Genomic DNA, 57671 nt, shown 5'->3' with positions numbered 1-57671 from the left:
CGACTTCGCGCCAGCTGGACCCGAACGTGATCGGCCAGGAGCACTACGACACCGCTCGCGGCGTTCAGTACGTGCTGCAGCGTTACAAAGAACTGAAGGACATCATTGCGATCCTGGGTATGGACGAGCTGTCGGAAGCCGACAAGCAGTTGGTAAACCGTGCTCGTAAGATCCAGCGCTTCTTGTCGCAGCCGTTCTTCGTGGCTGAAGTCTTCACCGGTGCTTCGGGTAAATACGTTTCCCTGAAAGACACCATTGCTGGCTTCAAAGGCATCCTCAACGGTGACTACGACCACCTGCCAGAACAAGCGTTCTACATGGTCGGCGGCATCGAAGAAGCGATCGAGAAAGCCAAGAAACTGTAATCCAAGCGCCCGGAAACGGGCGCTCATCAGGTTGAGGCAATCAGATGGCTATGACAGTCCATTGCGATATCGTCAGCGCGGAAGGGGAAATCTTCTCCGGTCTGGTAGAGATGGTGATTGCACACGGCGAACTCGGTGACCTTGGTATTGCCATGGGTCACGCGCCGTTGATCACCAGCTTGAAGCCAGGTCCGATCACTCTGACCAAGCAAGGCGGGGAAAAGGAGGTGTTCTACATCTCCGGTGGTTTCCTCGAGGTTCAGCCGAACATGGTCAAGGTACTTGCCGACACCGTGCAACGTGCTGGCGACCTGGATGAAGCCTCCGCTCAGGAAGCCGTCAAGGCTGCTGAGAAGGCCCTGAATGAAAAGGGTGCGGACTTCGACTACAGCGCTGCTGCTGTACGTCTGGCCGAGGCTGCAGCCCAGCTGCGCACGCTCCAGCAGATCCGCAAGAAGTAAGCGGCCCAGCCGTCATGCTTCATGTGTGATTTGATTAAAAAGGGTAGCCTCGGCTACCCTTTTTCTTTTTTTGCAAAACACTTCTTTGGTCTGACGCCGGACCGCCCAGGATTGGTAGCCATTCATGTCTCTTGAAATCGTCATTCTCGCCGCTGGCCAGGGCACTCGCATGCGTTCGGCACTGCCCAAGGTGCTGCACCCGGTTGCCGGCAACTCCATGCTTGGCCATGTTATCCACAGCGCCCGGCAACTCGATCCGCAGCGTATTCACGTGGTCATCGGCCACGGTGCCGATGTGGTACGTGAACGCCTGGCTGCGGACGACCTGAATTTCGTATTGCAAGACAAGCAACTCGGCACCGGCCACGCCACCGCGCAAGCCGTGCCGTTCATCACGGCCGACACCGTGCTGATCCTTTACGGCGACGTGCCGCTGATCGAAGTGGAAACCCTGCAACGCCTGCTCAAGCACGTGGCACCCGGCCAGATGGGCCTGCTCACAGTCGAACTGGCTGATCCGACCGGCTACGGCCGTATCGTGCGCAACGCTGACGGCAAGGTCGCGGCCATCGTCGAGCATAAAGACGCCAGCGAAGCCCAGCGCGCCATCACCGAAGGCAACACCGGAATCATGGCGGTGCCTGGCAATAAGCTCGCCGATTGGATGAGCCGCCTGTCCAACAACAACGCCCAGGGCGAGTACTACCTCACCGACGTCATCGAGATGGCCGTGAGTGATGGTCTGCTGGTCGCCACCGAGCAACCCCACGACCCGATGGAAGTGCAGGGCGCCAACGACCGCAAGCAACTCGCCGAACTGGAGCGTCACTACCAACTGCGCGAAGGCCGCCGCCTGATGGCCCAGGGCGTGACCCTGCGCGACCCGGCGCGCTTCGATGTGCGTGGTGAAGTCACCGTGGGCCGCGATGTGCTGATCGACATCAACGTGATCCTCGAAGGCCGCGTAATCATCGAAGACGACGTGATCATCGGCCCCAACTGCGTCATCAAGGACAGCACCCTGCGCAAAGGCGTGGTGATCAAGGCCAACAGCCACCTGGAAGGTGCCGTGATGGGCGAGGGCAGCGATGCCGGCCCGTTCGCACGCTTGCGTCCGGGCAGCGTGTTGGAGGCCAAGGCCCATGTGGGTAACTTCGTCGAACTGAAAAACGCCCACCTGGGCGAGGGCGCCAAGGCCGGTCACCTGACTTACCTGGGCGATGCCGTGATCGGCGCGCGCACCAACATCGGCGCGGGCACCATCACCTGCAACTACGATGGCGCCAACAAGCACCAGACTGTGTTGGGCGAAGACGTGTTCATTGGTTCCAACAACTCGTTGGTTGCCCCGGTGAAAGTCGGCGATGGCGCCACCACCGCGGCCGGCTCCACCATCAACCAGGATGTGGATAACTTGCAGCTCGGCGTCGCCCGCGCTCGCCAGCGCAACATCGATGGCTGGAAACGCCCGGTCAAAATCAAAAAGAGCTGAGTTATCCACAGCTCGCCTGGCCAGCGTTATCCCCTGTGGGAGCTGGCTTGCCTGCGATAGCGATCTATCAGCCACTGATGTGCAAGCTGATACACCGCTATCGCAGGCAAGCCAGCTCCCACATCTGGTTGGGGATTTTTCCAGAAATTTACCACGCCCCGCTTGACGATCTTTCGCCAATAGGTTTTGATTGCCTTCGTTATCTTTCGAAACGAAACTTATCATCACCATGTCGAAACGAAATACACCCCAACGCCGCCACAATATCCTGGCTTTGCTCAATGAACAGGGCGAAGTCAGCGTGGACGCATTGGCCAAGCATTTCGAAACGTCGGAAGTGACCATCCGCAAGGACCTGGCCGCTCTCGAAAGCAACGGCCTGTTGCTGCGTCGCTACGGTGGCGCCATCACCATGCCCCAGGAACTGGTAGGCGATGCCGCTCAGCCCATTTCGGTGTACAAGCGCGCCATCGCCCGTGCCGCCGTGATGCGCCTGCGTGAGCACGCACGCATCATCATCGACAGCGGCAGCACCACCGCCGCGATGATCCCTGAACTGGGCCACCAGCCCGGCCTGGTGGTGATGACCAACTCCCTGCACGTGGCCAGCGCCTTGAGCGAACTGGAACACGAGCCCGTGCTGCTGATGACCGGCGGCACCTGGGACCCGCATTCGGACTCGTTCCAAGGCCAGGTCGCCGAACAGGTGCTGCGGTCCTATGACTTTGATCAGCTGTTCATCGGCGCCGACGGCATCGATTTGCAGCGCGGCACCACCACCTTCAACGAACTGCTGGGCCTGAGCCGTGTGATGGCCGAGGTCGCCCGTGAAGTGGTGGTGATGGTCGAATCCGACAAGATCGGCCGCAAGATTCCCAACCTGGAACTGCCCTGGAGCAGCGTCCATACCCTGATCACCGATGATCGCCTGCCGCTTGAGGCCCGCGACCAGATCCAAGCCCGCGGCATTACGCTGATATGCGCGGCAATCATCTAGGAGAAACACCATGTGTGGCATCGTAGGCGCAGTCGCTGAACGCAACATCACCCCGATCCTGATCGAAGGCCTCAAGCGCCTGGAATACCGTGGCTATGACAGCGCCGGTGTAGCCGTCTTCACCAACGCCGGCAAGCTGGAGCGCACGCGCCGTCCGGGCAAGGTCAGCGAGTTGGAACAAGCCTTGAACGGCGAGCCGCTGGTTGGCCGCCTGGGCATCGCCCATACCCGCTGGGCCACTCACGGCGCTCCGTGCGAACGCAACGCCCACCCGCATTTCTCCGGCGACCTGGCCGTGGTGCACAACGGCATCATCGAAAACCACGAAGTGCTGCGCGACCAACTCAAGGGCCTGGGCTACGTGTTCACCTCGGACACCGACACCGAAGTCATCGCCCACCTGCTCAACCACAAACTCAAGGACCACAGCGACCTGACCGCCGCCCTCAAGGCCACGGTCAAGGAACTGCATGGTGCCTACGGCCTGGCCGTGGTCTGCGCCAGCCAACCGGACCGCGTCGTTGCCGCCCGCAGCGGCAGCCCGTTGGTGATCGGCCTGGGCCTGGGGGAAAACTTCCTCGCTTCCGACCAACTGGCCCTGCGTCAGGTCACCGACCGCTTCATGTACCTGGAAGAAGGCGATATTGCCGACATCCGTCGTGAAAGCGTGCAGATCTGGGACGTAAACGGCAACTCCGTCGAGCGTGAAGCCGTGCAGTACCGCGACGGTGCCGAGGCTGCCGACAAGGGCGAATTCCGCCACTTCATGCTCAAGGAAATCCACGAGCAACCAGCCGTGGTGCAACGCACCCTGGAAGGGCGCCTGAGCCAGCACCAGGTGCTGGTCAACGCTTTCGGCCCGCAAGCGGCCGAGCTGTTCGCCAAAGTGCGCAATGTGCAGATCGTTGCCTGCGGCACCAGCTACCACGCCGGCATGGTCGCCCGTTACTGGCTGGAAGAACTGGCCGGCATCCCGTGCCAGGTCGAAGTCGCCAGCGAGTTCCGCTACCGCAAGGTCGTGGTGCAGCCCGATACCCTGTTCGTGACCATCTCCCAGTCCGGCGAAACCGCCGACACCCTGGCCGCCCTACGCAACGCCAAGGAACTGGGCTTCCTCGCCAGCCTGGCGATCTGCAACGTCAGCATCAGCTCCCTGGTGCGCGAATCCGACCTGACCCTGCTGACCCAGGCCGGTCGTGAAATCGGCGTGGCCTCGACCAAAGCCTTCACCACCCAGTTGGTCGGCCTGCTGCTGCTGACCCTGTCCCTCGGCCAAGTCCGCGGCACCCTTGCTGCCGGCGTCGAAGCCACCCTGGTCGAAGAGCTGCGTCGCCTGCCTACCCGTCTGGGCGAAGCCCTGGCCATGGACAGCACCGTGGAAAAAGTCGCCGAACTGTTCGCCGACAAAAACCACACCCTGTTCCTCGGCCGTGGCGCGCAATACCCGGTCGCCATGGAAGGCGCCCTCAAGCTCAAGGAAATCTCCTATATCCACGCTGAAGCCTACCCAGCCGGTGAGCTGAAACACGGCCCATTGGCCCTGGTGGATGACGACATGCCGGTGGTGACCGTCGCGCCGAACAACGAACTGCTGGAGAAGCTCAAGTCCAACCTGCAGGAAGTGCGCGCCCGTGGCGGCCAACTGGTGGTGTTCGCCGACGAAAAAGCCGGCATGACCAACGGCGAAGGCACCCACGTCATCAACATCCCACACATCCACGACATCCTGTCGCCGATCCTCTACACCATCCCGCTGCAACTGCTGTCGTACTACGTCGCCGTGCTCAAAGGCACCGACGTCGACCAGCCGCGCAACCTGGCAAAGTCGGTGACGGTGGAGTAACCCCGCGTAGCCTGGAGGCCCCTCGGGTCTCCAGGATCAGCACGACGAAAGGATTCGACCTCGATGCCAACCCCTCTTTCCCAAATCGGCGAGCGTTTGCACAATCGCCGGTTTGCGGTCGCAAACAACACCCAGGGCCTCTCCGGTGCCGGTACGGTGTTCCATTATCAAGTCGAAGGCGAAGCCATCTGGGGCACTTACCAAGGCGGGCGGATTCGTATCGGCCAGCAGGTCGGGCGTGTAACCGGCGAGGATACGATCGAGTTGCTGTTTCAGTGCGTGACCACACAGGGCGAGTTATTGGCCGGCTGGTCTCGCGGCACGGTCGGCGTTGATGCTGCCGGGCGCACTACGCTGGCGTTTGTATGGGGTTGGTTGTCGGGGGCGACGGGAGGTGGGGAGTCCAGCTACACCGAGCTTGTCACGTAGCCGCTGATCACGGCACGAACTCCACCCGCAACCCCCGGCTCGCACTGCGCCCCTGATCATCGCTGACCCGCAGCCGATACTCCCCTGATTTGCCCGGTCGCCAGTTCAGCGTGGTCTGCGGCGGGCCCTGGCCGATCAAGGTTTGATCGGCGAACCAGTACAGCGTCGCCGCATCGCTGGCCGCGTTGGCATTCAGCGGGATGCTTTCCTGGGGTTGCGACAGGCGCAGTTGATAGCTCACTTGGGTCAGCGGTGAGCGGATCTGCGGCGCTTCGCTCTGGTCGCTGATGCGGTTGGGTTGGCAGTTTTTCATCACGCTGGGCGGCGTGCGCCGGGGCAGGCCGGCGGCGCGGTACAGGCGCTGTATGTCGCTGGGCCAGAATTCGAAGACTTCTTCACGGGTGTACTGCGCCTCGAAGGGCGGGCACGCGGCCTTGCCGGTGCGCGTGTCGATCAGCACCGGGCGATGCAGGTTGGATACTCGAATCGGCGACACGCCGGGCAGATACCAGGTCTTGCGGGTTTGCGGGCACCAGCGGTTGGGCAAATCGCCGGAGGCGGCGCAGACGTCGATGCGTACCAGCCCGACGGGTGGTTTATCGGGCTTGATCACCACATTGGGCAACGCCAGCGGCAGGGCGTCGGCGATGCGGAAGAACAGCGGCGCGGCGGTCTTGGCGCCGATAAACGCCGGGTTCGGCCGGCCGTCGAAGTTGCCCACCCACACCACCAGCACGTAGGGGCCGACCAGGCCGGCGCTCCAGGCGTCGTGAAAACCCCAGGAGGTGCCGGTTTTCCACGCGGTGCGCCAATGGCGGCCGGGCAAGCCATCCGGGCGCGGGTTGCGACGCAGCATGTCGCGCACCATGAACGCGGCCTGGGGCGTGAGCAGTTGCGCCCCGGTGGATTGCGGCTGCTCCTGTAAATAACGCAGCGGCCGCAAATGCCCGTCACCGGCCAGCATCACGTACAGCCGCGCCAGCTCCTCCGGGGTCATCTCGCCGCCGCCGAGGGCCAGAGCCAGGCCGTAATGACTTTCGTCACGCAGGCCCTTGATACCGGCGCGTTGCAGCAATCCATACAAGGACGGCGATTTCACCTGGCTGGCCAGCCACACTGCCGGGATATTGCGACTACGGATCAATGCATCGCGCGCCGTCAGCGGGCCGACAAAACTGCCGTCGAAATTTTCCGGCTGGAAGTAGCCGAAGTTACTGGGCAAGTCCTTGAGGATGCTCATGGGGTGGATCACCCCCTGGTCCAACGCCAAGCCATACAGGAACGGCTTGAGCGTCGACCCCGGCGAGCGCCGCGACAGCACGCCGTTGACCTGACCGTGGATGCCTGTGGATAAGTAATCCGCCGAACCCACCAGCGCCTTGACGCTCTGGTCGCGGCTGTCGATCAGGATCGCCGTGGCATTTTCCACGCCGGTGCTGCGCCGCTCGGCGATAAAGCCGCTGATCAGACGTTCGAGTAGTTGCTGCAACGGCAGGTTGAGGGTGCTGTTCAGCTCGTTGCCGGGCTGGGACGCCAGCAGTTGCTCACTCAAATGCGGCGCCAAAAACGGGATCTGCTGGCGGTTACGCGCCTCCAGCGGCAAGTCCAGCAAACTGTCGTTACGCGGGTCTTGTGGATAAGTCTCGCGCCAGTCGGCCATCAAGCGCAGCCGCGCATTTTGCAGCGACGCCCCGAAACGCGCGCGCCGCCCCGGCTGTTGCGGAATCACCGCCAGCGCCAGCGCTTCGGACAACGACAATTGCGCGGCGGCCTTGCCAAAGTAGATGCGGCTCGCCGCCTCGGCGCCTTCGATATTGCCACCCATCGGCGCCAGGTTCAGGTAGGCCTCGAGGATGTCGTGTTTGCTGTAGCGCGCTTCCAACCACAGCGCCAAGGCCATCTGCTGCAACTTGCCGGGCACCTGGCGGGTGTTCAGGTCCCATAGGCGCCGCGCCAGTTGCATGCTCAAGGTCGAACCGCCCTGACGCTGGCCGCCGCTGTAGGTGGCCATGGCCGCACGCAGCAAAGCCGGGGGATTGATCCCCGGGTGCCAGTAGAAATTGCGGTCTTCCTTGAGCAGCAAGGCTTCGACCAGTGAAGGAGACATCCGCTCCAGCGGTAGCCATAAGCGGTATTGGCCGTCATCCGCCAAGGTCATGCGCAGCAGCGAGCCGTCGTCGGCCAGCACCAGCCGTGACGAGGTCACGGCCTGTTCCAGCGGGGCATGGGGCCACAGGCGCAGCCCCGCCAGCACCACCGCCGCTAGCAGCAGCGGCGGCGCCAGGCGTTTAAGGCTTGGTAATTTCAAGCTGGCCTACTTTGCCGCGCCCTTGCAGGGTGGTTTCGTACATGCCTTCGGCGTAGGCCGGTGGCGTATTGAACGTACCGGCATTGGTGGCGCGCACGCGGTACACGAAGGTACCTACATCGCGCAGTGCAGTGCCGTACAACACCACTCGATCATCGCGTACATCCACGTAGTCCGGCTGCCAGTTGCTCAGCTCGGTCTCGCCGATGGGCGCTTGCCAGGCTTCGGCTTCCTGGCTGTCTTCTTCCACATACTCGGACTCTTCGCCTTCACTCTCTTCGCTGCTGGCCGCTTCCGGCTCCGGCGGCAAGTTATACACAGGCTCGACGCCACCCGGCAGCAGGTCGACCACCGCCACTTGCTGCACCTGGTCGCGATCGGTGGCGCGCAGACGCAAGCGCACCAGGAACTCATCGCCCACTGCGACCTTGCTCACCGGGTCGCCCTTGAGGTCGAGGTACTCGTGGATGATCTCCAGGCCGTTGTTGATCGGCTTGAGCTTGGCGCCCTTGTCGAAACCGGCTTCGCTGAGCATGTAGAACGCGGCCGGGCCGTCGGATTTTTCCATGACCAGTTTTTGCGTGGCCCCGGGAACGGCGGCGCGCGGCGGCTGGCCAGCCATTTCCAGCAACTGTTGTTGCCTGTCGCCCAACCAGGCCGTGGCCTTGAGCGTCATGTCGCTTTGCGCACGCTGGCCATAGTTATCCAAAGCCCGCAGCAACAGTGCCGCCGACAGCGAGTTGTAGCGCTGTTCGTTCAAGCGTTTACCGAGTTTATCCAGCAGCGCCGTTGGCACGTCGTCCATCAGCTCCGGGAAATGCCGCGCCAGCAGGTGCAAGTGTTCGGCGTCGTGCACCAGCGGGTCGTAGTACATACCGTCGCTGGTCCACTTATCCACAAGGGCGCGCCAAGGGATCTTGCGGAACAAGGTATCGGCCTGGCGATCCTGCTTGAGCAACTTGTAGCTGGCGGCCAGGTAAGCGGCGCCGAGGTCGTTCTGCCAGCTGTCCTTGAAGTAGCTCTCGTAGCGCTCGCGGATGTCACTCAAGGCACCGCTCACCAGAATCCCCTGACGGCTCAGCAGGTAACTGGCGTAGGCACGGTTGCGCAATTCCGACAGGCCTTCGCTAGGACCGTTGGCCAAATCTGTCAGATACGCGTTCGAGCGCACCAGCAGGTCTTCCGGCACCGGCAACCCACGCTCCTTGGCTTCGATCAGGAAGTCGGTGGCATACAGGCTGGCGTACGGCGCCACATCCGGGTTGGCCGCCCACAAACCAAAGCCGCCGGCCTGGTTCTGGCGTTGGCGCAACATGCGCACCGCGCTGCTGAAGGCCTGCTCGGCTTCAGGGGCGTTGCCACCCCAGATCAGCGCGGGCATGGCCTTGGACACCAATTGCTCGGTGCAGGCGTAGCCGTAGTCATCCAGGTAATGCTTGAGACCGTTGGCCCACACCAGCGGCGAGGCGGCGACGCCCAGTTGTACGTCGCGCAGTTGGCTGAACAGCTCGCGGGTTGGCTTGAGCTCTTTGCTGGCGCTGTCGAAGCGGCCCAGGCTCAAGGCCACACGGTGCTCACTCAGAGGGCGGATCGAAGTGGTTTCCGCCACCTGGATACGCTTGCCATCCGGCAGTACCGCGACAAAGCGCAGGTCGGCCGAACCGAGGGTTTCACCGACCTTGATCTTGAACTCGGCGGTGCCTTCCTTGCGCGGTTGCAGGGCCAAGGTGCTGCCCTTGTCGCCCTGCACCTTGAGGCCGTCGCTGGTTTGCACCTCAAACTTCACGTTGGCCGCGGCGTCGAGGTTGCTGAACACCCCGGCGCTGACATTGAACACATCCCCAGGCGCCACGAAGGCCGGCACGTTCGGTGTGATCACGATCGGCCCACGCACCTCGGTATTGGCCTCACTGACACCCACGCTGTCGCTGTCCACCGCCACCGCGAAGAGGTGCAGCTTGCCGTTGAAACTGTCCGGCACCTGGTAATGCAGCACAGTCTCACCGGCCGGCAGGTCCACCAACCCGGACCACCACGCCACGGGCGGCTGATGTTTACGCTTGAACGGGTTGAGGTGATTGGCCAGGGCGCCTTCCGTATCGCCACCGGGCGCTGCCCCACTGAGCAGGCGGCTGAATTCCGGCAGGATCAGGTCAAGGATCTGACTGGTGCCGACTTCCAGCGCGCGCTTCTGGAAGAAGAAACCCAACGGGTCCGGCGTCTGGTAGCGCGCCACTTGCAGGATGCCTTCGTCTACCGCATACACCACGGCGCGGCCCGGGCGGTCGGCGTTGACCTTGATGTCGAGCATTTGCCCCGGCTCGACCTTCGCCGGGCCCTCGACTTTCAGCGCCATGCGTCGCGCATCCAGGTTGATACTGAAGGGCACCACGCCGTAGGACAGCGGGCTCATATACACCTCGGCCGAGCCCATGTCGCGCACAAACTGCACGTTGACGTAGGCATTGCCTTCAAGCCCCGCAGGCACGCGGATATGTTGCACGCTGTTGGTGCTGTCAGCCTTGAACCACTGCTGGGTATAGACCTTGTCCCGTTCGATGGTGATCAAGCCGGCCCCGGTGTACGGCGCGCGGATACTGATGGCGATCTCGTCGCCGGTGGCGTAGCTGCGTTTATCCAGGCGCAGTTGCAATTCGGCGTTGCGCTCCAGGGAGCGCGAGGTGTTGCCACGCCCGGCCACACTGTAGTCGATCTGGTTAAGCAGGTTGCCGTTGGCGTCTTTCAGTTGCAGGGTGTAATCACCCGGCGTGCCGGTGTTGAGGCTCTGCCTGGCGCCGTCCTGGGTCATCACCAGCTTGGATGCCGGCTGGCTGATGTTCTTGATGCGCGACTCGTACTTGTAGGTGCCGTTGGACTGTTTCACCAGCACCGACACATAGCGGTGCTCGACCACTTCGCTGGTCAGGCCCTCCACTGCCAGCGGCGAAAGGTCCGGCGCCACGGCCAGCCATTGCACCTCGCGTGGCGCATCCTTGGCGACGTACGACAGCGAGTCCTGACTTTTCACACCCACAAGGTAAGGCGCAGACGACACCAACAAGGCACTTTGCGCCGCCACGTTGCGCCCGCCTTCGGCTTCGAACACCTGGGTCATGACCTGCAGGCGATAGGTGCTGTTGGCGAAGCGTTGCAGGTTGAGGTCGAGCAGAGCCTGGCCGTTGTCATCCACGGTGGTTTCGGCGAGGTCTTCGGTGCTGGCCTCTTCCAGGGAGTCGTTGAGGCGGAAGCGGTAATCGGGATAGCGCTCGAATGCCGCGAGCGTTGGGCTCAGGGACATTTTCGCGGTCACCCGACGCCCGGCCGCCGGGGCGCCGAACAGGTGCATCGCGGTGACTTTGGCGACCACTTGGTCCGGTGGAATCCAGCCCTGCACGGGAGTGTCATGCAGGCTCAGGCTGACTTTCATGCGGTCCGGTTCAAAGTCGCGGACCTTGAAGCTGACGCTGCCCAGGTCGGTGCGGGTCTGTTTCTGGCCAATCAACTGCAAGGTCGCGGTGTAGTCCCCGGCGGGGGCGACTTCGCTGCTGGGGAAATCAAAGGTTTCAAAACCACTGGCGGACAGCTTCAGCGGCTGGCGAATCACTTCCAGGCCGCGTGGGTCGGTGATTTGCAGCTCTACCGGCAGGCCTTGCAGGGCACCTTTCCAGTTGCCGCTGCGCACGATCATGCCCAGGTGCGCGGTCTCGCCAGGGCGGTACAGGCCGCGGTCGGTAAACAGGTAGGCGCTGAGGCGATCAACCGCACCGTCTTCTTCCAAACCGCCTACATCGAAGCGCGACAAATCCAGTTGCTGGGACTGACGGGCAATCGGCAGGAAGGATTGGTCATTGCCGCGAGTGACGACATACATCAGCGGCGTTTTCTCACGGCGCAATTCATCCAGCTTGGCGAAATGCGCGTGGCCTTCGCCATCGGTGCGCCCGCTGCTCACGGGCAAGCCGTTGCGGCCGATGATGTCGACCTGTGCGTCGGCCACCGGCGAACCGTTGCCGATGGACTGTACGTACACATCGTGGCTGCCATCGCTGGAGCGCTTGGCGATGATGCCCAGGTCGGTCACTACGATAAAGCGCAGGTCGCTGGTGCTGCTGCGGTCGTACTCGAAGGTGCGCTCGACCGGCTCGTCCTGGGGGCTGAGCTTGAGCACAAAAATGCCGCGACGGCCGCCGTTGGCGGTGAGGTAGTGGCTGAGGTCGACGTTGTCGTAGACGGTTTTCGCCGGATCATTGGACGACAGTGGAATGTCCAGCGTCTGACGTTCCACCATGCGGTCGAAGTACTCGTTGCCGAAATTCGGCCGGGCAAAGCTACCGCTGCTCTGGTCCACCAGATGCTGCAATTGGTTGGGCAGCAGGCGGGCGATTTCCACATGGGCGCCGGGCACGCCACGGGCCATGAAGCCCAGGCGTTTTTCGCCGTTGAGGCTGAGCAGGGCGCCGTCAGACAGGAACTGCAACGTGCGCGGGTACGCCGGCATGCTGATCAGCGACGCCGTAGGATTCTTCGCCAGATAACCGCCGATGGCTTCCAGGTTGGCGGGCACGCGTACATAGATAGCCCGGCCGGCCGGGGCCTTGAACTTGAAGGCATGCAGGGTGTTCAACGGTTCGACGCTGGGCACGTGGGTCAGGTTGACCTTGGTGCTGCGGGCGAGCAGGGCATCGTCGATGTCGTTGCTGTTGTAGGGGCGCGTATCGTCCTCGGCTTTTTCCGGCAGCAGCCAGGCCTGCACCTTACCGGCGATGGTGTCATCGGCTACGGCGCTGGAGCTGCTGAACATCAGCACCGGCTCGGGTTCGCCGCGCTGGTTGTCGACAAAGCTGACTTCGGCGCCAGTGAATGTCAGGCGATAACGCCCGGGCACAGTGACTTGCGCCACAAGCGGCGCGTTGCTGGCGTTGCCGCCGTCGCGGGCCTTGAGGCCTTCGTCGAGCTTGGCGCTGACCGGGGTACTTTCCAGCGGTGTAGCCAGGGCGGCGGAGCGCACGTAGGCGTTGAGTTTTTTCTCGTCGAACGTCACTTCCGGCCGATTGGGCAACTGGGCGTCGCGGTAGGCCAGGCCTTTGCCAAGGGTCACTGTCACGCGTTTGCGTAGGCTGTCTTCATCCACTGGGTGGGAAAAGTGGAAGGTCGCCACCAGCTGTTTCAGCGTTGGATTGGACGGGTCCTGGTACAGCTCGTTTTGCGCCAGGGTGGCGCGGAACGGTTGGGTGGAGAACTGGGCACTGTATTGGTCGAGCAGTACGCCGTCGGCCAGCAGGTTTTTCTTCGCCAGGTCCAGGGTGTAACCGGCGTCGATCGGCCAGTCTTTCTCCGGCACGAACAGCAAGGTGCGGTCATCGGACCAGCGCCACGTACCCGCCACGCTCGGCTTGAGGGTGATGCCTTCGCTCACCGGCTTGCCAATCGCCGCCAGTGGGGCCACGGACTCGGCGAAACGCACCTGCAAGTTATCCACAACCGGCGTTGGCTGGGTGTAATCGGTGAGGTTGGGCTTGTGCAGCGAATAACTCACGGTGTGGGGCTTGGGCAGGTGGGAGTACCACTGCCAGCCGTAGAACCCGGCAGCGCCCAGCAGCACCAGGCCCAGCACGCCGGCCCCGGCCTGGCGCGGATAAGCGCGGGCCTTCTGACCGAGCGCCAGCACGCCATCACCGATGGCGCGCAGCCAGAACGGCGGGCTCCATTGGCCGAACAGGGCACCCACCACAGTCGTTAATGCACCGTACAAACGGCGGCAGATCGTTTTGAACGAGTCGAACATGGTGAGCATCCCTGGCTAAGTGCGGCGTATCTTACAGTGTCTTTGATACAAAAGATGACACCGATACGCCGCACTATTTGTGGCGAGGGAATGTTACGAAGGGGTCATACATTCCAGCGAGCGATCCACCATGACTTTGGCCATTTTCGCCAGATAGCTGGCGGCTTTGGGTGAGTCACCTAATGCTTCAGCGCACTGGAGCAGGTCTGAGGCGTAAGCCAGGGCGTCTTCGAAGCTGAGTTCGGGATGGGTGATGAAAAAGGGATGGGGTGGGTCGGGCCTTACTTTGCTCATTGCGTTAACTCCAATGTAGAAAATTGGAGCTGACAGCCATCGCTGCTAAACAATGGGTGGCAGCTGTACGCAGGTTAGCAGGCCGGAACATTGGGAATCCGACGCACCCGAAGGTGCCCTGCGCACAGCCACCATAAAGCGTTGGCAGAAAAAAACGCCATGCTTGAGATGGCGCTTGTGCGCCCAATGTTGAACATTCGAGCTGCTAAACCCGGTCACTGAATGGGCAGTGACGAACGCAGACTAGCTACCGAAAAGGCAGGGCACAAGCGGCTGGGATTCTCTCGGAAATGTCCTGCGAAAGAAAGGGACGCGAGTGGTAGGAGTGCTTGTTTCAGACTTTGCCGCAGAACAAATGCACGCAGGTTTGCTGACGGAGTTTGGCACGATTTGTAAGCCTATAGGCTTACAAATTACCGACCCTTGTAAGCCTGTAGGCATACAAGTTTTTAGGTGTCACCGCAAAGCCTATGTGGGAGCGGGCTTGCTCGCGAAGGCGGTGTGTCAGCCAACCTATCAAGTGGCTGAAACACCGCCTTCGCGAGCAAGCCCGCTCCCACATTTTTGATTTTTGGATGGCTGGAGAATGGTGGACTCAGGTCCACCAGAACCGCACCAGGTGAAAGAAAATCGGCGCGGCAAAACACACCGAGTCCAAGCGATCCAGCATGCCGCCATGCCCCTCGATCATGTGCCCCCAATCCTTCACGCCCCGGTCGCGCTTGATCGCCGACATCACGATGCCGCCAGCAAACCCCAGCAGGTTGATCAACAGCGCGATCAGGAACGACTGCCATGGGTTGAACGGCGTGGTCCACCACAGGGCTGCGCCGATCAGGGATGACAGCAAGATCCCGCCGACAAAGCCTTCCACGGTTTTGGAGGGCGACAGGTTGGGCGCGATCTTGTGTTTGCCGAACAACTTCCCACACACGTACTGGAGCACGTCCGACAGTTGCACCACGATCACCAGGTAGGCGATCAGCAGCAGGTTGCGGCCCTCGTAGCCGGGAATGTCGAGGGTCAGCAGGGCCGGCACGAACGACACGCAGAACACGGCGATCATCAGGCCCCATTGCACCTTCGACGCCCGTTCCAAAAAGTGTGTGCTGTCGCCGCCGAGGGAGGCGAGGATCGGCAGCAGCAGGAACACGTACACCGGGATGAAGATCGAGAACAGCCCGTACCAGTCCGAGTAGATCAGCAGGTATTGCAGCGGCAGCGCCAGGTAGAACGCGGCCACCAGCGCCGGGTAGTCGCTGCGGCGGGTGGGGGTGAGGGTGAGGAATTCGCGCAGGGCGTAGAACGACACCGCGTAGAACAGCAGGATCACCGCCCCGGTGCCGAGCCAGAAGGCGATGCCGATGACCACCACCATCACCCACCAGGCGTTGATGCGTGCGTTGAGGTTGTCGATCACCGCGTTAGGCGTGCCACGGGTGCGCAGCTTGAGGATCAGGCCGATCAGCGAGGCGAGCACCAGGATCGCGCCGATGCCGCCGAACAGCATTATGGTCTGGCTATGCATATCAGGAATGCTCCGGGGCTAGGGCGAGCAGGGCGTCACGGGTGCGGGCGAGGAACGCGGTCTTGTCTTCGCCTTCTTCCAAATGCAACGGCGTGCCGAAGCTGGTGGTGCACAGCAGGGGCAGCGGCAACACGCGACCCTTGGGCATGACCCGGTTGAGGTTGGCTATCCACACAGGTACCAGTTCGGCCTGTGGGTAACTTTTTGCCAAGTGATACAAGCCGCTTTTGAACGGCAGCAGGCCGTCTTCCAGATTGCGCGTGCCTTCGGGAAACAGGATCAACGAGTCGCCGCCTTCCAATGCGGCCAACATCGGCTGCAACGGGTTATCCACAGGGTCCTTGCGCTCGCGGTCGATCAGCACGCCGTTGAACACACGGTTGATGATGTAGCGGCGCAAGGCGCTTTTGCTCCAGTAATCGCTACCGGCCACCGGGCGCGTGAATTTGCGCAGGTTTTGCGGCAATGAGGCCCACAGCAGCACGAAGTCGCCGTGGCTGCTGTGGTTGGCGAAGTAGATGCGTTGCACCGGCACAGGTGCGCAGCCCAGCCACAGGCTGCGGGCGCCGGTAACGGTGCGGGCCATGGAGGTAATCAGCGTGGCGACCACGGGTTCGAACATGGGAATTCCTTATCCGGCGAAAGGCAGCCAGGGGCTGGCGAGGATCACGCCCAGGGTCAGCAGCGTTTGTGCACCCAGCAACCAGGCCTGTTTGCGCAGCAGTTTGAGGGCGCCGCGACGGCGTTCGGTCCAAGGCCGGCCGGCGCGTTTGGGCGCTTGCAGGCCAAGGGTTTGCAGGGCCAGGTCGAGGTCGGCGGTGCGTTCGGTGTCGCGGGCGAGCAGGGCGAACAGGTCGGCATCGAAGGCCACGCGCAGCGCCCAGTACTTTTGCAGCAGCCCAAGGATAATCATCCACAGGCTGAGCAGCAGGCAGATCGGCGTAATGCTGGCCATCAGCAGTTGGGCCAGGCCGAACAACACGCCGAGCAGGGTCAGGCCTGTGGATAACTGATCCAGCGAACGGCCGCGGCGCAGCAGGCTGGCGACGACCTGGAGTTCCATATCAGCGGGCATGGGGCAAACCCTCCAAAGCTTCACGGTGAGCGGGGTGCAGGACCACATCGGCCCGCGCTGTACGAATAATAGTCAGCGCATCCTCCACCGTCGTGGCCCGCCCGCTGTGCAGCAGCCACGCGGCAACCGCCGTCGCGCTGCGCGAATAGCCCAGGGCGCAACACACCAGCAGCGGGCCACTGGCGCGCAGGCGTTCGATGGCCTCGGCGGCGAGCAGGCATTCGGCGGGCGTCGGGGCGATCAGGTCCAGCACGGGGATGGCCTGATAGGCACGGCCCTGTGGATTAATCGGCAATTCGGCGCAGAGATCGACGATGGCCTTGAAGGGCTCCTGCTCGCGGGTCGTGGGAATGCGCCCGAGCCAGACGTTATCCACAATCCGGTCGGGTTGTGGATGTTTGCGTGTCCACAGGCGCGAGTTGATCCACGCCGCCGCCAGATAAGGCGCATACAGCCAGCGCGCGGCCGGTGTCAGTCGACCATCGGCGCGCTTCTGGAAGCCTGCGGCGCCCAGCACGAAGTAGTTCGCCTTGATCAAGGCCAGGGACACCGCCGGCCACAGTAGCCACAGCCAGCCGCCGCCCAGGGCCAACGCAAGCACCGCCAGCAGCAACGCGCCCAGGCCGTAACGCACGCCCAGCCGCCAGCGCTTGGGGTCCCGCGTCAGCCGCGCATTCAGCAGCGGGCTCGGATGTTCCACCGGCCATAGCCACACGCAGATCCAGCCGGCGAGGGCGCCTGTGGGTAAGTCGATAAAGTGATGTTGATAAGTGGTCAGCACCGAAAGACCGATCAACGCGAACCAGCCGTGTACCAGCCAGCGCCAGACACCCTGGGTGTGGCGCTGGTACATGACCCACAGGATCACCAGCAGCGCGATGTGCAGCGACGGCGCCTGGTTGAACGGTTTGTCGAACCCGGCCAGCACGGCAAACAGCCAGCCGAACACGCCATCCAGTTCGGGCCGCTCGAAGGTGAACCGCAGCGGCCAGATCAGGAAGCAACTCACGGCAATCACCTGCGCACTCAACAGCCGCAGCGCATGTTGCTTCAGTTCATGCCGGCTGTTGGGCAGCAACAGGGAGAACCCGTAAAGCAGGTCGATGGACCAGTAGGGCACGATGGTCCACGCCAGGAAGGGCATGTGGGTTTCCCAGTCGAACACCAACGTGCCGACGTCGCTGCGCTGGCTGGTGACCCAGGTGGCGAAGCCGTAGGTGCTGAAGAACAGCGGCGCCAACAGCAGCAGCCAGAGGACGGCGGGCTTGAGCAGACCGGGTTCGCGCATGTTCAGATCTTCTGTGCCACGGACACGGTGAAAATGCCCCATTCGTCCACCCGCTGGGTGATCTTGCGAAAGCCCGCCGCCTCGACCAGTTGATCCATCTCCGCCTGGCTGCGCCGGCGCATTACCCAGGCCTGGCCCTGGCGGTGGCTGGTCAGCGCACGAGCGATCAGCTCCAGTTGCGGGTGCCATGGCTGGCCGGTGTAGACCAGATAACCGCCGGGCTCTACCGCTTCAGCCAGCCCGGCCAGCGAGCCGCCGACCATGGCGTTGTCGGCAAACAATTCGTACAACCCGGACACCACCGCCAGCGTCGGCTTGGGCGCCAGCGCGGCCAGGTCCGTACGGTCAAATGCATCGCCTTTGACGAATTGGGCAATGTCGCCCAGGCCCTTCTCGCGAATCAGCGCGCCACCGTCACGCACATTGATGTCGCTGTAGTCGCGCAGCAGGATCGACTCCGGCAGCGGCGAAACGCCCTGCAAGGCTTCCAGAATGTAGCGACCGTGGCCGGCGGCGATGTCGACGATGCGTACTTCGCGATCATCGGCACGCAACTTGGCCATGGCCAGGCGCAGCAGTTCCTCGACGTTCAGCTTGCGCTGGCGGATGCCGCGCCAGCCGATGGAGTTGAGGTAGTTGGTGTCGATCATCCGCCCCAGCCCGCCCTTGCCGGTGGGCTTGTTGCGGTACACGTAGTCCAGGGTGCTGCCGGAGTCGAAACCGGTGTCGAAGCCCAGCTTGACCCCGTCCGACAGGTTCTTGCCCAGGCCCATGCTGGCGCGGGTCAGGCGCCAGTACAGGTCGCGCAGGGAGTTGCGCGGCAACGGCGCGGCGAGGGCTTCGGATTCGGCGCAGGTGGCGCCGATCTTGTCGGCGTCGAGCAGCGAGGCGCGGTCCAGCGGGTGTTCGAAGTTCTGCAGGATAAAGCGCTTGGCGCTGCTCACGGCGGTGGCGCGGTCGCGTTCGCCGAGGGTGTCGTGGAAGAAACCGGGGAGGATGTGCAGCTCTTTTTTCAGGCTGCCGAGGCGGTCGAAAAATTGCTGCTGGGGTTTGCGGTGCACCACGAAGTCCGAGCCGGACACGAGTAATTGGGTCGGCACCTGGATCGCCTGGGCATCGGCCACAACCCGGTCGGCCGCTTCGTACAGGCCGAGCAGCACATTTACCGAGATCGCCTTGGTGATCAGCGGGTCGCTGTCGTAGGACGCCACGCGCTCGGGGTCATGGCTGAGGAACTTGGCCTTGACGTAGCTGTTGACGAAAAAGTTGCCGCGAAACTTGCGCATCAGCGCCAGGCCCGGCCGGGCGAACGGCACGTAGAGCTTGACCTTGAACGCCGGCGAGGCGAGCACCAGCGCGCGGATCTTTGGCGCGTAGTCATGCACCCAGGTGGCCGCGATCACCGCGCCGACGCTTTGGGCGATGACGGCGAAGTTCTCTTCCTCGATGCCATAGGTGGCGCCGATGTGGTCGCAGAAGGTTTGCACGTCGCGGGCGCTGGTGGCGAAGCTGGGGCTGTCGCCGCGTTCGCCGGGAGACTGGCCGTGGCCACGGGCATCCCAGGCGAAGAAGTCGAAGTGTGGCAGGTCCAGTTCATCGACCAGATGGGCAATGCGCCCCGAATGCTCATGGCCGCGATGGAACAACACGATGGCCTTGCGTGGCCCGTCGCCCGCGGTGGCCGGCCAGTGCCGGTAGAACAGCTCGACGCCATCGTGGGTACTGAAGGTGTGTGCTTGTTGTTCGCGCATCGCAAAATCCTTATGCAGAAGGGGAGTCTTGTTGTTCTTTGAGGCCTTGGCGTACCCGGTTGACCAGGGTGTAGGCAAGCAGGGCGGCGACCAGCCACATCACCCCATCCACCCAGCTGGCGCCGAGCCAACCCAGCGCTACACCAGTGGCCAGCACGCCGAGCACAAACGCCCGATCGCTCTTGCCCATCGGCCCGTCGTAGCGCCGCGATGCGCCCACCATCGGCCCGAGCACCCCGGCGTATTCGCTGAACACCGCCAGCAACGCCACCAGCAGCACCGGCGCCAGGCTCACGCCGGGAATCAATGCAAACGGCAGGATCAGCGCGCTGTCGGCAATCACGTCGCACAACTCATTGAGGTAGGCACCCAGGCGCGACTGCTGGCCGAATTCCCGGGCGAGCACGCCGTCGATGGCGTTGAGGGCCATGCGCAGGATCATCCACAGCGGGATCAGCGCAAACAGCCACAGGTGTTGGGCGAAGCTGGCGATCAGCAGGCCGACCAGCAGGGAAACCACGCCGGCCAGCACGGTGATCTGGTTGGCGGTGGTGCCGTTGTCGTAGAGGCGCTGCACGAGGGGGCGCAGCAGGTTTTGAAAACGCGGTTTGAGCTGATAGATCGAAATCATGGGAGGTGACGCTTCCTTGTCCGTGAGCCCGCGAAAAACTGGCTTGGAGTGTGCCGCTTAATCCTGGCCTGTACCAGTGATGGCGCGTGTTTATGGGGGTTTAGTCACGCTCCCGAGCACAACGAGGTATAGAAGTGGAAACGATCAATGTGGGAGCTGGCTTGCCTGCGATTGAATCACCTCGGTTTTGCTGGAAGACCTTGTTGGCAGCATCGCAGGCAAGCCAGCTCCCACAGGGAATCGGTGGTTGGGTTTGAAAGCGACATTCACCGGACAAAAATTTCACGCCCCGTGTTATATCGTAACCAATTGTGTGCAAGCGGACGTAAGTGGATGCAAGTGGATCTAGAGGCTGACGGCGCTTCGGTGGAAGGCCTGCCGCGTTTTCAGCAGGGGCTGTTCCATGCCCGTCGATTGCGCCAGGCCGGGATCAGCCTGACGGCGGTGGCGCTGTGCGGGTGGGTACTGGCGCTGTTCGTCGCGCTGTTCGCGCCGCTGTCGATCTGGCCGGTGGTGTTGATCAACTGTGCGTCGGCGTTGCTGTTGCTGGTGGCCGGTTTGCAGTCGGCGTGGTGGGTGGCCGATTGGCGCGCCCAGGCGCTGGAAGAACCTGCGGCGCAAGTGCCGGTTGAGGACACCAGCCGCTACGCCCGCTTCACCGAGCGCTTCGCCCAGCAGATCGGTACGCCGGTGGTGTGGCTCGGCGGTTGGTCGCTGCTGGCGCTGGTCAGTGTCGTCGAGTTCTGGAACCTGGCCCTGCCCGCTGCAGCAGTCGGTCAATCCGCCAGCATCGGTGCCGCGTTGGCACTGGCCTTGGCGTTTGGCCTGCTGGTGTTCGAACGCCGCCTCGCCCAGGAAACCGCCGTGCAATGGCCGGAAGCCGCGCAGCTGGCGCAGTTGAGCCGGGTGGCGATTATCTGCCTGGTGCTCAGTGGAATTTGCCTGCTGTTCGCCAGTGCCGAAGCGGTCTGGCCGTTGCGGCTCGCGGTACTGATCGGCGGGCTACCCGCGCTGGTCGCCATCGAGTTTCTGCTCAGGGCCATCCTTTCGCTGTTCAGTCCGCGCCAACCACGCCTCGAACCGCGGCTGATGGCGCAAAGCGTTATCGCCGGGCTGCTGCGCTGGCCACCGCAACCCTTGCTCGCCTTGCAGCACGAATTGCACAACCGCTTCGGCATCGACCTGCGCCAGATCTGGGCGTTTACCTACATCCGCCGCGCATTTCTGCCGGTGTTGCTGGTGGTGCTGGCGGTAGGCTGGGCGCTTTCTGGTGTGCACGAAGTGCCCCTGCAAGGTCGTGGGATTTATGAGCGCTTCGGCAAGCCGGTGGAGGTGTTCGGCCCTGGCCTGCATGCCGGTCTGCCCTGGCCGCTGGGCCGCGTGATCAGTGTGGAAAACGGCGTGGTGCATGAACTCGCCACCAGCGTCAGTGAGGCCGCCGCCCCGGAGCTGGCCGCCGCTGAAGGCCCGGCGCCGCTGATCGCCAACCGCCTGTGGGACGCCAGCCACGTGAATGACAAATCCCAGGTCATCGCCAGCAGCAGCGGCGACAAGCAGGGCTTCCAGATCGTCAACATGGACGTGCGTTTCGTCTACCGCATCGGCCTCAACGACCACGCCGCGCTGGCCGCCACCTACAACAGCGCGGATGTGCCGACCCTGATCCGCAGCACCGCCAGCCGCATCCTGGTCCACGACTTTGCCTCGCGCACCCTTGACGAATTGCTCGGCGAGCAACGCACCAGCCTCGCCGACGAGATCGGCCGCGCCGTGCAGGCCGATCTGCATCACCTCGACAGCGGCGTGGAAATCCTCGCCACGGTGGTGGAAGCGATCCACCCACCGGCCGGCGCCGCTAATGCCTATCACGGCGTGCAAGCTGCGCAGATCGGCGCACAGGCGCTGATCTCCCGCGAACGCGGCGCCGCCAGCGAACAAACCAACCTGGCCCTGTTGCAAGCCAGCAGCGCCCGTGACCAGGCCACGGCCACCGCGCGCGAAGTGAATGCCGGTGCCCAAGCGGCCGACCTGCGTTTCGCCGCCGAACAAAAGGCCTACGCCAGCGCGGGCAAAGCCTTCGTGCTGGAACAGTACCTCGGCCAACTGAGCCAGGGCCTGGCCCACGCCAAGCTGTTGATTCTGGATCATCGCCTGGGCGCCGACAGTGCGCCGACGATCGATCTGCGTTCTTTTTCCTTGCCGGCCGATCCGTCGCTGCCGCGCAAAGCCGTTCAATAAGGAGTCGGTCTGTTGAGCGCTCATTCTCACGATCACGGTCATCATCATGGCCATCACCACCACCACCATCATCATGGCGACGAACCCGCCGCCGGCCCGTTCCCATGGCGGCGCATGGCCTGGGCGGTGCTGCTGGTGCTGTTTGCGGTCGCGGCCGCGAGCCTGGTGCAAGTGCGCTCCGGCGAAGCCACGGTGATTACCCGTTTCGGCAACCCGGCGCGGGTGCTGCTGGAGCCGGGCCTGGGCTGGCGCTGGCCGGCGCCGTTCGAAGCGGCGATCCCGGTGGACCTGCGCTTGCGCACCACCTCCAGCGGCTTGCAGGACGTGGGCACCCGCGATGGCCTGCGCATCATCGTGCAGGCGTACGTGGCGTGGCAGGTGCAGGGCGATGCCGACAACGTGCAGCGCTTTATGCGCGCCGTGCAGAACCAGCCGGATGAAGCGGCGCGGCAGATTCGTACCTTTGTCGGTTCGGCGCTGGAAACCACCGCAGCCAGCTTTGACCTGTCGAGCTTGATCAATACCGATGCCAGCCAAGTGCGCATTGCTGATTTTGAAGCGCAGTTGCGCCAACAGATTGATCAACAATTGCTCACCACCTACGGCGTGCGCGTGGCCCAAGTCGGTATCGAACGGCTGACCTTGCCGTCGGTGACGCTCACCGCCACCGTCGACCGCATGCGCGCCGAGCGTGAAACCATCGCCACCGAGCGCACGGCCGTGGGCAAGCGTGAAGCGGCGCAGATCCGCTCCGCCGCCGAGCGTGACGCGCGCATCGTGCAGGCCGATGCCACGGTCAAAGCCGCCGACATCGAGGCGCAATCGCGGGTCGAAGCCGCGCAGATCTACGGCCGTGCCTACGCCGGTAATCCGCAGCTGTATAACCTGCTGCGTTCGCTGGACACCTTGGGCACCGTGGTTTCGCCAGGCACCAGGATTATCCTGCGCACCGACGCGGCGCCGTTCCGCGCCCTGGTGGACGGGCCGAAGGACGTCCAGCCATGACCGAGCGTGACAGCCCGGACAGCCCATGGGTCCAGGCCGGGCGCCTGACGTTCCTGGCGCTGTACGCGGTGACCGTATTGGCCGCGTTGGCCTGGGCGTTTTCCAATGTGCGCCAGATCGACCCGCAGAACCGTGCCGTGGTGTTGCACTTCGGCGCCCTCGACCGTATCCAGAATGCCGGGCTGTTGCTGGCCTGGCCGCAGCCGTTCGAGCAAGTGGTGCTGTTGCCCGCGGCCGACCGCGTGATCGAGCGCCGGGTCGAGAACCTGTTGCGCTCCGAGGCGGCGACCCAGGCTGACCGCGTGGCCAGTTTCGCCACGCCATTGAGTGATGCGCTGGCCGGCTCCGGTTACCTGCTGACCGGCGATGCCGGGGTGGTGCAGCTGGATGTGCGGGTGTTCTACAAAGTCACCGAGCCCTATGCCTTTGTGCTCCAGGGCGGGCATGTGCTGCCAGCGCTGGATCGACTGGTGACGCGCAGCGCCGTGGCCCTTACGGCGGCGCGGGACCTGGACACGATCCTGGTGGCGCGCCCCGAGCTGATCGGCACCGACAACGGCGCCGCCGAACGTCGCGAACGGCTGCGTGGCGATCTGGTGCAAGGCATCAATAAACGCCTGGCGGAGTTGACCTCCAGCGGTTTGGGCCTGGGCATCGAAGTCACCCGGGTGGATGTGCAATCGAGCCTGCCGGGCCCGGCGGTGAATGCTTTCAACGCAGTGTTGACCGCCAGCCAGCAGGCCGACAAAGCCGTGGCCAACGCCCGCACCGACGCAGAAAAACTCACCCAGGCCGCCAACCAGCAGGCCGACCGCGTGGTGCAAGTCGCCCACGCCCAGACCAGCGAACGCTTGGCCAATGCCCGGGCGCAAACCGCCACCGTCGCCAGCCTGGCCCAGGTCAAAGACCCTGGCTTGCTGCTGCGCCTGTACCGCGAACGCCTGCCGAAGATTCTCGGCCAGGCCGGTTCCGTGACCACAGTCGATCCGAAAGACGACTCCCGTTTGATCATTCAGGGAGCCGAACAATGAGCGCACCCATGCTGACCTCCGCCGAGCAGCGCAGTGCTGCGCGGCAATTGACCCTGGCCATGCTGGCCCTCGGTTTGCTGGTGCTGGGCCTGGCGTGGCGCTGGCTGGCGCCGGATCAAAGCGGGGTCAGCCAGTTGCTGCTGGGGGTTGCCTCGCTGTTGGTGGCCGTGCCGGTGATGCGTTCGGCGTGGTACAGCCTGCGCTTTCCGAGCCTGCATGGGATCACCGACCAACTGATCGCCCTGGCCATGCTTGGGGCCTGGGCCACTGGAGATCTGCTGACGGCCGCACTGTTGCCGATCATCATGATCTTCGGCCACGTGCTCGAAGAACGCAGCGTGATCGGCTCCCAGGAGGCGATCCACGCCCTGGGCAAACTGACCCGCAGCCATGCGCGGCTGGTGCAGGCCGATGGCAGCATCGTCGAGGTGGATAACGGCACGCTGCACACCGGCGATATTGTCGAAGTGCGCGCCGGCGACCGTGTGCCCGCCGATGGCGTGGTGCTGTCGGGCCAGGCGAGCCTGGACACCGCGCCGATTACCGGCGAGTCGGTGCCGCTGGAAGCGAGTGCCGGCGTGCAGGTGTTTGGCGGCGCGATCAACCTCGACGGCTTGCTGCGCCTGGAAGTGACGCGCACCGGGCATGAATCCACGTTGGGCAAAGTCATCGCGCTGATGCAGAACGCCGAGCGCTCCAAACCGCCGATCACGCGGCTGCTGGAGCGCTATGCCGGCAGCTATATGGTGTTGGTGCTGCTGCTGGCGGCGGTCACCTGGTTTGTCACCAACGACGCGCAGGCGATGCTGGCGGTGCTGGTGGCGGCGTGTCCGTGTGCGTTGGTGCTGTCGGCGCCGGCCACGGCGATTGCCGGGATCGCGGTCGCGGCGCGGCATGGGATTTTGATTCGCAGCTCGGCGTTTCTGGAGGAGCTGGCGGACCTGACCTCGTTGGTGGTCGACAAGACCGGCACCCTGACCTATGGCACCCTGCGCCTGCAATCCATCGAGACCACTGCGCCGGATCGGCAACGGTTGCTGAACCTGGCCGCCAGCCTCGGCTCGGCCAGCAGCCACCCGGTCAGCCGCGCGTTGGCGGGCTTGGCGACGCAGGAACAATTGCCGGGGCTGACCGATATTCGTGAACGCCAGGGCCTGGGCGTGGTGGCGCAGACCGCGCAGGGCGAAGCGGCTCTGGGGCGGCCGGAGTTGTTCGAACAGCTGGGCATCGTCACCACACCGGTGCCGACTCACGACGGCCCGATTGCCGGGTTGGCGCTGGATGGCCAGTTCCTCGCCTGGCTGCTGCTGGCCGACCGCGTCAAACCGGAAGCGCGCCAGGCGCTGCAAGAGTTGCGCGACCTGGGCCTGGGCCGCCAACTGCTGCTGACCGGCGACCGTCAGAGCGTGGCCGACAGCCTGGCGCTGGACGTGGGCATCAGCGACGTCCAAGCCCAGGCGCTGCCGGAAGACAAGCTCAACCGCGTGCTGGGTGAGATCGGCAGCGGCTTTCGCCCGATGGTGGTGGGCGACGGCATCAACGATTCCCTGGCGCTCAAGGCCGGTGTGGTCGGCGTGGCCATGGGGGCAGGCGGCGCCGACATCGCGCTGGCCTCGGCGGACGTGGTGCTGATCGGCAGCGACCTGCGGCGCCTGGGCACCTGTGTGCGCTTGAGTCGCCAGTGCCGGCAGACGTTGCAGGTCAACGTGATCATCGGCCTGGGCTGGACGCTGGCGATCGTGGTGTTCGCCGCGTTTGGCTGGCTGGGCGCTGCCGGGGCGATGATCGCTGCGGTGTTGCATAACCTCAGCACCTTGCTGGTACTGGGCAACGCCGGGCGTTTGCTGCGTTTTCAGGAGCCGTTGTTGACGCTCGAAGAATAAATTTCGAGCTTGTTGTAACGCCAGCCGGGCACCTCTCTCTAGTGGTGTGTCGAGACCGCACATTCCGTTCGGACCGACACCCCTACTGATCTTTTGAGGACTACGACAATGAACTTCAAGAAGGCCTTTTCCGGTGCTGCCCTGGCTATCGCTGCCGCCACTATGTTTGCCGGTGTCGCCACCCAGGCTCAAGCCGCCGACGCGACTGTGCACTGCTACGGCGTGACTTCCTGCAAAGGCATGAACGACTGCAAGACCGCGGAAAACGCCTGTAAAGGCCAGGCCGTCTGCAAGGGCCACGGTTTCAAGGCCATGACCAAGGCCGCGTGTGATGCGGCGGGCGGTAAAGTCGGCGAGTAAACGAGCGCACCCGCAGCGGTTGCCGTCCACCGCTGCGGACACTTTGCCCAGGAGTGTCTTATGTCCACTTCCCTTGCGAGCCTCGGTTACGGCCTGGGTCTGCGCAACCAGTACTACCAACAGATCCTTGAACAGTCGCCGGCCGTGGATTGGTTCGAAGTGATCTCCGAGAATTATCTGGTGCAAGGCGGCAAGGCCTTGTACTACCTGGACGCGATCGCCGAGCGTTATCCGTTGGTGATGCACGGTGTGTCCCTGTCCATCGGCGGGCCCCACGCCCTCGATCTCGATTACCTGAAACAGATCAAGCAACTGGCCGAGCGTATCCAGCCGGCGTGGGTGTCCGATCACCTGTGCTGGAGCCGCGGCAGCGCGCACCAGTTGCATGACCTGTTGCCGCTGCCTTACACCGAAGAGAGTCTCTACCACGTCGCCGCCCGCGTGCGCCAAGTGCAGGATGTGTTGCAGCGTCCGCTGGTACTGGAAAATGTCTCCAGCTATGTGCGCGCCCAGGCGGATGAGTTGACCGAGTGGGAATTCCTCAATGCCCTGGCCCACATGTCGGGCTGCCAGTTGTTGCTGGACGTGAACAATGTGTATGTCAGCTCGCGTAACCATGGCTTTGACGCGTGGACGTTTATTCGCAACCTGCCGCCGCAGAGTATCCGGCAATTGCACCTGGCCGGGCATATGGACTACGGCGACTATGTGGTCGATACCCATGATCATCCGGTGTGCGATCCGGTATGGGCGCTGTATCAGCAGACTCTGCAGCACTTGGGGCCGGTTTCGACGCTGTTGGAGCGCGACGACCATTTCCCGCCGTTCGAAGAACTGCTCACCGAGCTGGGCAAGGCCCGTGAACTGGGGGCCAGCGCCCTGGCCGGGAGGCCGCTATGCGCCTGACCGAATGGCAATTGGCCTTTGAGCAGCACCTGCTTGCCGACACTTCAGTCGCCGACACCGGCTTCGCCGCCACGTTGCTGGGCGGGCCGAGCCTGGACGTAGACACGGGCCTGGCGATTTATCACAACGCCTATCGTGCGCGGTTGCACGAAGTGTTGCGCCATGACTTCGGCGCAATCTGGTATTGGCTGGGGGATGAGGAGTTTGCGTTGCTCGCCGAGGCCTACGTACGGCGCTATCCATCGGCCCATTACAGCCTGCGTTGGTTTGGCGAGCGTTTTGCCGCGTTTATCGTCGAGCACTTGGTGGCCGAACAGAGTGCGCCACTGGCCGAGCTGGCGCGTTTGGAATGGGCGTTCACCCTGGCGTTCGATGCGCCCCAGGGCGAACCGCTGAGCCTGAATACGATGGCGCTGCTGCCACCTGAGGATTGGCCGGATCTGCGCGTCAGCCTGGCGCCTTCGGTGCAACAGCTGATTTGCCACTTCAATAGCGTGGCGATCTGGCGTGCGAGCAAGGATCAAGCGGATTTCCCTGGCAGCCAAGCCTTGGACACGGCGCACATCTGCCTGGTGTGGCGCCACCAGAATGTGTGCCGCTATCGCAGCCTGGAACCGGCCGAAGCGTGCGCCTTGGCGGGGATGGTGAGCACCGGCTGGAGCTTTTCCGAGCTGTGCGGCGAGTTGGCTGTCACCTACTCGGAGGGCGCGCCGCTACAGGCTGTTACATGGTTGAAACAGTGGGTCGAGGAGGGCTTGCTCGAGCGCCGGGCGCCATAGCGACGGACTATCAGATCGATAGCCTCCTACTTGTCTTGGGATGGTCTACCCTCTTTTCAGACGTCTGAAACAAGGGGGGACTACTCATGCTCGCGCAACTTCCACCGGCCTTACAGAATCTTCAGCTGCCGCTGCGTCTTCGACTCTGGGATGGCCATGAATTCAACTTGGGCCCCGAGCCCAGTGTGACCATCGTGGTGAAGGACCCCACGGTCGTGCCGAAACTGACCCATCCGACGCTCGACCTGTTGGGCGAAGCTTTTATCGAGGGCAAACTAGAGCTGGAAGGCTCCATCAGCGAAGTGATCCGGGTATGCGATGAGTTGAGTTCTGCCCTGGTCGACGATGACGAGGGCACCCGCCCGGTGCGCTCGATCCACGATAAGGCTACAGACGCGGCGGCGATTTCCTACCATTACGACCTGTCCAACGCGTTCTACCAGCTGTGGCTGGACCAGGACATGGCGTACTCCTGCGGTTATTTCGAAACCGGCAGCGAATCTATCGATCAGGCCCAGCAAGACAAATTCCGCCACCTGTGCCGCAAGTTGCGCTTGCAGCCGGGCGAGTACTTGCTCGACGTCGGCTGTGGCTGGGGCGGGCTTGCGCGGTTTGCGGCGCGGGAGTTCGGGGTCAAGGTATTTGGCATCACCCTGAGCAAAGAGCAACTGGAACTGGCCCGCGAGCGGGTGAGCGCCGAAGGCCTGGCGGACCAGGTCGACCTGCAACTGCTCGATTACCGCGACCTGCCCCAGGACGGGCGTTTCGACAAAGTGGTCAGCGTGGGCATGTTTGAACACGTCGGCCACGCCAACCTGGCGCAGTACTGCCAGACCCTGTTTGGCGCGGTGCGCGAAGGCGGCTTGGTGATGAACCACGGCATCACCGCCAAGCACACCGACGGCCGCCCGGTGGGGCGCGGCGCCGGCGAGTTTATCGAGCGGTATGTGTTCCCCAATGGCGAGTTGCCGCATTTGGCGATGATGACCGCCGAGCTTAGTGAGACCGGGCTGGAAGTGGTCGATGTCGAAAGCCTGCGCTTGCACTACGCACGCACGCTGGACCATTGGAGCGAGCGCCTGGAGGACAACCTGGAGGCCGCGGCGAAGATGGTGCCGGAGCAGGCGTTGCGGATCTGGCGGTTGTACCTGGCCGGGTGCGCCTATGCGTTTGCCCGGGGCTGGATAAATCTGCATCAAATCCTTGCACTCAAGCCCCATGCAGATGGCAGCCATGAACTGCCTTGGACGCGTGACGATATTTATCGAGGGTGAGGGATGTTTTCCCAGGTCAATGTTGTCGGGTCTTCCACGGTGTTTTTGTAACGGTGGAAGACGCCGTGCTGTTTGGCTGGGTTTTGATCGTTTTGTATATACAGCTGCTGGGTAAATACGTTGGTTGCCTGGCTGAAGGTTAAATCATGGCGAGCCAGGTATGCGCCCCAGTCGGTGGACGGCAGTGAGATAAAAGATATTCCCCAGCGTGGATCGCTCATATCGCCGACGATCACGAAGACGCCCCAATGGCGTTCGCCGGGTGAGAGGATCAGGTAGATGCCATTGTCGTAGAGATAGACCGCTGCCCGGTCGAAGGGCTTGTCTGGGTACAGCACTTTGTAGTGCAAATACAGGATGTCGGTTGGCTTGCCGATCTCCACGACGATCGAGGGGGCGGTTTGGGTGGCTTTCATGAAGGGCTCCAATTGTCATAAGTGACAGGTTGAAGCCTAGAGCAGGGGAGGCTGGAGAAGACGCCGTTTGTCGTATCGAGACATTTTCCAGGCCAATTGCCGCTGTCACTTACAAAATGGGCGAAATCAGCCGCGCCACGCGCATGCCCAATTGTTGCAGGCGCCGAGTCTCGCGGCTTTCTTCCTGGCTGACCTCGTGAGCCAGGGCAAAGTCGTCCAGCAGCATCCGTTCCACTTCATGGGCGAAGGCTTCATCCACCGTCAGCAACATCACTTCAAAATTCAGCCGGAATGAACGGTTGTCCATATTCGCACTGCCGATGGCGCTGATTTCGCTGTCCACCAACACCACCTTCTGATGCAGAAAACCCGGCGTGTAGCGGAACACACGCACGCCGGCGCGTACCGCTTCGATCGCATACAGGCTGGAGGCCGCGTAGACGATGCGGTGGTCGGGGCGCGACGGCAGCAGCAGGCGCACGTCGACGCCGCGCAATACCGCCAGGCGCAGGGCGGCGAACACCGCTTCGTCGGGGATGAAGTACGGGCTGGTGATCCACACGCGTTCGGTGGCGGCGTGGATGGCCTCGACGAAGAACAGCGAGCAGGTTTCATACGGGTCGGCCGGGCCGCTGGCGAGCAGTTGGCAAAGCACGCCGTCTTCCGGGTAGGTGTCCGGCAGGATCAATGGCGGCAGTTCCCGTGCGGCCCAGAACCAGTCTTCGGCAAACGACTCCTGCATGCACGCCACCACCGGGCCGGTGACCTGCACGTGGGTATCGCGCCAGGGTGCCAGCGGCGGCTTTTGGCCGAGGTATTCATCGCCGACGTTATGCCCGCCGACAAACCCGGTGACACCGTCCACCACCACGATCTTGCGATGGTTGCGGAAGTTGACCTGGAAGCGATTGAGCCAGCCGCTGCGGGTGGCGAAGGCCTTGACCTGTACCCCGGCGTCACGCAGGGATTGCACATAGCGGTGGGGCAAGGCGTGGCTGCCGATGCGGTCGTACAGCACGTAAATGGCTACGCCCTGAGCGGACTTTTCCTTCAATAGAGCGTGCAACTGCCTGCCAAGCTCGTCGTCATGAATGATGAAGAACTGGAACAGCACCGCCGTTTTTGCCTGGCGGATGGCGTCGAAAATCGCGCTGAAGGTGGCGTCGCCATTGATCAACAAGCGCACTTCGTTGTTGGCCAGGCACGGCATGCGTCCCAGTTTGGGCATGGCGCGCAGCGAGGCGTAGGCGCTGGAGTTGCGCGCGGCGAGGGCTTCCTCGACCCACGGGCGCCAGTTCAGCTCGGTGATGGCGGTGTGCATTTCCTGGTTGGCCTGGCGGCGTGCCTGGATGTAGGCGTCGAAGGTGCTGCGGCCAAAGATCAGGTAGGGGATCAGCGTGAGATAAGGCATGAACATCAGCGACAAGGCCCAGGCGATCGAGCCTTGCGCGGTCCGGACGGTCAGCACCGCGTGGAGCGCGGCGAGGGTCCCGAGAAAGTGCAGCGTGGCGATGACGTAGGCGAGCAGGTGTGGGCCAAAGAAATCCATGGACGACGTTACTCCAGACAATCCAATGCCTAACAGACCATGTCTGGTGCCGAATGTCGCTATTTTCTTTGCCGTGCAACACTGACCGCTTTGCGGCGTCTAACGCCCACAATTACCCAGGAGTTACCCGATGAATGCACGTCTGCTCTGCTTAGCCATGGTTGTTGGTTTGTCGCTGCCGGTGGCAGCACAGGCGCAGATGCTGGCGCCAGGCTTGTGGGAATTGACCACCAGCAATATGAAAGTCGATAACCAGGAGCTGCCGGACTTGTCGCTGATCCTCGGTCAGCTCAAGCAACAGATGACCCCCGAACAGCGCGCCATGCTGGAAAAGCAGGGCATCACCATGGCCGGCAAAGGCGTGCAGGTGTGCCTGACTCCGGCGCAGGTCGCCTCGGATTCGATCCCCCTGACCGACCCGCAATCGGGCTGCAAGCAGCAAGTGACCGACAAGACCGGCAACCAGTGGAAGTTCCGCTTCAGTTGCCCGAAAGCCCAGGGCACTGGCGTGGCGACCTTCCAGAGCCAGAAGGAATTCACCACCACCGTCAATGGCACCTTCAATGCTACCGGCATCCAGCAGAAGGGCAGCCTGGACAGCCACGCACAGTGGCTGGGCAACGATTGCGGTACGGTCAAACCCCGCGCTTAACGCAAAAAGTGCAGGGGCAAGCCCTGGCAGCTGTCGACCACCTGGCCGTTGTGCCACGCCAGGTGGCCCGAGACCAGGGTGGTGCTGACGCTGTGGCGAAAGCTGCGCCCGGCGAAGGGCGTCCAGCCGCAGCGGCCAAGGATCGCTTGGCTGCTCACCGGCTTGCCGGCAGGTTCGGGCTGGATCAACACCAGGTCGGCCCAATAACCTTCACGCAGGTAGCCGCGATCGGGGATGGCAAACAGGTCGGCCACGCGATGACTGGTCTTCGCCACCAGGGTGGTCAGGGGCAGATGCCCATCGGCCACCAACTCCAATAACGCCGGCAGTGCATGCTGCACCAGGGGCAAACCCGACGGCGCCTCACGATACCCCAACTGTTTTTGCGCCCAGGTATGCGGCGCATGGTCAGTGCCGATCACATCCAGACGTTCACTCAACAAGGCCAGGCGCAGCGCGTCACGGTCGGCGCGGGTCTTGATCGCCGGGTTGCATTTGATCTGGTGGCCAAGGCGGTGATAGTCGCGGTCGTCGAACAGCAAGTGGTGGATGCAGACTTCAGCGCTAATGCGCTTTTCCGACAGCGGTTTGTCTTCGAACAACGCCAGCTCACGGGCGCTGGTCAGGTGCAGCACATGCAGGCGGGTGCCGTGGCGCTTGGCCAATTCCACCGCAAAGGACGACGAGCGATAGCAGGCATGCGCATCGCGGATCAGCGCGTGGGCGACGGCGGGGATGTGCTCGCCAAAGCGCTCGCGCAGGCGCTGTTCGTTGGCCAGGATGCTTGGCGTGTGTTCGCAGTGGGCCAGCAGGAGGGTCGGTACTTCGGCAAACAGGCGCTCGAGGATACGCGGATCGTCCACCAGCATATTGCCGGTGGAGGCACCCATGAACACTTTGACGCCGGCCACTTCACGCGGGTCGAGGGCGGCGACGGTGTCGAGGTTGTCGTTGCTTACGCCGAAGTGAAAGGCGTAATTGGCCACCGAGTGCAGCGCGGCGCGGCGTTTTTTATCGGCCAGGGCCTCAAGGGTGAGGGTGGCCGGGTTGGTGTTGGGCATGTCCATGAAGCTGGTGATACCGCCGGCCACCGCCGCGCGGGATTCACTGTAGAAACTGCCTTTGTCCGGCGCGCCGGGTTCGCGAAAGTGCACCTGGTCATCGATCATGCCCGGCAGCAGCCACTGGCCCTGGGCATCGATGGCCACGGGCGCGTTGCAGCCTTCGATGCTGCCGGCGATTTTCTCGATGCGGCCATTGGCGATCAGCACATCGGCGTCGAATTGCTGGCCTTCATTCACCAGGCGGGCGTTGCGGATCAGCAGGCGGCTCATGGCTCAGAACTCGTTTTGCAGGGCTTTGTAGCCGCGCACCAGGTCGACGTTGGTGCGCGCGACGTCTTCGGAAAATTCCGAGGCGCTGACGCTCACCGGCGGAAACTGCGACAGGTCGGTGTTGGGCCCGATGCGGGTGGTGGAGGGTACGTAGAACGTGTCGGGCAAGTCGCGACCGTCGACCACCGAGTTGTGGCGCACCACGCAGCCATCGCCCACGGCGCAGTTGAACAGCACGCTGTTGAAGCCGATGAACACGCGGTCGCCGACGGTGCAGGGGCCGTGGACGATGGAGCGGTGGGCGATGGAGGTGAACTCGCCGATGGTCACGGCGGCGCCGGACTTGGAGTGGATCACCACGCCGTCCTGGATGTTGGAGTTGGCGCCGATGGTGATCGGGTCCATGGCGCCGCTGGCGTCGACCTCGTCGGCGCGGATCACGGCGTAGGGGCCGACGAAGACGTTCTCACCGATGATCACCTTGCCGCAGATGATGGCGGTCTTGTCGACGTAGGCCGATTCGGCAATCACTGGCAGATCACCGGAAGGGTTTTTGCGGATCATGCTGAGGGCTCCGTGATGATGTGGATGAGGTCGCCGTCGATAGCGTTGTAGAAGCAACTGGGTCGACCGGTGTGACAGGCCGGGCCTTGTTGATCGACGATCAGCAGCACGGCATCGCCGTCGCAGTCCAGGCGCGCTTGCACCAACTGTTGCCTGTGGCCGGAAGATTCGCCTTTGCGCCACAGCCGCCGGCGCGAGCGTGACCAGTAGCAGACCTGGCCGGTGGCGAGGGTTTCGTCGAGGGCCTGGCGGTTCATCCAGGCCAGCATCAGCACTTCGCCGCTGCCGTATTGCTGGGCGATGGCCGCGATCAGGCCGTCGCTGTTCCACGCTAGCGCATCGAGCACCTGATCGAGTGGAAAGCGGCTGCCGAGGGCAGCCCCTTCCAGGTCGAGCATGCGCAGGCTCATGGCTTGCCCAGGGCGGCGCACAGGGTGTCGAGGTTGTATTCGAACAGCCCGGTGAAGGTGCTGGCCGGGCCTTCGGCGGCGAGGGCGTCGGAGTACAGCGTGCCGCCGATCTGCGCGCCGCTTTCGTCAGCGATCTGCTTGAGCAGGCGCGAGTCCTTGATGTTTTCCATGAACACGGCCTTGACCTTGTCTTTGCGGATCTGGGTAATCAGCGCGGCAACTTCGGCGGCGGATGGCTCACGTTCGGTGGACAGGCCTTGGGGCGCGAGGAACTGAATCCCGTAGGCCTGGCCCAGGTAGCCGAAGGCGTCGTGGGAGGTGACGATGCGGCGGTTGCCGGCTGGCAGCGCGCCGAACTTGGCCTTGGCTTCGGCGAGCAGGCGGTAGATTTCTTTCAGGTAGGTTTGGCTGTTGCGCTGGTAGTCGGCTTTGTTGGCCGGGTCGGCGGCGATCAGGGCCTTGGTGATGTTGTTCACATAGATTTCAGCGTTGGCCAGGTTGTGCCAGGCGTGCGGGTCGGGGATGGTTTCGCCGTCTTCGTCCATGGTGTGGGAAATCACGCCTTTGCTGGCGGTCACTACGGTGGCTTTGGTTTCGGTGCTGGTCACCAGGCGGTCCAGCCACGGCTCGAAGCCCAGGCCGTTCTTGATGATGATCTTGGCCTTGAGCAGCGCCTTGGCGTCGTCCGGTGACGGCTCGTAGGTGTGGGCATCGGCGTCCGGGCCGACCATGTTGCTGATCTGGATGTGCTCGCCACCGATCTGGTGGGTGATGTCATCGAGAATACTGAAGCTGGTGACCACCTGGAGTTTGTCGGCCGCCTGGGCCATCGACAGCGGCAGCAGAAGGCTGAACAGTACGAGTAAAGCGCGCATCGGGAAACACCTCATTGGGATGACAGCAAGGGCGGGCGGCGCAGCAGGCCGTGCACCGGACCGAAGACCACGGACAGCAGATACCCGGCGCCAGCCACCAGCACGATGGCCGGGCCGCTGGGCAACGAGTAGTAGAACGACAGCAACAAGCCAAGCCACACCGACAGGCATCCCAGCACCGCCGATACCGCGATCAACACCGGCAGGCGCCGGCTCCAGAAACGTGAAGCAATGGCCGGCAACATCATCAGGCCCACCACCATCAAGGCGCCGATGGCCTGGAAACCGATGACCAGGTTCAGCACCACCAGCGTGAGGAACAGCCCGTGGGCGAGTGGGCCGAGGCGGCTGACGGTTTGCAGGAACAGCGGGTCGAGGGTGTCCAGCAGTAGCGGTTTGTAGATCGCCGCCATGGCGATCAGGCTGAAGCCTGTGACCCAGAGCATGCCGGTGAGGGTGGTCTGATCCACCGCCAGGGCGGAGCCGAACAGCAGGTGCAGCAGGTCCAGGCGTTTGCCCGCCAGACCGAGGATGAGCACACCGGCGGCCAGGGAGATGGGGTAGATGGCGGCGAGGCTGGCGTCTTCGCGCAGGCCGGTGCGGCGGGTGATCCACGCGGACAGGCCAGCCATGCTCAGCCCGGCGCCGAGGCCGCCGATCGTCAACGCGGGTAGGCTGAGGCCGGCGAACCAGAAACCAAGGGCCGCGCCGGGCAGGATGCCGTGGGCCACGGCGTCACCGATCAGGCTCATGCGCCGCAGGATCAGGAACACACCGAGCGGCGCGGTGCTGCAGGCGAGGACGAGCCCGCCGAGCAGTGCGCGGCGCATGAATACGAAGTCGACGAAGGGCATCCACAGGTGGGCGGCGAGGTGCATCAGGCCACCTGCATATGCGCTTGGGGGCGGATCAGGGTTTTGCTGTCGCCGAACACGCAGCCGCTGCTTTTGATTTGCACCACGTGCTGGGTGTGTTGGCGCACGGAGGCCAGGTCGTGACAGACCACGATCAGCGTGCGGCCCGCAGCGTGCCAGGCGTGGATGTGTTTCCAGCATAGTGCCTGGCCGTCTTCGTCGAGGGCGGCGTGGGGTTCGTCGAGCAGCAGGATGGGCGCTTCGGCGAGGCTCATGCGGGCAAGCAGGGCGCGCTGCAATTCGCCGCCGGACAACGCCATCAACGGGCGCTGTTGCAGGCCGCTGAGGCACCAGTCTTCCAGGACCGCCTCAAGGCGTTGGCTGCGTTGTTGCGGGGTGAGCTGCGAGCCCCAGAAGCCGGCGGCGACCAGCTCTTGCAGGCTGATGGGGAACTGGCGGTCGAGGTGTTGTTGCTGCGGCAGGAACGACAGGCCACCGCGCCGTGGAACCTCCACGCTGACTTTGCCCGCCAGCGGTTTTTGCAGGCCGGCGATGACTTTGAGCAGGCTGCTTTTGCCGGTGCCGTTGGCGCCGATGATCCCGGTGAGGCTGCCTTTTTCCAGGGTGAGGTCCAGGGCGGGAGTCAGCGGCTGGCCTGGGGCGCCCCAACGTAATGCGGTGCAGGTAATCATGCGGGGTGTCTCGTCCAGCGGCTTTCAGCCACGGCATCGTGCGCGTGCAGGCTTTCGGCATGGATCACTTTCAGGTGGAAGGCTTTGACGGCATCCGAGCGTTTCAAGGCGAGGTTCAGGCGGCGTGCGGCGTCTTCGCAGAACATCAGGTTCTGCCCGTTGGCCAGGGCGAAGGCTTGTTCGTCCGCACGTTTTACGGCGGTTTGCACAGCGGTGCCGAGGGCGGCTTCGGCGCTGTCGATCAGGTCGGTGAAGGGCAGTTGATCGCCTTGCAGATGGATGTGCAGTTGCGCGCTGCTGCGCTGGCTATGGGGTGTGGCGACGATGCCGTTGGCGCTGCCGAGCCAGGTCAGTAGGTCTTCGTGCTTGAGCGGGGCGTTGCCGAAATCCTCAAGAAATTGCTGCTGAATCAACTGCCTGGCGAGGGCGGCGGAGCAGGGGCAGGTTGAGGAGTAAGTAACGTCAATTTTTAGTTCCACGTGGAACATCTGGTTTTCCAGGCGCGCTTCGATGCTTACCGGGTAGCCTTTCCAGCCCGCCAGCGGGCTGACCAATGCCGGGCGTTTGAGCAGCAAATCGCTGTGGATGCGCAGGTAGGCGTTCTTAGATAAACCTTCATGTGTGTCGAGGAAACGCTGCAGTACATTACGCAGAAGTGCCGGCGTAAGGGGCTGCTGCTCAAGCATCTCCAGCGCCAGGTACAGACGTGACATATGAATGCCACGGGCCTCGCCATCGTCCAGGCTGACGCCGGCATCCGCGCTGGCGGTGAGGCGTTGGCCGTCGACGAGGATCGGCAGGGCGATGCCGCACATGCCGACCCAGTCGAGTGGCACGGCTTGGCGTGAAGCCTGCGCGGCAATATCCGGCAGAGTCAGCGCATTCATGGGCAGGTCCATCGTTGGAAGTAAAAAGACATGTTATATTATAACTATTGAGTCGACGATGATTTTTCTGCTCCGGTCTTTTTTCAGTCATGTCGAGTAGGGACGCTCCTTTTATCTGCGGTATTTTTCATGCACAGACGTCAGCTCCTTAACCTGCTGCTGGTCAGCCCGTTGTTCACCTTGCCGTTTACGGCCCACGCCACGCAGATCAGCAATGCACGCCTATGGCGCTCGGAAGACAAGCTGCGGCTGGTGTTCGACCTCAGCGGTCCGGTGCAGTACAAGACCTTTTCCCTGACCTCGCCGGAACGCTTGATCATCGACCTCAGTGGCGCGGGGCTGAGCGGAGATTTCTCGCAGTTGGCCTTGAAGAACAGCGGCATCACCTCGATCCGCTCGGGGCATTTCGGCAAGGCCGATACCCGCATCGTGCTGGACCTGGCGGCACCGATGCGGCTCAACAGCTTTCTACTGCCGCCGCAGGACGGCCAGGGCCATCGCCTGGTGCTGGACCTGACCAGCGCCACCCAGGCACCTCGTCAAATCGCCGCCGAACCGGCACGGTCCGTAGATAAGGCACACCCCAAGCGCGACATCATCGTGGTGGTCGACCCCGGCCACGGCGGCAAAGACCCCGGCGCCATCGGCTCCAAAGGCCAGCGTGAAAAAGACGTGGTGCTGTCCATCGCCCAACTGCTGGCCAAGCGTTTGAAGCGTGAGAAAGGTTTCGACGTAAAGCTGGTACGCAACGACGACTTCTTCGTGCCGCTGCGCAAACGTGTGGACATCGCCCGTCAGCACAAGGCCGACATGTTCATCTCGGTGCATGCGGATGCGGCGCCACGGCTCACCGCCTCGGGCGCCTCGGTGTATGCGTTGTCTGAAGGCGGCGCGACGTCTGCCACCGCACGTTTCATGGCCCAGCGCGAAAACGGTGCCGACCTGTTGGGGGCTACCACCCTGCTCAATCTCAAGGACAAGGACCCGATGCTGGCCGGGGTGATTCTGGATATGTCGATGAACGCCACCATCGCCTCCAGCCTGCAACTGGGCAGCTCGATCCTGGGCAGCCTGGAAGGCATCACCACCCTGCATCAGAAGCGCGTGGAGCAGGCCGGTTTTGCGGTGCTCAAATCACCGGACGTGCCGTCGATCCTGGTGGAGACCGGGTTTATCTCCAATGCCAGGGACGCTGAGCGGCTGGTCACGGCGCGTCATCAACAGGCGGTTGCAGACGGCTTGTTCGACGGCTTGAAAAAGTACTTCGAGAAGAACCCGCCGATGAACAGCTACATGGCCTGGGCCCAGGAACAGAAGAGTGGCCAGGTCTAACAGCCCGTTATCCGGCTACAGGTGAATTTGGCGCTGCTCCCACCGGAACTGGAGAACCTGTTTATGGTGGTCCAGCCCACGCGCCGCGTGTAGCCGACCCACGCCTCACCATCCGAAGCCAGCCCGGTAAAAAACGTCAGTTGCCCATAACGGCTGTTGGTCTGTGCCCACCGACGTTTGCCGATCACCTCGAAGCCGCGCAGATAGGTGGTGCTGCCGACCGTCGCCACGCTATAGGCGTTGCCCTGGGGGTCTACACAGGCCAGCAGATTGGCGCTGCGCGAGCATTTCGCCAGCAGGCTCGGCGCTTGGGCGCAGGCAGGTCCTGCCGCTGCCAACAACAGGGCGCATACCAGATATTTCATAAGGCTTCTCAGGGGCGCAGATGCTCAAGCATTGCGCCCTTCGTCATGTCGAGCAAGGGGGATTGGCTTATTTGTATTGTTATACTATAACATTAAGCCACAGCCTGACCCGTGAACCGCTCCCCATGACTGAACAAGACCTGCTGGCCCAACCGCCCGCCGACTACATGAACGAAGTCCAGCAAGGCTTCTTCCGCGAGCTGTTGCTGGCTCAGCGCAATGAGCTGCAAGCGCGCATCGACGCCGAGTTCCAGCTGCTGCGCGAGCAGGAACCCAACAGCGACCCGGCGGACGTCGGCAGCGCCGAAGAACAGCGCCAATGGCAACTGCGCCTGCTGGAGCGGGAAAAGAAGCTGTTGGACAAGATCGACGAGGCCTTCGAACGGCTGGCCCGCGGTGAATACGGCTGGTGCCGTGAAACCGGCGAGCCTATCGGCCTACAGCGCTTGTTGTTACGTCCTACCGCCACCCTGTGTATCGAAGCCAAAGAACGTGAAGAGCTGCGCGAACGCCATAAACGGGCGATTTGACCGGCCAACCCTGATGAGGAATACCTGATGTCCAATCGTCTCCCCGTGACTGTGTTGTCCGGCTTTCTCGGCGCCGGTAAAAGCACGCTGCTCAACTACGTCCTGCGCAATCGCGAAAACCTGCGGGTGGCGGTGATCGTCAACGACATGAGTGAAATCAACATCGACGGCAGCGAAGTTCAGCGCGACGTCACCCTCAACCGTTCCGAAGAGAAACTGGTCGAGATGAGCAACGGCTGCATCTGCTGCACCTTGCGCGAAGACTTGCTGCTGGAAGTCGGAAAACTCGCCAAGGAAGGTCGCTTCGATTACCTGCTGATCGAATCCACCGGCATCTCCGAACCGCTGCCCGTGGCCGAAACCTTCACCTTTCGCGATGAAAACGAACAAAGCCTGGCCGATATCGCCCGCCTGGACACCATGGTCACCGTGGTCGACGGCATGAACTTCCTGCTCGACTACCAGGCCGCCGAAAGCCTCGCCTCGCGCGGTGAAACCCTCGGTGAAGAGGATGAACGCTCGATCACCGACCTGCTGATCGAGCAGATCGAGTTCGCCGATGTGATCCTCATCAGCAAGATCGACCTGATCAGCAGTCGCGAACGCGAAGAGCTGATGGCGATCCTTGAACGCCTCAACGCCCAGGCCGAGATCATCCCGATGGTCATGGGTGAAGTGCCGTTGCACAAGATCCTCAACACCGGCCGTTTCGACTTTGAACGCGCCGCCCAGGCTCCGGGTTGGTTGCAGGAACTGCGTGGTGAACATGTGCCGGAAACCGAAGAGTACGGCATCGCCTCCACCGCCTACCGTGCGCGTCGGCCGTTCCATCCGCAGCGTTTTTTCGACTTCATCGACCGCCCTTGGGTGAACGGCAAACTGCTGCGCTCCAAGGGGTTTTTCTGGCTGGCCAGCAAGCACCAGGACGCCGGCAGTTGGTCCCAGGCCGGTGGCTTGATGCGCCATGGGTTTGCCGGGCGCTGGTGGCGCTTCGTGCCAAAAAGCCAGTGGCCCCAGGACGAAGAAAGCGTCGCGGCGATCATGGGTAACTGGCAGCCGAGCACCGGCGACTGCCGCCAGGAACTGGTGTTTATCGGCCAGAACATCGACTTCGCACACATGCGCGCCGAGCTGGACGCGTGCTTGCTCACTGACGAAGAAATGGCCCTGGGCGTCGAAGGTTGGCGCTTGCTGGCCGACCCTTTTGGCCCTTGGTTTGAGCAGGCAGCCTGATGCTGGCCCCGGTAATTGCCCTGCGCCCCGTGATTCGCCAGACCGCTGGTGAAACCCCGCTGGTGCTCGCTGAAATCCTTGAAGATGGCGTCAACCTGGCGCTGTGGCAGCGGCAGTTGCCGCTGCACATCGCCGAATTCGGCGCCTTGCTGGTGGCGCTCAACGAGCCCTTGGCGGATTCCATGGTCATCGAGCTCAACAGCGAAGATGCCACGGTGAACTTGCACGGTTTGGCGGCCAGTTGTCGCGATCTTGAAGGCTACGAAGGTTTTATCGCCGACGTGTCATGGCTGATCAGCGCGTTTGCCTGCCTGCTGGGCGCCAAGCGCATTGGCGTGCGCCTGCGCCTGTTGGACAAGGCCATGTGCCCGCGTTTTCACGTCGATCACGTGCCGGTGCGGCTGATCACCACCTACGCTGGCATCGGCAGCCAGTGGTTGCGCGAAGGCGTGATGGATCGCCGCAAACTGAGCCAGGCGGACGCCGAGCCCAGCGAGCGCATCGAGCAGATCCACTGCGGCGAAGTCGCCCTGCTCAAGGGCACCAAATGGCACGGTAACGAAGGCTACGGTTTGATCCACCGTTCGCCGGCATTAAAAGCCGATGAGCGACGCTTGATCCTGACGCTGGATTGGCTCGCATAACCGCGTAGGATCAAACCCTCTACACGGCCTGAACGATGCCCTCCATGTTGCAGAACATTCCCACCCACGTGATTGCCGGCCCTTTGGGGGCCGGCAAGACCAGCCTGATCAAGCACCTGCTCACCCAGCGCCCGGCGGACGAGCGCTGGGCCGTGCTGATCAATGAGTTCGGGCAGATCGGCCTGGACGCTGCGCTGTTGACCCTGGATGACGATGGCATTGCCCTGGGCGAAGTGGCCGGCGGCTGCTTGTGTTGTGTGAATGGTGCGCCGTTCCAGGTAGGCCTGGGCCGCTTGCTGCGTAAGGCCAAGCCGGATCGGTTGTTTATCGAGCCGTCGGGCCTGGGCCATCCCGCGCAGTTGCTCAAGCAGCTACAGGAGGCGCCGTGGCAAAACGTGCTGGCGGTGCAGCCCTGCGTACTGGTGCTGGATGCCCAAGCCCTGGCCGCGGGCAAACCTTTGCCGCAAGCCCAGCAGCAAGCGCTGGCCGGTGCCGGGCTGTTGGTCTTGAACAAGGATGAAGGGTTGGACGCTGCACAGCGTGAGGCCATCGAACGGCAATTGCCCGACTGCGCACGCTACTGGACCCGCCAGGCGCAGTTGCCGCTGGCGCAGTTGCCGGGGCTGACTATCAAGGCTGGCGCGGCTGTGGATAACTTCACTGTGCCCAAGGGGCTCGCGCAAATGCCGGCGATCTGGAGCGACCCGACGCTGCCCATCTGCCTCAGCCAGGCTCAAGAAGGCGGCTGGAGTATCGGCTGGCGCTGGCATCCGAGTCAGATATTCAGTGCCGAGCGCCTTGATCAATGGCTGTCATCCCTGAGCTGGCGTCGTGCCAAGCTGGTTATCCACAGCGCCGAAGGCTGGGTCAGCGCCAACGCTGTGGATAACAGCCCAGTCGCCTGGCAGCCCAGCGAATGGCGCCGCGATTCACGTATCGAATTGATCTTCAGCGCGCCACAGGACGTGGCGACGCTACAGGCCGCGCTGGCTGCCTGCCGTCAGTGACGGTTCTTGCTCGCGTGGTCCTGGCGCCATTGGCTGAGCTCGATCACATCGGCGCTGGGCAGCGGCGTCTTGATCTCGAACGGGTAGGGGGCCAGTTCGATCTGCGCACTGTGGGCGCCGAATTGGGTGATGGTCCCCGGATGGCGGGTTTCGCCGGTCACGGTGAATTCAAAATTGTAGATGCGCGCCAAGCGTCGCCGCCCCTTGGCATCCTTCACAAACCCGATGCGCTTGAGCGCCACGGCGCCATCGAGCAGTTCGATGTCGAGCTTGGCGCAATGCTGCTTGACCCGCTCCAACGCGCGCTCGCGCAGGCCGTGGTTGTGCCACACCCAGGCGGCAGCGGTCGCCAGCAGCATCAACACGAAGATATTTCCCAGGGTCAGCATGCGAAAAACTCCAACAAAGTGAGAGCAGCTTAACTGTGTCGCCGGTCTGTCGTACAGGCTGCGTTTAGTCGCATACTGCGCGGCCAGAATTTCATCGGTTTTACGGAAATCCCCTGCATGAAACGCACACCTCATCTGCTTGCGATCCAGTCTCATGTGGTTTTTGGCCATGCCGGAAACAGCGCCGCCGTGTTCCCCATGCAGCGGGTCGGGGTAAACGTCTGGCCGTTGAACACGGTGCAGTTCTCCAACCACACTCAGTATGGCCAGTGGGCCGGCGAAGTGTTGGCGCCGCAGCAAATTCCGGCGCTGGTGGAAGGCATCGCCGCGATTGGCGAACTGGGCAACTGCGATGCGGTGCTGTCTGGCTACCTGGGCAGTGCGGATCAGGGCCGGGCGATTCTGACCGGCGTGGCGCGCATCAAGGCCATCAACCCCAAGGCCCTTTACCTGTGCGACCCGGTGATGGGTCACCCGGAGAAAGGTTGCATCGTGCCCCAGGAAGTCAGCGATTTCCTGCTCGACGAAGCGGCTGCCATGGCCGACTTCCTGTGCCCCAACCAACTGGAGCTGGACAGTTTTGCCGGGCGCAAGCCGCAATCGCTGTTCGACTGCCTGGCAATGGCCAAGGCGTTGCTGGCACGCGGGCCAAAGGCTGTGCTGGTGAAACATTTGGATTACCCGGGCAAGTTGCCGGACGGTTTCGAGATGTTGTTGGTGACGACTGATGGCAGCTGGCACCTGCGTCGGCCATTGCTGGCGTTTCCGCGTCAGCCGGTGGGGGTGGGGGATCTGACTTCCGGGTTGTTCCTGGCTCGGGTGCTGTTGGGTGACAGCCTGGTGGCGGCCTTCGAGTTCACCGCAGCGGCGGTGCATGAAGTGCTGCTGGAAACCCAGGCGTGTGCCAGTTACGAGTTGGAACTGGTGCGGGCTCAGGATCGGATTGCGCATCCGCGTGTGCGTTTTGAAGCCACGCCGATAGGCCTGTAACACCGCACAGCAAAAATGTGGGAGCGGGCTTGCTCGCGAAAGCGGTGTGTCAGTCAAAGATGTTCCAACTGAACCACCGTATTCGCGAGCAAGCCCGCTCCCACATTTGACCCGGTTTACACCCTGGGATTGTCAGCGCCTCAGCCTTTGATTTCCTGATAACGCTTTTCCAGCTCCTGGCGAATCTGCCGACGTTGCTGGGCCTGCACGAAACGGCGCTTGTCTTCGCTGTTGTGCGGTTGCAGCGGCGGCACGGCGGCCGGTTTGCGCTGGTCGTCCACAGCCACCATGGTGAAAAAGCAGCTGTTGGTGTGGCGCACTGAGCGCTCGCGGATGTTTTCGGTCACCACCTTGATACCCACCTCCATCGAGGTGTTGCCGGTGTAGTTGACCGAGGCGAGGAAGGTCACCAGCTCACCGACATGGATCGGCTCGCGAAAAATCACTTGGTCTACGGACAATGTCACTACGTAGCGACCGGCATAACGGCTCGCGCAGGCGTAGGCCACTTCGTCGAGGTACTTGAGCAGGGTGCCACCGTGGACATTGCCAGAGAAGTTGGCCATATCAGGGGTCATCAGCACCGTCATCGACAGCTGGGCGTTTCCGGGTTCCATAGCACACTCACGGGTTGTAGGCATCTGTTGGGGGGCACCTCTGCGGGTGCTGGAATCTTTACTGCGCCATCCATAACGGGACGCCGGCGGGCGGCTTGCCGTCACGCGCTGGCCGATCTGTTTCCATATATTGCACCGGCTTTCTGCCGGAAGTCGCGGTGTTAACCTGCAAAAGCCCGTCTCAGGGCATTTCTTACGATTTCGGCAGACTTTTCCTTCCGCGCTTTGCGACATTTCAGCGGCGCGAACGGAAGTGGGAAAAGCACCAGTACCCTCAAGGAGCCCCTCGCCATGCACGCCATCAGCTTTATCCAGGACCTGGCCGTGATCATGCTGGTGGCAGGGGTGGTTACCATCCTGTTTCATCGCTTCAAGCAGCCGGTGGTGCTGGGCTACATCGTCGCCGGCTTCATCATCGGCCCGCATACCCCGCCGTTTGGCCTGATCCACGACGAAGACACGATCAAGACCCTCGCCGAGCTGGGGGTGATCTTCCTGATGTTCTGCCTGGGCCTGGAGTTCAGCCTGCGCAAGCTGTTCAAGGTCGGGGCCACGGCGTTTATCGCGGCGTTCCTGGAGATCATCCTGATGATCTGGATCGGCTACGAGATCGGCCGCTGGTTCGACTGGAAGACCATGGACTCGCTATTCCTCGGCGCGATCCTGGCAATCTCTTCCACCACCATCATCGTCAAGGCGCTCAACGACCTGAAGATGAAGAACCAACGCTTTGCCCAGTTGATTTTCGGCGTGCTGATCGTCGAAGACATCCTTGGCATCGGCATCATTGCCTTGCTGTCGAGCATCGCCGTCAGTGGCACGGTCAGCTCCGGCGAGGTGTTCTCCACCGTTGGCAAGCTGTCGCTGTTCATGATCGTCGCGCTGGTCATTGGCATCCTGCTGGTACCGCGCCTGCTGGCCTACGTGGCCAAGTTCGAAAGCAACGAGATGTTGCTGATCACCGTATTGGGCCTGTGTTTCGGTTTCTGTCTGCTGGTGGTCAAGCTGGAATACAGCATGGTGCTGGGCGCGTTCCTGATTGGCGCGATCATGGCCGAATCGAAGCAGTTGCTTGACATCGAGCGCCTGATCGAGCCGGTTCGCGACATGTTCAGTGCGATCTTCTTTGTCGCCATCGGCCTGATGATCGACCCGCAGATCCTCCTGCAATACGCCTGGCCGATTGCGGTGATCACGGTGGCGGTGGTGCTGGGCAAGATGTTGTCCTGCGGCCTGGGGGCATTTATCGCCGGCAATGATGGCCGAACCTCGCTGCGAGTAGGTATGGGGCTGTCACAGATTGGTGAGTTTTCCTTCATTATCGCGGCGTTGGGGATGACGCTGCAGGTGACCAGCGACTTCCTCTACCCGGTGGCGGTGGCGGTTTCGGCGATCACAACCTTGCTGACGCCTTACCTGATCCGGGGTGCCGACCCACTGTCGTTGAAGATCGCGGCGGTGATGCCCAAGCGCATGAGCCGGGTGTTCGGCCTGTACGGCGAGTGGCTGCGCAGCATTCAGCCTCAGGGTGAGGGCGCGATGCTGGCGTCGATGATCCGCAAGATCATCCTGCAAGTGGGGGTGAACCTGGCGCTGGTGGTGGCGATCTTCTTCGCCGGCAGCTTTTTTGCAGTGCGCATTGGCGGTTATCTGCAAAGCTGGATCAGTGATCCAAGCTGGCAGAAGGCGTTGATCTGGGGCGGGGCGTTGCTGTTATCGCTGCCGTTTTTGATTGCGGCTTATCGCAAGCTCAAGGCGCTGTCGATGCTGTTGGCGGAGATGAGCGTGAAGCCGGAAATGGCCGGGCGGCATACCCAGCGCGTGCGGCGGGTGATTGCGGAGTTGATCCCGATCCTGTCGCTGCTGGTGATCTTCCTGCTATTGGCAGCCTTGTCGGCCAGTATTCTGCCAACCAACAAGTTGCTGGTGTTGATCGCCATAGTCACGGCGGCGGTGGCGGCCGTGCTCTGGCGTTGGTTCATCCGCGTGCATACGCGGATGCAGGTCGCCTTGCTGGAGACGCTGGATAACCATAAGGATACGGCGCAGCACTAGTGGCTAATGTCGGGGGGCTGCAAAGCAGCCCAGCGGGAGCAAGCTCCCTCGCCACAAGCACGCTCTGGATCAGCTTTCCAGCCAGACGTCCCGCGCCCAGTGCCAGACCGATTCCCAGGTTTCTTCGGTGACCAGTTCTTCTTCGCCGGACCACAGCACCACGGTGCCGTCTTCCTCGACGCAGTAGTAGTCGTCGCCGTCCTGGCAGATCGGGATCATGCTGCGATCGACGCCGGCGTCCCAGGCGTTGGCGGCCACGTCCGGCAGGTAGGTGTGGGACTGCGGGTCGGTGACGGTCACCGGCTCCAGGCTGCCGTACACCACGTCGCTGACGGTCAGCAGGAATTCACGGAAGACAAACGGGATGTCGATGAACAGTTGTTCTTCGATTTCCACCAGTTGGTCTTCGTCAGGCAGTTCCAGAGGAACCGGGACCGGTTCGTTGGCTTCACGCAATTGTTCGATGATTTCTTCCACGGCCGGGATCCTCTTGCTGATGGCGCGGTTTATAGGGGCGTTTTATACAGTAGCTCGCTATAAGTGCAACCGTGAAATAGATATTCCGGCACAAGCACAATCCCTGTGACAGCGGCGGATTAGAACTGTTTCTCCAGCTTTAGGCTAATGCTGTTTTTGTCGTAGGAATAAATCCAGTCGATGTTGCTCTGCACCTTGTTGTACTTGACGGTGATGCTGGGAACCACGTCGTACACCGCCAGTCTTGGCGCACGTAGGATGAAGGTGTAGCCCTGCTCATTCTCTTCCCGTGTGCCATCGACGATTGCGCTGTAGGCATCGTATTGACGCTTACGGTACGAGGCAAACAGCACGGCACTCACGCCTATATCGAAGTCCTTGGCGATGCCCAGGCGCACACCTTTTTGCAGGTACGCCGCGACGCGGTCCCGGGCGTCGCGTTCGGTGATGTCGACGCCGCCGAACAGCGTCCATTGCTGGGGCAAGACTTGCCACAGGGTGGCGTAGACCGAGCTGATACCGCCGTCGAGGTTACTGTTGATCGAGTGTTTGTACGTCATGTCCTTGTACTCGCCTTCGAGTTTGAACATACGTGTGGCCGAGAGCGTGTGAATCCACTCGCCGCGCAGGCCCCAGGCGCTGTACATGGCGTTGTCGCCGATCGTGTTGAACTCGTACGAGGGCCCGAATGCGTACTGGTTGCGCGCATCGTGGTAGCTGTAGCCGGCGTTGTTGATCACGGTGGCTTCGTTGTACTTGCTCTCTTTTTCGTACGCTTGGCCGTACAGCAGCGAACGCACGAACAGCCCGTGATGGCCGCTGATGGAGATGCGTTTGTTGAGCGTGGCCTCATAGTCCTGGCCGTGGGCCGACACCGCCTTGGGCAGGGATTGCTTGACCACGTAGGTCTCTTCAGCGGTCTCATAGCGGTAGGTCACGCTGCCTTCGGAGGACTGGTTGAGGTTGTCGCTCCAGGTCGGGCCGATGGCGAATGAGCCTTGCCAGTCTTCGCGATGGTCCAGGGCCTGGATAAAACTGTCGACGGTCTTGCCCAGGCCCATAGCTTGGGCGTCCGACGGGCTGAGGCTGCTGCTGATCTGTTCGAACACGGCTTTGGAGTCGCGATCCTTGCGGTTCTCGAACTGTACCCGTGCCAACTCCAGGCGACCGGGCAGGAAATCGGGCTGGATAGCCAGCAGGTCCTGGTAATAGCGTTCGGCGGTTTCCAGGTCGCCATCGGCGCGGGCCAGGCCGCCGTTGGCGTAGGCGGTGAGCATCGGGTCGTGGCCGGGCAGGGCGGTGTAGCGCTTGAGATAGTCGCGGGCTTGCGGCCATTGCTGGCGCTCGACGCTCAGGTACACCGCGCGGCCCAGCTCGTCGAGGTTGTTGCCGACGCTGTAGACCTGGCCGTCGATAGTCAGCGACGGCGCGGCACCGTCACTCGGCAGTTCATCCTTGAGCAACTCGCGCTCTTGCTTGTTGGCGCGGTATTCGATGCTCTGGTTCAGGCGCAGGTTGGTGTCCTGGTCGGCGGCGAACACCGTCGGGGCTGTGAACAGCAGCAGGGAAAGGGGCAAAACATGCAACGTGAGGGATCGCTTGCAGTAGGGCTGGGGCATTACCGGGCTCTCGAGATCGCTTCAAAACGCCAAAAGCAAGTGCCTGGAGGCCAGGCACTTGCTTCGTGGTGCTACGTCAGTGCAAGCCGCAGTTACTTGGCTACGCCGCCGAAAGCGGTGTCGTAGTTGCGGTTGGTGAACTTGGCGATACCGGCCAGCGACGCGGTGGAGCCTGCACCGAAGAAGCTGCCTTGGGTGGTGCCGGCTGCCAGCACTGCGCTGGTGGTCGGGTTCTGGGCAATGGCGCTGCCGCTGAAACCGGCGGTGGCGGTGTTGATGTTGGCCGAAATCCCGACTTTCAGCGCGGCGTTGGTCAGCGAACCGGTGAGCGTGGGCGATGCGGTGCCGAAGGTGGCGGTCAGGTCGCCGGACAGCAGGTTAGCCCCGGAGTAGTTGTTGATGCCCTGCACCGCGTAGGTCACGCTGGTGGTGGGCAGCACACGGCCGGTGGTGTCGCCGGAGTAGTACACGACGCGAGTCGGATCGTTGTGGGTGCCGTTCTGCGACCACTCGCCGTAGTACACCTGCTGGCTGGCGACTTGCTTGAAGTCGAAATTGCCCAGTGCAGAGTGGGAGGCTGGCATCATTGCCGGGGTAATGGTGGTGACGCCGTTGGTGTCGGTGGGGACCATGCCTTTCAGGCCGGCAAACGTCACTTTTGCGCCGTTGTAAAAGGCTTTTACGCCCACGGCAGGTTGGCCCGCTGCACCCGGGTGATTGGTAGTGCCCGTGCCGCTGGAGCCATCTACAACGATGGTGCCGTCATAACTTTGACCGGAAGAAGTATCTGCTTGAGCAACGCCAGCCAAACCAAGAAAAGCCACTGCCAGTACGGTGTAGTTAAAAGTTTTCATTTCATGTTCCATTGAGTGAATTTAATTAAGTCAACACGTCGAGCATTTGCCAATTTCTTCTTTAGCCTCCCATGGTGCACCTCATAAGTTAGAACGTAGTGGTAAAGCCGAGTTTTAATGTGCGCCCCGGCGCGGGCATGGCCGAGCGTGTCAGCGGGTCGACGTAATAGAGATTGCTCAAGTTGGTGCCGGTGAGTTCGATCGAGGCGTCGTCGGTTAACTTGTAATTGATATAAGCGTCATACGTGACAATCTTGTCCCACGACATCGGTGTATTGATGTAGTAACTGACCATGGGGCTGTTGGGGTAGTTTTTATTAAACTTGTTTTCGTGTTGACGGTAATAAATGGCGCGCCCGCCAACTTCCAGCTTACGGTTGAAAAATCGACCGCCCAGCCCGAGGTTGGCCGACCATTCGGGTTGCGACATGCTCGCCAGGTAACCACCGACAAAGCCATCATCTACGCAGTTCGGTGTACTGCCGTCGGGTGTAATAGTGATGGCCGACCTCTCATCGCACACCCGGTTCTTCAACACATGGGCGACGCTCAGGTCAGTGAAGAACCGCCCACTGTCATAACGCCCCTGAAACTCAAGGCCGGATGTGGTCTGTTTTTCAACGTTGCTGAACACCAGTTCCGGGCTGCGTTCAATCACGTTTTTGGTGGTGTTGTGGTAATAGGTCAGTTTGACGTCGGCGCGTTCACTGCCGCCCCACCCGGCCAGGTTATGGATATACGCGGCCTCATAGTTATAGGCGTGTTCGGGTTCAAGCCCCCATGGGTTGAGAGAGGAGGAAAAGCCCAAGGTACTTTCAAACATGCTTGGGTAGCGGATGGCCTCGCTGTAGCGGATGTAAACCCGACCGTTGTCGGAGGTGTAGAACGTACCGGAAAGTGTCGGCGCCCAGGCGCTGTCTTTCTGATGTTTGGCCGTCACGTCTTTTTGGTAGCCAATGCCGGTATCGGACACGCCGCAAGACACGACATTCTGGCCCGCATTGGCCGCCAGAATGCACGGGTCGTTATAACGGGCAAGGCGCCCTTTATCATCCGCATTCCACACAGCCCGAAGTTGGGTGTCTTCAACCCGCGGCGTTTCTGCCTGCAACTGCTTTACATCAATGATGCGGAACTCCGGCGGAATGCCAAACAGATCAAATGCGGCGTTGAGGTCGGCAACTTTCTTATCAACGGCGGCATTCCATTCAGCATCCGTCAATGTTTTGCGCGTGGTGTAATCCACGCGATAGGCCGTATTGACCCACTGCGTGGTTGCGCCGCTTTTGTCTTGGGTTTCTTTCAAGTAGTCATCAAACGCCCAATACGATGAATAGCGCGCGCCTGCGGTGAACTTGGCAAAACTCACCGGTCGCCACTCGAAATTGAAGTTGTATTCCTTTTCTTCACGGCGTCCCGCGCGCGGGTTCATGCGCAAGGTGTCGAAGATCGCCGCGTCGTAATAGTTGTCTTTGGAACCCAACTTCTCATGTTGGTAGCTCGCGCCCAGGGTCAGGTCCAGGCTGTCGATCAACTTGAGTTTGTTGCTGACGGTCACCCCGGCCCGGTCATGTTGGGCATTGGCGACGGCGGTATTCCTGAACACCGGGTCGGCGGCGCTGGTGGCGTTGGGCACGCCGCCACTTGAGTAGGTGTCGCTTTGGGTATTGGTGGCCCAGAGGTTGGAATAGAAATCCACCCACGGGTTGCCCTCGGGCTTGAGGTTGTATTCCAGGTTGTAGGCTTTGCTCTGCACATGGCTCAGGGGCCACTGCGGCACGCCGCTGGATTCAGCATCGAACTGGTCGCCGGGGCGGAAGAACGAAATGCGTGACGGCAGGATCTCGCCGTACAGCGAATCGGTGTCGCGGTAGCCGAACTCCAAAGATTGGTCGTCGTCGATCTTGAGCTTGGCCTTGGCCAGCCAGGACTCCATCTTGCTGGAGGTGTTGGGCACTTCATCGCCCGGCTTGTAGATGTTGGCCAGATTGGGGATGTAGTCGAACTGGCCGTTGACCTGTTCGCCAGTGGCGTAGAACCCGCTTTTGTTCTTGCCCGCGTAGTGGTTGCCCTTTTCGCGGTAGGCGTAGGCGGCGAGCAGTTCGAATTTTTCCTGGCGGGTGCCGAAGGCCAGGCGATAGGCCGAGTCGCCGCCGGTGATCAGGTTGTTGTCGCGGCTGGTGCGTGGGTGCTTGTACAACGACGGGTCGTAGTAGGACGAGATCGGGATGTACTGATAGTCGGCGGGCGGGCTTTGGCCGGTCATCAAGTGCGGCAGCTTGGGCGATACCGAGTTGTTGCTGCCTTCCATCTTCAGCTCGCCGCCGAATGCCTGGCCTTCCTTGAGGATGTCATCCACGTTCAGGGTGTTGGCGACTACCGCGCCACCCACGCCGCTATAGACGTTGCGCTCCAGGTTCGGGCCCTTGAGCACCTTGATGCTGCCGATCAGGTTGGGGTCGATGTAATTGCGGTTGTTGGCGCCCATGTAGCCGCGATACACCGTCAGCGCCTGCTCGGTGCCATCGATGGTCAGCGGCACGCGGCCGGGGCCCTGGATGCCACGCACGTTCGGGTCCAGTGCGCCGCTGTTGCGGCCGTCACCGCTGTAGACGTTGAGCATGCCCTTGAACATATCGGCGGGGGCGGCGCCTTTGTAGCGTTCGATCTGTTCCTTGCCGGAATACACCGAGGACACGTCCTGATCGTAGATGTCGTTGTAGCCTTTTTCGTCGCGGGACTCCTTGCCATCCAGGCCGTGCACGTAGATCGGGTGCAGGTCGCCTTGCTGGATGCCGCTCATGCCCGGCGCGGGTTGCACCTGGATGATCGGCCGCTCGGGCTGGTTGCCCAGGCTGTAGGTCAGCGCCTGGTTGGCGAGCAGTTGTTGCAGCGCGGCTTCCAGGGATAGCCGGCCCTTGACCGGGTTGCCGTAGGTGCCGGTGAGGTCATTGCTGCCCAGGTACACCTCGACGCCGGCTTGGCGCGCCAGCAGGACCAGGCCTTCGTCCAGTGACAGGGCGGGAACGTCGAAGTCGTGATACGTACTTTGGGGTTGCACCTGGGCCGCGCTGTTGGCCGGGCGAGTTTGCAGCGGATGGATGTCGGCGGCGTCGGCGGCCAGCGCGAACACGGCGAGCTGAATCCCCAGGCTCAGCCGAGTGCGATGGGTTGCCTTGCGCTTCTTGTGGTTCTGTTGCATCTGCAAAACCGGCCTCACTAAAGCAAATAAGAGTTATTTACATGTAGTAGAAACGCAGCAGCAGTCAAAACGCGATAGATCGATATGGTCTATGTATCGCGTTTTATATATGAATGATGTCAAAAGGCCCGCAGACGCGGCCTTTCAGTAGATCAGCGTGAGCCCGGGCAGGTCGAGAATGCGCCCGTGGGCTTGCTGTGCGAGGCGTTTGACGGCGTCGTCGAGGTTGTCCAGGCGCATCACCGCACTGATTGGCACGGCGCGCAATGTGTCGCCTTTGACTACGATCAGCCCCGGCCGATAGCGGTTGATGCGCGCCACGGCATCGCCCAACGCTTCGCGCTGGAACACCAGGCGACCTTCCTGCCAGCTGGCCAGTTCATCCGGGTGCGTGGTGAGCGGCACCAACCCGGCTTTCGGGCTGAAGCGCAGGCTGTTGCCTTGCTCCAGCAGCGCGGACCCGGCCACGTCATCGCGCTGGGCAGGGGTGAGATTGACCTCGACCTTATGCTGCAACACCCCAACCCAGCCTTCACGCTCCTGGCCGATACCGACCAGATAGCGCGTGCCGCGTGCGGTGATGTCGGCGCCGGGGGCGCGCACGGTAAACGGGCGGCGTTCCTGATCATTGATTGGCGATGGGGTGAACACCGCTTCGCCCTGGCTCAGGTTCACCAGGCGGGTCTGATCGTCATAGGCGATGTTCAGGATGCTGTGGCTGCCCAGTTCAACCTGGCTGCCATCCGCCAGGGTGATGTGGCGAACCTCGCCGAAACCGGTGTGATAGTCGCTGTTCAACGCTTGCAGCCAGAAGGGCGGTGCAAGCAGCATCCAGCACCCCAGCGCGAGGGCGCCGACAGCGCTGGTGGCTGTCCCGCGTGTCCAGAGGCTGCGTGGCGGGCGCTGCGGTTTGACATAGCCTGGGCAGCGTTTGAGCGCGGCGGTGGCGCGCCAGGCGCGATCCGCCCGACCGGCAGCGGCGGCATGCCTGGGGTCGGCTTCCTGCCAACGCTGAAAAGCTTCTAGCTCACGCGCCGACAGCTGGCCTTGTCGATGACGCATCACCCAATCGGCAGCTTTGCGCTCCAACGGGTCGGTCGTTTGTGGGGAAGCATTCACGGTTCTGACTGTTTACCTTATCGCTTTGCAAGAGACCCAAGGCTTAGCCCTCCTGGTCTGGGTCAAGCGCCTTGCCAATCCTGGCCAGCGCCATCGCCATGTGTTTTTGTACAGAGCTTGTGGAAATCCGTAAATAGCGGGCGGTCTCTTTGTGCGTCATGCCCTCGACCCGGCACAGCAGGAAGATGTCACGGGTACGTTCTGGCATGCGCTCCAGCAGGCTTTCCAGTTGTTCCAGGGCAAGGGCGTCGAGGGCCTGTTCTTCCGGGCCGCTGGCCTCATCCACCAACGTATCGAAATAGGCGGCGGCATCGTTGTCGAAGCGCTTTTCACCGTAGCGGCGATGGTGGTCGATCATGAGGTTGTGCGCGACGCGAAACAGGTAGGACGGCGCACACAGGATGCGTTCCACGTTCTCCAGCTGGGCGATGCGCAGGAAGGTGTCCTGCACCAGGTCCGAGGCCAGGCTGGGTGTGCATTTTTTGCGCAACAGGTAGCGATGCAGCGCGGATGCGTGTTGATTGAAGAGTTTTTCCAGCACGGCGGCACGTTCCTATGCTCGGGCAGAACCGGGAGAGGGCACGAGTATAGTGAGAATGTTTCTCATTAATCCAGTAAAAACCGCAACGCATTTCCGCCCGGCAAAAAAAGACCCCGGCGGTGTATTTGCATACACCGCCGGGGTCGTTTACTGCGCGCTCAAGGCGCCAGGTGATCAGCCGTTCTGGCGGATACCGGCGACCAGCCAAGGCTGGTTTTCACCTTGTGGGCGTTCCATGTTCCAGCTTTCGCTGAACACTTCGCCCTGGTCAAAGCGCGAGTTTTTCGACACGCCGCTGAATGTCAGGGTGGCGATGGTCTTGTCGGCGCGGTCATCCACACCGTCCAGTTGCACGCGCAGGTCGTCGATGTAGGTCGACTGGAACGCATCGCCCAGCTCAGCGCGTTCGCGCTTGAGGAACTCCAGCAATTGCGGGGTCACGAACTCGGCGATCTTGTCCATTTCGTTGGCGTCCCAGTGCTGTTGCAGGGACTGGAAGTGACTGCGGGCTGCTTCGACGAAACGCTCTTCGTTGAACCACGCCGGTGCGTTGATCACCGGACGGGCAGCAGCGGCTGGCGAACCGCCGCCGAAGATCGAGCCCATGGCAGGCTTTTGCTCGAACACTTCACGCTGCATCGGCGCACCGGCTGGAGCCATGTGCTCCTGCTGCTTGCGGCGACGGGCGGCGATAAAGCGGAAGATCACAAAGGCGATGACCGCCAGGATCAGAATGTCGAAGATCTGCATGCCCTGGAAGCCGCCGCCCATGAACATGGAAGCGAGCAGGCCACCGGCCGCGATGCCGGCCAGAGGGCCCAGCCAGCGCGAAGCACCGCCAGCCTTGGCAGCGGCGCCAGCGGCACCGGCTGCGCCTGCGGTCGCGGCTGCACCGCCCATGCCACCGGCGGATGGAGCCATTTGGCTGGTCTGGTGAGTCGGTGCTGCGCCCGAACTTTTGCCGCCACCGAAGCGCTTGGCGTTGGCGTCGAGGCTCATCGTCAGGCCGATGCACAACGCCATGGCGATGCTAAGAAAACGTTTCATAAAGGGAATTCCCATTTGTGGATTGCACGCGCGCCATGTTGCACAGGTGTCGTGACAGTGGCTAGCGACATAATGTTTCGGGCTTTTGCGTAGGACGGATTCGGAAGTGTCCGTAGGACTTATTACAGATATTGGCCCGCGCTCGTGAATTACAAGGGCGGGCCAATAACCTTCATCCTAGGGATATGTGTCAGATTGCTTCGAGCTTCGCGTAGCCCATCATCAGCCACTTGCTGCCTTCGGCGAAGTTGACCTGCACCCGTGCCTGCGCACCGGCGCCTTCGAAGTTGAGGATCACGCCTTCGCCAAAGATCGCATGCTTGACCTGCTGGCCCAGGCTGAACGCGGTTTCCGGGATCGCGGAACCGGCGAACAAGCTGCTTGCGCTCTGCTGCTGGCCGCCACCGAACGGGCGGCTGACGCTGTTGGACAGGCGTACTTCCTGGATCAGCCCCTTCGGCACCTCGCGTACGAAGCGTGACACCTTGTTGTAGGTCTCGCTGCCGTACAGGCGTCGTGTCTCGGCGTAGGTCATCACCAGGTTCTGCATCGCCCGGGTAATGCCCACGTAGGCCAGGCGGCGCTCTTCCTCAAGGCGGCCGGGTTCTTCCAGGCTCATCTTGTGGGGGAACAGGCCTTCTTCCATGCCCACCAGGAACACATACGGGAATTCCAGGCCCTTGGCGCTGTGCAAGGTCATCAGCTGGATGCTGTCCTCATGCTCGTCGGCCTGAGCATCCCCGGCTTCAAGCGAAGCATGGCCAAGGAAGGCGGCGAGCGGCGTGAGGTCTTCTTCATTCTCGGTGTTTTCGAACGCACGGGCGGCGCTGACCAGTTCCTCAAGGTTTTCTACCCGAGCCTGGCCTTTCTCGCCTTTTTCCGCTTCGTGATAGGCGATCAGCCCGGACTGTTCGATCACCGTCTGCGTCATTAAATGCAGCGGCATTTCGGCGCATTTGGCGGCGAGGTTCTCGATCAGCTCGACAAACACCCCCAGCGCTCCGGCTGCGCGCCCGGTCAGGCCTTTATTGGCGATGAGCAAGCGCATGGCTTCCCACATCGACACATCGGCGTGGCGCGCGTGGTCGCGGATCGCTTCGACGGTTTTCTCGCCGATGCCACGCGCCGGGATATTGATCACCCGCTCCAGCGCCGCATCGTTGCCACGCCCTTCCAGCAAGCGCAGGTAGGCCATGGCGTTCTTGATTTCGGCGCGCTCGAAGAAGCGCTGGCCGCCATAGATGCGGTACGGGATGCGTTCGCGCAGCAAGGCTTCTTCCAGCACCCGCGATTGGGCGTTGGAGCGGTAAAGGATGGCGATGTCGCTGCGGGCGAGGCCGGTTTTCAGCGCGCTCTCGATGGTTTCCACCACATAGCGTGCTTCATCGTGCTCGTTGAATGCGGCGTACAGGTTGATCGCCTCGCCTTCGCCGCCGTCGGTCCACAGCTCTTTGCCCAGGCGCCCGGTGTTGTTGGCGATCAAGGCGTTGGCGGCCTTGAGGATACCGGCGGTGGAGCGGTAGTTCTGCTCCAGGCGGATGGTGACGGCGTCCGGGAAATCTTCGGAATACTGGTAGATGTTCTCGATTTTCGCGCCACGCCAGCCGTAGATCGACTGGTCGTCGTCGCCCACCACCATCAGGCTGTCGCCGCCCTTGGCCAGCAGGCGCAACCAGGCGTATTGCACGGCGTTG

General features: G+C 62.3%; 51 protein-coding genes (2 of these 51 only partly in view). 22 read left to right on the top strand and 29 right to left on the bottom strand.

Features of this window, described 5'->3' with window-relative positions:
- The 6 genes from atpD to AC3ISR_RS28400 all read left to right on the top strand — a co-directional run.
- Positions 1-365, top strand: partial view of a F0F1 ATP synthase subunit beta gene (gene atpD, locus AC3ISR_RS28425; RefSeq protein ID WP_003177062.1) — the 3' end only. The gene continues 1012 nt to the left of window position 1, outside the view; 365 of the gene's 1377 nt are visible here — the last part of the coding sequence; the start codon falls outside the window, past its left edge; its stop codon occupies positions 363-365.
- A 44-nt stretch (positions 366-409) separates the two neighbouring features.
- A complete protein-coding gene (locus tag AC3ISR_RS28420; RefSeq protein WP_003177061.1) occupies positions 410-826 on the top strand; it encodes a F0F1 ATP synthase subunit epsilon in 417 nt (138 codons plus the stop codon).
- A gap of 124 nt (positions 827-950) precedes the next feature.
- Entirely contained in the window at positions 951-2318 is a 1368-nt protein-coding gene (gene glmU, locus AC3ISR_RS28415; protein ID WP_489324540.1) for a bifunctional UDP-N-acetylglucosamine diphosphorylase/glucosamine-1-phosphate N-acetyltransferase GlmU, read from the top strand.
- A 229-nt stretch (positions 2319-2547) separates the two neighbouring features.
- Positions 2548-3315: a DeoR/GlpR family DNA-binding transcription regulator gene (locus AC3ISR_RS28410; protein ID WP_192298122.1), complete on the top strand. Its 768-nt coding sequence runs from the start codon at positions 2548-2550 to the stop codon at positions 3313-3315.
- A 10-nt stretch (positions 3316-3325) separates the two neighbouring features.
- Positions 3326-5158: a glutamine--fructose-6-phosphate transaminase (isomerizing) gene (gene glmS / locus AC3ISR_RS28405; RefSeq protein WP_226454754.1), complete on the top strand. Its 1833-nt coding sequence runs from the start codon at positions 3326-3328 to the stop codon at positions 5156-5158.
- A 63-nt stretch (positions 5159-5221) separates the two neighbouring features.
- Positions 5222-5587: an avidin-fold protein gene (locus AC3ISR_RS28400; RefSeq protein WP_192298120.1), complete on the top strand. Its 366-nt coding sequence runs from the start codon at positions 5222-5224 to the stop codon at positions 5585-5587.
- 7 nt (positions 5588-5594) lie between these two features.
- Here the strand turns inward: AC3ISR_RS28400 and pbpC are convergent, their stop codons facing one another.
- The 9 genes from pbpC to AC3ISR_RS28355 all read right to left on the bottom strand — a co-directional run bounded on the left by pbpC (position 5595) and on the right by AC3ISR_RS28355 (position 20247).
- On the bottom strand, positions 5595-7895 hold the full coding sequence (gene pbpC / locus AC3ISR_RS28395; protein ID WP_489324539.1) for a penicillin-binding protein 1C: 2301 nt from the start codon (positions 7893-7895) through the stop codon (positions 5595-5597).
- Complete coding sequence (locus AC3ISR_RS28390; protein WP_489324538.1) at positions 7876-13680, bottom strand: alpha-2-macroglobulin; 5805 nt, start codon at positions 13678-13680, stop codon at positions 7876-7878. Before AC3ISR_RS28390 ends, pbpC begins: the two co-directional genes overlap by 20 nt.
- 93 nt (positions 13681-13773) lie before the next feature.
- Complete coding sequence (locus tag AC3ISR_RS28385) at positions 13774-13974, bottom strand: DUF3077 domain-containing protein (RefSeq protein ID WP_226454750.1); 201 nt, start codon at positions 13972-13974, stop codon at positions 13774-13776.
- Between the two features lie 595 nt (positions 13975-14569).
- Positions 14570-15502, bottom strand: coding sequence for a phosphatidate cytidylyltransferase (locus AC3ISR_RS28380; protein WP_192298116.1), 933 nt, complete (start codon positions 15500-15502; stop codon positions 14570-14572).
- Position 15503: 1 nt separating this feature from the next.
- Positions 15504-16124 carry a lysophospholipid acyltransferase family protein gene (locus AC3ISR_RS28375; protein ID WP_226454749.1) on the bottom strand — a complete coding sequence of 207 codons (621 nt, stop codon included), beginning with the start codon at positions 16122-16124 and terminating at the stop codon, positions 15504-15506.
- 9 nt (positions 16125-16133) lie between these two features.
- On the bottom strand, positions 16134-16577 hold the full coding sequence (locus AC3ISR_RS28370; protein WP_192298114.1) for a hypothetical protein: 444 nt from the start codon (positions 16575-16577) through the stop codon (positions 16134-16136).
- The gene (locus AC3ISR_RS28365; protein WP_489324537.1) at positions 16567-17865 is read right to left on the bottom strand and encodes a phosphatase PAP2/dual specificity phosphatase family protein; all 1299 of its coding nucleotides are present in this window, start codon (positions 17863-17865) and stop codon (positions 16567-16569) included. The genes AC3ISR_RS28370 and AC3ISR_RS28365 overlap by 11 nt, the downstream gene beginning before the upstream one ends.
- A 2-nt stretch (positions 17866-17867) precedes the next feature.
- Positions 17868-19616, bottom strand: coding sequence for a bifunctional alpha/beta hydrolase/class I SAM-dependent methyltransferase (locus AC3ISR_RS28360; protein ID WP_192298112.1), 1749 nt, complete (start codon positions 19614-19616; stop codon positions 17868-17870).
- Between the two features lie 10 nt (positions 19617-19626).
- Positions 19627-20247 carry a CDP-alcohol phosphatidyltransferase family protein gene (locus AC3ISR_RS28355; protein ID WP_489324536.1) on the bottom strand — a complete coding sequence of 207 codons (621 nt, stop codon included), beginning with the start codon at positions 20245-20247 and terminating at the stop codon, positions 19627-19629.
- A 333-nt stretch (positions 20248-20580) separates the two neighbouring features.
- On the opposite strand from AC3ISR_RS28355, the gene hflK (AC3ISR_RS28350) reads away from it, so the two are divergent.
- The 8 genes from hflK (AC3ISR_RS28350) to cfaB all read left to right on the top strand — a co-directional run bounded on the left by hflK (AC3ISR_RS28350) (position 20581) and on the right by cfaB (position 29723).
- Positions 20581-22485: a protease modulator HflK gene (hflK, locus tag AC3ISR_RS28350; protein WP_489324535.1), complete on the top strand. Its 1905-nt coding sequence runs from the start codon at positions 20581-20583 to the stop codon at positions 22483-22485.
- 9 nt (positions 22486-22494) lie between these two features.
- Positions 22495-23490: a protease modulator HflC gene (hflC, locus tag AC3ISR_RS28345; protein WP_192298251.1), complete on the top strand. Its 996-nt coding sequence runs from the start codon at positions 22495-22497 to the stop codon at positions 23488-23490.
- Positions 23487-24521, top strand: a complete 1035-nt coding sequence (hflK, locus tag AC3ISR_RS28340; protein WP_489324534.1) for a protease modulator HflK — start codon at positions 23487-23489, stop codon at positions 24519-24521. The genes hflC and hflK (AC3ISR_RS28340) overlap by 4 nt, the downstream gene beginning before the upstream one ends.
- Complete coding sequence (locus AC3ISR_RS28335; protein ID WP_192298108.1) at positions 24518-26404, top strand: cation-translocating P-type ATPase; 1887 nt, start codon at positions 24518-24520, stop codon at positions 26402-26404. Before hflK (AC3ISR_RS28340) ends, AC3ISR_RS28335 begins: the two co-directional genes overlap by 4 nt.
- A 108-nt stretch (positions 26405-26512) precedes the next feature.
- Positions 26513-26764: a BufA2 family periplasmic bufferin-type metallophore gene (gene bufA2 / locus AC3ISR_RS28330; RefSeq protein ID WP_463984018.1), complete on the top strand. Its 252-nt coding sequence runs from the start codon at positions 26513-26515 to the stop codon at positions 26762-26764.
- Between the two features lie 60 nt (positions 26765-26824).
- On the top strand, positions 26825-27670 hold the full coding sequence (bufB, locus tag AC3ISR_RS28325) for an MNIO family bufferin maturase (protein ID WP_463984017.1): 846 nt from the start codon (positions 26825-26827) through the stop codon (positions 27668-27670).
- Positions 27661-28449: an HvfC/BufC family peptide modification chaperone gene (locus tag AC3ISR_RS28320; protein WP_489324533.1), complete on the top strand. Its 789-nt coding sequence runs from the start codon at positions 27661-27663 to the stop codon at positions 28447-28449. The genes bufB and AC3ISR_RS28320 overlap by 10 nt, the downstream gene beginning before the upstream one ends.
- An 86-nt stretch (positions 28450-28535) precedes the next feature.
- Entirely contained in the window at positions 28536-29723 is a 1188-nt protein-coding gene (gene cfaB / locus AC3ISR_RS28315) for a C17 cyclopropane fatty acid synthase CfaB (RefSeq protein ID WP_489324532.1), read from the top strand.
- On the opposite strand, the gene AC3ISR_RS28310 is transcribed toward cfaB, so the two are convergent.
- A complete protein-coding gene (locus AC3ISR_RS28310; protein ID WP_463984014.1) occupies positions 29711-30139 on the bottom strand; it encodes a hypothetical protein in 429 nt (142 codons plus the stop codon). The genes cfaB and AC3ISR_RS28310 overlap by 13 nt on opposite strands.
- A 109-nt stretch (positions 30140-30248) precedes the next feature.
- Positions 30249-31688, bottom strand: coding sequence for a cardiolipin synthase (gene cls / locus AC3ISR_RS28305; protein ID WP_192298102.1), 1440 nt, complete (start codon positions 31686-31688; stop codon positions 30249-30251).
- A 130-nt stretch (positions 31689-31818) separates the two neighbouring features.
- On the opposite strand from cls, the gene AC3ISR_RS28300 reads away from it, so the two are divergent.
- The gene (locus tag AC3ISR_RS28300) at positions 31819-32340 is read left to right on the top strand and encodes a DUF3617 domain-containing protein (RefSeq protein WP_192298101.1); all 522 of its coding nucleotides are present in this window, start codon (positions 31819-31821) and stop codon (positions 32338-32340) included.
- Here AC3ISR_RS28300 and AC3ISR_RS28295 read toward each other — a convergent pair.
- Genes AC3ISR_RS28295 through folE2 form a run of 7 tightly spaced genes read right to left on the bottom strand, consistent with a single transcriptional unit; the run spans position 32337 to position 37956 of the window.
- Entirely contained in the window at positions 32337-33674 is a 1338-nt protein-coding gene (locus tag AC3ISR_RS28295) for a dihydroorotase (RefSeq protein ID WP_192298100.1), read from the bottom strand. The two genes, AC3ISR_RS28300 and AC3ISR_RS28295, sit on opposite strands and share 4 nt — an antisense overlap.
- A gap of 3 nt (positions 33675-33677) precedes the next feature.
- Positions 33678-34238 carry a gamma carbonic anhydrase family protein gene (locus AC3ISR_RS28290; RefSeq protein ID WP_192298099.1) on the bottom strand — a complete coding sequence of 187 codons (561 nt, stop codon included), beginning with the start codon at positions 34236-34238 and terminating at the stop codon, positions 33678-33680.
- Positions 34235-34648 carry a phosphoribosyl-AMP cyclohydrolase gene (gene hisI / locus AC3ISR_RS28285; RefSeq protein ID WP_489324531.1) on the bottom strand — a complete coding sequence of 138 codons (414 nt, stop codon included), beginning with the start codon at positions 34646-34648 and terminating at the stop codon, positions 34235-34237. The genes AC3ISR_RS28290 and hisI overlap by 4 nt, the downstream gene beginning before the upstream one ends.
- The gene (locus AC3ISR_RS28280; RefSeq protein WP_192298097.1) at positions 34645-35523 is read right to left on the bottom strand and encodes a metal ABC transporter substrate-binding protein; all 879 of its coding nucleotides are present in this window, start codon (positions 35521-35523) and stop codon (positions 34645-34647) included. Before AC3ISR_RS28280 ends, hisI begins: the two co-directional genes overlap by 4 nt.
- A gap of 11 nt (positions 35524-35534) precedes the next feature.
- The gene (locus AC3ISR_RS28275; RefSeq protein WP_192298096.1) at positions 35535-36401 is read right to left on the bottom strand and encodes a metal ABC transporter permease; all 867 of its coding nucleotides are present in this window, start codon (positions 36399-36401) and stop codon (positions 35535-35537) included.
- Complete coding sequence (locus AC3ISR_RS28270) at positions 36401-37069, bottom strand: metal ABC transporter ATP-binding protein (protein WP_192298095.1); 669 nt, start codon at positions 37067-37069, stop codon at positions 36401-36403. Before AC3ISR_RS28270 ends, AC3ISR_RS28275 begins: the two co-directional genes overlap by 1 nt.
- Positions 37066-37956, bottom strand: coding sequence for a GTP cyclohydrolase FolE2 (gene folE2 / locus AC3ISR_RS28265; protein WP_192298094.1), 891 nt, complete (start codon positions 37954-37956; stop codon positions 37066-37068). The genes AC3ISR_RS28270 and folE2 overlap by 4 nt, the downstream gene beginning before the upstream one ends.
- 129 nt (positions 37957-38085) lie before the next feature.
- On the opposite strand from folE2, the gene AC3ISR_RS28260 reads away from it, so the two are divergent.
- Positions 38086-39288, top strand: coding sequence for an N-acetylmuramoyl-L-alanine amidase (locus AC3ISR_RS28260; RefSeq protein WP_192298093.1), 1203 nt, complete (start codon positions 38086-38088; stop codon positions 39286-39288).
- Here AC3ISR_RS28260 and AC3ISR_RS28255 read toward each other — a convergent pair.
- The gene (locus AC3ISR_RS28255) at positions 39285-39653 is read right to left on the bottom strand and encodes a glutamine synthetase (RefSeq protein WP_192298092.1); all 369 of its coding nucleotides are present in this window, start codon (positions 39651-39653) and stop codon (positions 39285-39287) included. The two genes, AC3ISR_RS28260 and AC3ISR_RS28255, sit on opposite strands and share 4 nt — an antisense overlap.
- Before the next feature lie 125 nt (positions 39654-39778).
- Here AC3ISR_RS28255 and dksA point away from each other — a divergent pair, with 125 nt between their 5' ends.
- From dksA to AC3ISR_RS28235, 4 genes are read left to right on the top strand one after another with little or no spacing between them, the layout of a single operon-like run.
- A complete protein-coding gene (gene dksA / locus AC3ISR_RS28250) occupies positions 39779-40183 on the top strand; it encodes an RNA polymerase-binding protein DksA (RefSeq protein WP_192298091.1) in 405 nt (134 codons plus the stop codon).
- A gap of 27 nt (positions 40184-40210) precedes the next feature.
- A complete protein-coding gene (gene zigA / locus AC3ISR_RS28245; RefSeq protein WP_192298090.1) occupies positions 40211-41416 on the top strand; it encodes a zinc metallochaperone GTPase ZigA in 1206 nt (401 codons plus the stop codon).
- A complete protein-coding gene (locus AC3ISR_RS28240; RefSeq protein ID WP_192298089.1) occupies positions 41416-42060 on the top strand; it encodes a DUF1826 domain-containing protein in 645 nt (214 codons plus the stop codon). Before zigA ends, AC3ISR_RS28240 begins: the two co-directional genes overlap by 1 nt.
- 44 nt (positions 42061-42104) lie before the next feature.
- Complete coding sequence (locus AC3ISR_RS28235) at positions 42105-43067, top strand: CobW family GTP-binding protein (protein ID WP_192298088.1); 963 nt, start codon at positions 42105-42107, stop codon at positions 43065-43067.
- Here AC3ISR_RS28235 and AC3ISR_RS28230 read toward each other — a convergent pair.
- Entirely contained in the window at positions 43061-43456 is a 396-nt protein-coding gene (locus AC3ISR_RS28230) for a DUF3301 domain-containing protein (RefSeq protein ID WP_192298087.1), read from the bottom strand. The genes AC3ISR_RS28235 and AC3ISR_RS28230 overlap by 7 nt on opposite strands.
- 117 nt (positions 43457-43573) lie before the next feature.
- On the opposite strand from AC3ISR_RS28230, the gene pdxY reads away from it, so the two are divergent.
- Complete coding sequence (gene pdxY, locus AC3ISR_RS28225) at positions 43574-44446, top strand: pyridoxal kinase PdxY (RefSeq protein ID WP_192298086.1); 873 nt, start codon at positions 43574-43576, stop codon at positions 44444-44446.
- 140 nt (positions 44447-44586) lie between these two features.
- On the opposite strand, the gene AC3ISR_RS28220 is transcribed toward pdxY, so the two are convergent.
- Complete coding sequence (locus AC3ISR_RS28220; protein WP_017739034.1) at positions 44587-45063, bottom strand: acyl-CoA thioesterase; 477 nt, start codon at positions 45061-45063, stop codon at positions 44587-44589.
- Positions 45064-45354: 291 nt separating this feature from the next.
- Here AC3ISR_RS28220 and AC3ISR_RS28215 point away from each other — a divergent pair, with 291 nt between their 5' ends.
- Positions 45355-47118, top strand: coding sequence for a cation:proton antiporter (locus AC3ISR_RS28215; protein ID WP_463984010.1), 1764 nt, complete (start codon positions 45355-45357; stop codon positions 47116-47118).
- A 69-nt stretch (positions 47119-47187) separates the two neighbouring features.
- Here the strand turns inward: AC3ISR_RS28215 and AC3ISR_RS28210 are convergent, their stop codons facing one another.
- From AC3ISR_RS28210 to uvrD, 8 genes are all read right to left on the bottom strand, one after another.
- Positions 47188-47595, bottom strand: a complete 408-nt coding sequence (locus AC3ISR_RS28210) for an SMI1/KNR4 family protein (RefSeq protein ID WP_017739032.1) — start codon at positions 47593-47595, stop codon at positions 47188-47190.
- A gap of 119 nt (positions 47596-47714) precedes the next feature.
- Complete coding sequence (locus AC3ISR_RS28205) at positions 47715-49172, bottom strand: surface lipoprotein assembly modifier (RefSeq protein WP_489324530.1); 1458 nt, start codon at positions 49170-49172, stop codon at positions 47715-47717.
- Positions 49173-49306: 134 nt separating this feature from the next.
- Complete coding sequence (locus AC3ISR_RS28200) at positions 49307-50068, bottom strand: Slam-dependent surface lipoprotein (RefSeq protein ID WP_192298083.1); 762 nt, start codon at positions 50066-50068, stop codon at positions 49307-49309.
- An 88-nt stretch (positions 50069-50156) separates the two neighbouring features.
- Entirely contained in the window at positions 50157-53270 is a 3114-nt protein-coding gene (locus AC3ISR_RS28195) for a TonB-dependent receptor domain-containing protein (RefSeq protein ID WP_463984008.1), read from the bottom strand.
- 144 nt (positions 53271-53414) lie between these two features.
- Complete coding sequence (locus AC3ISR_RS28190) at positions 53415-54389, bottom strand: FecR family protein (RefSeq protein ID WP_463984007.1); 975 nt, start codon at positions 54387-54389, stop codon at positions 53415-53417.
- A 43-nt stretch (positions 54390-54432) separates the two neighbouring features.
- Positions 54433-54930, bottom strand: a complete 498-nt coding sequence (locus AC3ISR_RS28185; RefSeq protein WP_192298081.1) for an RNA polymerase sigma factor — start codon at positions 54928-54930, stop codon at positions 54433-54435.
- A 174-nt stretch (positions 54931-55104) separates the two neighbouring features.
- Positions 55105-55977 carry a Tim44 domain-containing protein gene (locus AC3ISR_RS28180; RefSeq protein WP_192298080.1) on the bottom strand — a complete coding sequence of 291 codons (873 nt, stop codon included), beginning with the start codon at positions 55975-55977 and terminating at the stop codon, positions 55105-55107.
- A 190-nt stretch (positions 55978-56167) separates the two neighbouring features.
- Positions 56168-57671, bottom strand: the 3' portion of a protein-coding gene (gene uvrD / locus AC3ISR_RS28175; protein ID WP_192298079.1) for a DNA helicase II. It continues 680 nt past the right edge of the window; 1504 of the gene's 2184 nt are visible here — the last part of the coding sequence; its start codon lies beyond the right edge, outside the window; it ends in the stop codon at positions 56168-56170.

This window comes from Pseudomonas sp. GL_117 (genome assembly GCF_057835125.1).
Note: the sequence above shows the minus strand (reverse complement) of the source record. Positions and strands in the feature narration are given on the sequence as shown.

Bases quoted from the DNA above. Each gene is read 5' to 3' on its own strand.
- AC3ISR_RS28370 (WP_192298114.1), bottom strand. From the start codon at position 16,577: ATGCCCGCTGATATGGAACTCCAGGTCGTCGCCAGCCTGCTGCGCCGC.
- AC3ISR_RS28295 (WP_192298100.1), bottom strand. From the start codon at position 33,674: ATGAGCCGCCTGCTGATCCGCAACGCCCGCCTGGTGAATGAAGGCCAG.
- AC3ISR_RS28320 (WP_489324533.1), top strand. From the start codon at position 27,661: ATGCGCCTGACCGAATGGCAATTGGCCTTTGAGCAGCACCTGCTTGCC.
- bufA2 (WP_463984018.1), top strand. From the start codon at position 26,513: ATGAACTTCAAGAAGGCCTTTTCCGGTGCTGCCCTGGCTATCGCTGCC.
- AC3ISR_RS28220 (WP_017739034.1), bottom strand. From the start codon at position 45,063: ATGGAACCCGGAAACGCCCAGCTGTCGATGACGGTGCTGATGACCCCT.
- folE2 (WP_192298094.1), bottom strand. From the start codon at position 37,956: ATGAATGCGCTGACTCTGCCGGATATTGCCGCGCAGGCTTCACGCCAA.
- hisI (WP_489324531.1), bottom strand. From the start codon at position 34,648: ATGAGCCTGCGCATGCTCGACCTGGAAGGGGCTGCCCTCGGCAGCCGC.
- AC3ISR_RS28310 (WP_463984014.1), bottom strand. From the start codon at position 30,139: ATGAAAGCCACCCAAACCGCCCCCTCGATCGTCGTGGAGATCGGCAAG.
- AC3ISR_RS28260 (WP_192298093.1), top strand. From the start codon at position 38,086: ATGCACAGACGTCAGCTCCTTAACCTGCTGCTGGTCAGCCCGTTGTTC.
- AC3ISR_RS28360 (WP_192298112.1), bottom strand. From the start codon at position 19,616: ATGCGCGAACAACAAGCACACACCTTCAGTACCCACGATGGCGTCGAG.
- dksA (WP_192298091.1), top strand. From the start codon at position 39,779: ATGACTGAACAAGACCTGCTGGCCCAACCGCCCGCCGACTACATGAAC.
- AC3ISR_RS28270 (WP_192298095.1), bottom strand. From the start codon at position 37,069: ATGATTACCTGCACCGCATTACGTTGGGGCGCCCCAGGCCAGCCGCTG.
- AC3ISR_RS28275 (WP_192298096.1), bottom strand. From the start codon at position 36,401: ATGCACCTCGCCGCCCACCTGTGGATGCCCTTCGTCGACTTCGTATTC.
- AC3ISR_RS28385 (WP_226454750.1), bottom strand. From the start codon at position 13,974: ATGAGCAAAGTAAGGCCCGACCCACCCCATCCCTTTTTCATCACCCAT.
- AC3ISR_RS28195 (WP_463984008.1), bottom strand. From the start codon at position 53,270: ATGCAACAGAACCACAAGAAGCGCAAGGCAACCCATCGCACTCGGCTG.
- AC3ISR_RS28375 (WP_226454749.1), bottom strand. From the start codon at position 16,124: ATGTTCGAACCCGTGGTCGCCACGCTGATTACCTCCATGGCCCGCACC.
- AC3ISR_RS28215 (WP_463984010.1), top strand. From the start codon at position 45,355: ATGCACGCCATCAGCTTTATCCAGGACCTGGCCGTGATCATGCTGGTG.
- cfaB (WP_489324532.1), top strand. From the start codon at position 28,536: ATGCTCGCGCAACTTCCACCGGCCTTACAGAATCTTCAGCTGCCGCTG.
- AC3ISR_RS28300 (WP_192298101.1), top strand. From the start codon at position 31,819: ATGAATGCACGTCTGCTCTGCTTAGCCATGGTTGTTGGTTTGTCGCTG.
- pdxY (WP_192298086.1), top strand. From the start codon at position 43,574: ATGAAACGCACACCTCATCTGCTTGCGATCCAGTCTCATGTGGTTTTT.
- AC3ISR_RS28335 (WP_192298108.1), top strand. From the start codon at position 24,518: ATGAGCGCACCCATGCTGACCTCCGCCGAGCAGCGCAGTGCTGCGCGG.
- AC3ISR_RS28255 (WP_192298092.1), bottom strand. From the start codon at position 39,653: ATGAAATATCTGGTATGCGCCCTGTTGTTGGCAGCGGCAGGACCTGCC.
- AC3ISR_RS28365 (WP_489324537.1), bottom strand. From the start codon at position 17,865: ATGCGCGAACCCGGTCTGCTCAAGCCCGCCGTCCTCTGGCTGCTGCTG.
- glmS (WP_226454754.1), top strand. From the start codon at position 3,326: ATGTGTGGCATCGTAGGCGCAGTCGCTGAACGCAACATCACCCCGATC.
- AC3ISR_RS28410 (WP_192298122.1), top strand. From the start codon at position 2,548: ATGTCGAAACGAAATACACCCCAACGCCGCCACAATATCCTGGCTTTG.
- AC3ISR_RS28200 (WP_192298083.1), bottom strand. From the start codon at position 50,068: ATGAAAACTTTTAACTACACCGTACTGGCAGTGGCTTTTCTTGGTTTG.
- glmU (WP_489324540.1), top strand. From the start codon at position 951: ATGTCTCTTGAAATCGTCATTCTCGCCGCTGGCCAGGGCACTCGCATG.
- hflK (WP_489324534.1), top strand. From the start codon at position 23,487: ATGACCGAGCGTGACAGCCCGGACAGCCCATGGGTCCAGGCCGGGCGC.
- AC3ISR_RS28420 (WP_003177061.1), top strand. From the start codon at position 410: ATGGCTATGACAGTCCATTGCGATATCGTCAGCGCGGAAGGGGAAATC.
- AC3ISR_RS28230 (WP_192298087.1), bottom strand. From the start codon at position 43,456: ATGCTGACCCTGGGAAATATCTTCGTGTTGATGCTGCTGGCGACCGCT.
- AC3ISR_RS28180 (WP_192298080.1), bottom strand. From the start codon at position 55,977: ATGAAACGTTTTCTTAGCATCGCCATGGCGTTGTGCATCGGCCTGACG.
- AC3ISR_RS28390 (WP_489324538.1), bottom strand. From the start codon at position 13,680: ATGTTCGACTCGTTCAAAACGATCTGCCGCCGTTTGTACGGTGCATTA.
- hflK (WP_489324535.1), top strand. From the start codon at position 20,581: ATGCAAGTGGATCTAGAGGCTGACGGCGCTTCGGTGGAAGGCCTGCCG.
- AC3ISR_RS28240 (WP_192298089.1), top strand. From the start codon at position 41,416: ATGCTGGCCCCGGTAATTGCCCTGCGCCCCGTGATTCGCCAGACCGCT.
- AC3ISR_RS28290 (WP_192298099.1), bottom strand. From the start codon at position 34,238: ATGATCCGCAAAAACCCTTCCGGTGATCTGCCAGTGATTGCCGAATCG.
- AC3ISR_RS28280 (WP_192298097.1), bottom strand. From the start codon at position 35,523: ATGCGCGCTTTACTCGTACTGTTCAGCCTTCTGCTGCCGCTGTCGATG.
- bufB (WP_463984017.1), top strand. From the start codon at position 26,825: ATGTCCACTTCCCTTGCGAGCCTCGGTTACGGCCTGGGTCTGCGCAAC.
- AC3ISR_RS28355 (WP_489324536.1), bottom strand. From the start codon at position 20,247: ATGATTTCGATCTATCAGCTCAAACCGCGTTTTCAAAACCTGCTGCGC.
- AC3ISR_RS28380 (WP_192298116.1), bottom strand. From the start codon at position 15,502: ATGCATAGCCAGACCATAATGCTGTTCGGCGGCATCGGCGCGATCCTG.
- AC3ISR_RS28235 (WP_192298088.1), top strand. From the start codon at position 42,105: ATGTTGCAGAACATTCCCACCCACGTGATTGCCGGCCCTTTGGGGGCC.
- AC3ISR_RS28400 (WP_192298120.1), top strand. From the start codon at position 5,222: ATGCCAACCCCTCTTTCCCAAATCGGCGAGCGTTTGCACAATCGCCGG.
- cls (WP_192298102.1), bottom strand. From the start codon at position 31,688: ATGGATTTCTTTGGCCCACACCTGCTCGCCTACGTCATCGCCACGCTG.
- zigA (WP_192298090.1), top strand. From the start codon at position 40,211: ATGTCCAATCGTCTCCCCGTGACTGTGTTGTCCGGCTTTCTCGGCGCC.